This is a genomic window from Streptomyces sp. NPDC043685 (genome assembly GCF_056436585.1).
Genome location: NZ_JBWKCH010000006.1, coordinates 631,508 through 687,980 on the forward strand (window position 1 = coordinate 631,508; position 56,473 = coordinate 687,980).

General features: G+C 72.8%; 52 protein-coding genes and 1 pseudogene (1 of these 53 only partly in view). 25 read left to right on the forward strand and 28 right to left on the reverse strand.

Annotation, left to right across the window (positions count from 1 at the left end; translation table 11 throughout):
* A pseudogene (locus AC0665_RS22700) lies at positions 1-160 on the forward strand (ATP-binding protein) (its annotated part extends 242 nt beyond the left edge of the window); the annotation flags it as partial.
* A gap of 90 nt (positions 161-250) precedes the next feature.
* On the opposite strand, the gene AC0665_RS22705 reads toward AC0665_RS22700, so the two are convergent.
* The gene (locus tag AC0665_RS22705; RefSeq protein ID WP_478705715.1) at positions 251-1,606 is read right to left on the reverse strand and encodes a hypothetical protein; all 1,356 of its coding nucleotides are present in this window, start codon (positions 1,604-1,606) and stop codon (positions 251-253) included.
* A 116-nt stretch (positions 1,607-1,722) separates the two neighbouring features.
* Here AC0665_RS22705 and AC0665_RS22710 point away from each other — a divergent pair, with 116 nt between their 5' ends.
* Positions 1,723-2,964: a molybdopterin-dependent oxidoreductase gene (locus AC0665_RS22710; RefSeq protein ID WP_478705675.1), complete on the forward strand. Its 1,242-nt coding sequence runs from the start codon at positions 1,723-1,725 to the stop codon at positions 2,962-2,964.
* Between the two features lie 313 nt (positions 2,965-3,277).
* Here the strand turns inward: AC0665_RS22710 and AC0665_RS22715 are convergent, their stop codons facing one another.
* From AC0665_RS22715 to AC0665_RS22725, 3 genes are read right to left on the reverse strand one after another with little or no spacing between them, the layout of a single operon-like run.
* Entirely contained in the window at positions 3,278-4,036 is a 759-nt protein-coding gene (locus AC0665_RS22715; protein ID WP_478603818.1) for a class I SAM-dependent methyltransferase, read from the reverse strand.
* Entirely contained in the window at positions 4,033-4,683 is a 651-nt protein-coding gene (locus AC0665_RS22720; protein ID WP_478603816.1) for a TIGR04282 family arsenosugar biosynthesis glycosyltransferase, read from the reverse strand. The genes AC0665_RS22715 and AC0665_RS22720 overlap by 4 nt, the downstream gene beginning before the upstream one ends.
* Complete coding sequence (locus AC0665_RS22725; RefSeq protein ID WP_478603814.1) at positions 4,680-5,384, reverse strand: glycosyltransferase family 2 protein; 705 nt, start codon at positions 5,382-5,384, stop codon at positions 4,680-4,682. Before AC0665_RS22725 ends, AC0665_RS22720 begins: the two co-directional genes overlap by 4 nt.
* Positions 5,385-5,506: 122 nt before the next feature.
* On the opposite strand from AC0665_RS22725, the gene AC0665_RS22730 reads away from it, so the two are divergent.
* Both AC0665_RS22730 and AC0665_RS22735 read left to right on the forward strand, forming a co-directional pair.
* Positions 5,507-6,232 (forward strand): response regulator transcription factor, encoded by a 726-nt coding sequence (locus tag AC0665_RS22730; protein ID WP_478603811.1) that lies wholly within the window; start codon positions 5,507-5,509, stop codon positions 6,230-6,232.
* Between the two features lie 2 nt (positions 6,233-6,234).
* Complete coding sequence (locus tag AC0665_RS22735) at positions 6,235-7,347, forward strand: HAMP domain-containing sensor histidine kinase (RefSeq protein WP_366050360.1); 1,113 nt, start codon at positions 6,235-6,237, stop codon at positions 7,345-7,347.
* Between the two features lie 19 nt (positions 7,348-7,366).
* Here the strand turns inward: AC0665_RS22735 and AC0665_RS22740 are convergent, their stop codons facing one another.
* Entirely contained in the window at positions 7,367-8,368 is a 1,002-nt protein-coding gene (locus tag AC0665_RS22740) for an NAD-dependent epimerase/dehydratase family protein (RefSeq protein WP_468631922.1), read from the reverse strand.
* Between the two features lie 100 nt (positions 8,369-8,468).
* Positions 8,469-9,035: a cysteine hydrolase family protein gene (locus AC0665_RS22745; protein WP_468403245.1), complete on the reverse strand. Its 567-nt coding sequence runs from the start codon at positions 9,033-9,035 to the stop codon at positions 8,469-8,471.
* A 266-nt stretch (positions 9,036-9,301) separates the two neighbouring features.
* Between AC0665_RS22745 and AC0665_RS22750 the strand changes: the two genes are divergently transcribed.
* Positions 9,302-10,420, forward strand: a complete 1,119-nt coding sequence (locus AC0665_RS22750) for a winged helix DNA-binding domain-containing protein (RefSeq protein ID WP_478705676.1) — start codon at positions 9,302-9,304, stop codon at positions 10,418-10,420.
* 101 nt (positions 10,421-10,521) lie between these two features.
* Here AC0665_RS22750 and AC0665_RS22755 read toward each other — a convergent pair whose 3' ends face one another.
* The 3 genes from AC0665_RS22755 to AC0665_RS22765 all read right to left on the reverse strand — a co-directional run bounded on the left by AC0665_RS22755 (position 10,522) and on the right by AC0665_RS22765 (position 15,381).
* On the reverse strand, positions 10,522-11,313 hold the full coding sequence (locus AC0665_RS22755) for a S1 family peptidase (protein WP_478603804.1): 792 nt from the start codon (positions 11,311-11,313) through the stop codon (positions 10,522-10,524).
* A 203-nt stretch (positions 11,314-11,516) separates the two neighbouring features.
* Positions 11,517-14,369, reverse strand: coding sequence for a helix-turn-helix transcriptional regulator (locus tag AC0665_RS22760; RefSeq protein ID WP_478603802.1), 2,853 nt, complete (start codon positions 14,367-14,369; stop codon positions 11,517-11,519).
* A gap of 202 nt (positions 14,370-14,571) precedes the next feature.
* On the reverse strand, positions 14,572-15,381 hold the full coding sequence (locus AC0665_RS22765) for a response regulator transcription factor (protein WP_478603800.1): 810 nt from the start codon (positions 15,379-15,381) through the stop codon (positions 14,572-14,574).
* A gap of 126 nt (positions 15,382-15,507) precedes the next feature.
* On the opposite strand from AC0665_RS22765, the gene AC0665_RS22770 reads away from it, so the two are divergent.
* A complete protein-coding gene (locus AC0665_RS22770) occupies positions 15,508-17,187 on the forward strand; it encodes an AMP-binding protein (RefSeq protein WP_478603797.1) in 1,680 nt (559 codons plus the stop codon).
* Positions 17,184-18,770, forward strand: coding sequence for an AMP-binding protein (locus tag AC0665_RS22775; protein ID WP_478705677.1), 1,587 nt, complete (start codon positions 17,184-17,186; stop codon positions 18,768-18,770). The genes AC0665_RS22770 and AC0665_RS22775 overlap by 4 nt, the downstream gene beginning before the upstream one ends.
* Before the next feature lie 18 nt (positions 18,771-18,788).
* Here the strand turns inward: AC0665_RS22775 and AC0665_RS22780 are convergent, their stop codons facing one another.
* Both AC0665_RS22780 and AC0665_RS22785 read right to left on the reverse strand, forming a co-directional pair.
* Positions 18,789-19,295, reverse strand: a complete 507-nt coding sequence (locus AC0665_RS22780; protein ID WP_478510275.1) for a GNAT family N-acetyltransferase — start codon at positions 19,293-19,295, stop codon at positions 18,789-18,791.
* 41 nt (positions 19,296-19,336) lie between these two features.
* The gene (locus tag AC0665_RS22785; RefSeq protein ID WP_478705678.1) at positions 19,337-20,356 is read right to left on the reverse strand and encodes a hypothetical protein; all 1,020 of its coding nucleotides are present in this window, start codon (positions 20,354-20,356) and stop codon (positions 19,337-19,339) included.
* A 210-nt stretch (positions 20,357-20,566) separates the two neighbouring features.
* Here AC0665_RS22785 and gcl point away from each other — a divergent pair, with 210 nt between their 5' ends.
* Positions 20,567-22,351 carry a glyoxylate carboligase gene (gene gcl, locus AC0665_RS22790; protein WP_478705679.1) on the forward strand — a complete coding sequence of 595 codons (1,785 nt, stop codon included), beginning with the start codon at positions 20,567-20,569 and terminating at the stop codon, positions 22,349-22,351.
* Between the two features lie 214 nt (positions 22,352-22,565).
* Complete coding sequence (locus tag AC0665_RS22795) at positions 22,566-23,015, forward strand: barstar family protein (RefSeq protein ID WP_478705680.1); 450 nt, start codon at positions 22,566-22,568, stop codon at positions 23,013-23,015.
* Positions 23,016-23,108: 93 nt separating this feature from the next.
* On the opposite strand, the gene AC0665_RS22800 is transcribed toward AC0665_RS22795, so the two are convergent.
* The 4 genes from AC0665_RS22800 to AC0665_RS22815 form a co-directional block, all read right to left on the reverse strand.
* The gene (locus AC0665_RS22800; protein ID WP_468403265.1) at positions 23,109-23,345 is read right to left on the reverse strand and encodes a hypothetical protein; all 237 of its coding nucleotides are present in this window, start codon (positions 23,343-23,345) and stop codon (positions 23,109-23,111) included.
* Positions 23,346-23,651: 306 nt separating this feature from the next.
* Positions 23,652-25,109: a catalase gene (locus tag AC0665_RS22805; RefSeq protein ID WP_468403267.1), complete on the reverse strand. Its 1,458-nt coding sequence runs from the start codon at positions 25,107-25,109 to the stop codon at positions 23,652-23,654.
* Between the two features lie 207 nt (positions 25,110-25,316).
* The gene (locus tag AC0665_RS22810) at positions 25,317-26,210 is read right to left on the reverse strand and encodes a 2-hydroxy-3-oxopropionate reductase (protein WP_478705681.1); all 894 of its coding nucleotides are present in this window, start codon (positions 26,208-26,210) and stop codon (positions 25,317-25,319) included.
* 27 nt (positions 26,211-26,237) lie between these two features.
* On the reverse strand, positions 26,238-27,059 hold the full coding sequence (locus AC0665_RS22815) for a TIM barrel protein (protein ID WP_478705682.1): 822 nt from the start codon (positions 27,057-27,059) through the stop codon (positions 26,238-26,240).
* A 160-nt stretch (positions 27,060-27,219) separates the two neighbouring features.
* On the opposite strand from AC0665_RS22815, the gene AC0665_RS22820 reads away from it, so the two are divergent.
* The 8 genes from AC0665_RS22820 (at position 27,220) to AC0665_RS22855 (ending at position 34,700) form a co-directional block, all read left to right on the forward strand.
* Positions 27,220-27,471, forward strand: coding sequence for a hypothetical protein (locus tag AC0665_RS22820; RefSeq protein WP_468403273.1), 252 nt, complete (start codon positions 27,220-27,222; stop codon positions 27,469-27,471).
* The gene (locus tag AC0665_RS22825; RefSeq protein ID WP_189593286.1) at positions 27,468-27,836 is read left to right on the forward strand and encodes a helix-turn-helix domain-containing protein; all 369 of its coding nucleotides are present in this window, start codon (positions 27,468-27,470) and stop codon (positions 27,834-27,836) included. Before AC0665_RS22820 ends, AC0665_RS22825 begins: the two co-directional genes overlap by 4 nt.
* Before the next feature lie 132 nt (positions 27,837-27,968).
* Positions 27,969-28,478: a 2-oxo-4-hydroxy-4-carboxy-5-ureidoimidazoline decarboxylase gene (gene uraD, locus AC0665_RS22830; RefSeq protein ID WP_468403275.1), complete on the forward strand. Its 510-nt coding sequence runs from the start codon at positions 27,969-27,971 to the stop codon at positions 28,476-28,478.
* Between the two features lie 7 nt (positions 28,479-28,485).
* Positions 28,486-28,884, forward strand: a complete 399-nt coding sequence (gene uraH, locus AC0665_RS22835) for a hydroxyisourate hydrolase (protein ID WP_478705683.1) — start codon at positions 28,486-28,488, stop codon at positions 28,882-28,884.
* A gap of 6 nt (positions 28,885-28,890) precedes the next feature.
* Positions 28,891-29,838, forward strand: a complete 948-nt coding sequence (gene pucL, locus AC0665_RS22840; protein ID WP_478510269.1) for a factor-independent urate hydroxylase — start codon at positions 28,891-28,893, stop codon at positions 29,836-29,838.
* Positions 29,839-29,955: 117 nt separating this feature from the next.
* Complete coding sequence (locus tag AC0665_RS22845; RefSeq protein ID WP_478510268.1) at positions 29,956-31,335, forward strand: 8-oxoguanine deaminase; 1,380 nt, start codon at positions 29,956-29,958, stop codon at positions 31,333-31,335.
* A 262-nt stretch (positions 31,336-31,597) separates the two neighbouring features.
* The gene (locus tag AC0665_RS22850) at positions 31,598-32,986 is read left to right on the forward strand and encodes a nucleobase:cation symporter-2 family protein (RefSeq protein WP_478705684.1); all 1,389 of its coding nucleotides are present in this window, start codon (positions 31,598-31,600) and stop codon (positions 32,984-32,986) included.
* An 82-nt stretch (positions 32,987-33,068) separates the two neighbouring features.
* Entirely contained in the window at positions 33,069-34,700 is a 1,632-nt protein-coding gene (locus AC0665_RS22855; RefSeq protein ID WP_478705685.1) for a serine/threonine-protein kinase, read from the forward strand.
* Here AC0665_RS22855 and AC0665_RS22860 read toward each other — a convergent pair.
* From AC0665_RS22860 to AC0665_RS22870, 3 genes are all read right to left on the reverse strand, one after another.
* A complete protein-coding gene (locus tag AC0665_RS22860; RefSeq protein WP_478705686.1) occupies positions 34,697-35,119 on the reverse strand; it encodes an acyl-CoA thioesterase in 423 nt (140 codons plus the stop codon). The two genes, AC0665_RS22855 and AC0665_RS22860, sit on opposite strands and share 4 nt — an antisense overlap.
* A gap of 79 nt (positions 35,120-35,198) precedes the next feature.
* Positions 35,199-35,831, reverse strand: a complete 633-nt coding sequence (locus AC0665_RS22865) for a hypothetical protein (protein WP_478603765.1) — start codon at positions 35,829-35,831, stop codon at positions 35,199-35,201.
* A 94-nt stretch (positions 35,832-35,925) separates the two neighbouring features.
* Positions 35,926-37,134, reverse strand: coding sequence for a pyridoxal phosphate-dependent aminotransferase (locus AC0665_RS22870; protein WP_478603763.1), 1,209 nt, complete (start codon positions 37,132-37,134; stop codon positions 35,926-35,928).
* Between the two features lie 87 nt (positions 37,135-37,221).
* On the opposite strand from AC0665_RS22870, the gene AC0665_RS22875 reads away from it, so the two are divergent.
* Entirely contained in the window at positions 37,222-37,878 is a 657-nt protein-coding gene (locus AC0665_RS22875; RefSeq protein WP_478603761.1) for a winged helix-turn-helix transcriptional regulator, read from the forward strand.
* Positions 37,879-37,945: 67 nt separating this feature from the next.
* Here AC0665_RS22875 and AC0665_RS22880 read toward each other — a convergent pair whose 3' ends face one another.
* From AC0665_RS22880 to AC0665_RS22890, 3 genes are read right to left on the reverse strand one after another with little or no spacing between them, the layout of a single operon-like run.
* Positions 37,946-38,737, reverse strand: coding sequence for a hypothetical protein (locus AC0665_RS22880; RefSeq protein ID WP_478603759.1), 792 nt, complete (start codon positions 38,735-38,737; stop codon positions 37,946-37,948).
* A complete protein-coding gene (locus AC0665_RS22885; protein WP_478603757.1) occupies positions 38,737-40,002 on the reverse strand; it encodes a VWA domain-containing protein in 1,266 nt (421 codons plus the stop codon). Before AC0665_RS22885 ends, AC0665_RS22880 begins: the two co-directional genes overlap by 1 nt.
* 44 nt (positions 40,003-40,046) lie before the next feature.
* On the reverse strand, positions 40,047-41,540 hold the full coding sequence (locus tag AC0665_RS22890; protein ID WP_478603754.1) for an IucA/IucC family protein: 1,494 nt from the start codon (positions 41,538-41,540) through the stop codon (positions 40,047-40,049).
* A 102-nt stretch (positions 41,541-41,642) separates the two neighbouring features.
* Here AC0665_RS22890 and AC0665_RS22895 point away from each other — a divergent pair, with 102 nt between their 5' ends.
* Positions 41,643-43,178, forward strand: a complete 1,536-nt coding sequence (locus AC0665_RS22895; protein WP_478603752.1) for an IucA/IucC family protein — start codon at positions 41,643-41,645, stop codon at positions 43,176-43,178.
* Positions 43,179-43,240: 62 nt separating this feature from the next.
* Positions 43,241-43,612: a (2Fe-2S) ferredoxin domain-containing protein gene (locus AC0665_RS22900; RefSeq protein WP_478603750.1), complete on the forward strand. Its 372-nt coding sequence runs from the start codon at positions 43,241-43,243 to the stop codon at positions 43,610-43,612.
* Between the two features lie 6 nt (positions 43,613-43,618).
* On the opposite strand, the gene AC0665_RS22905 is transcribed toward AC0665_RS22900, so the two are convergent.
* The 3 genes from AC0665_RS22905 to AC0665_RS22915 form a co-directional block, all read right to left on the reverse strand.
* Positions 43,619-45,121 carry an APC family permease gene (locus AC0665_RS22905; protein ID WP_478705687.1) on the reverse strand — a complete coding sequence of 501 codons (1,503 nt, stop codon included), beginning with the start codon at positions 45,119-45,121 and terminating at the stop codon, positions 43,619-43,621.
* Positions 45,122-45,344: 223 nt separating this feature from the next.
* Complete coding sequence (locus tag AC0665_RS22910) at positions 45,345-45,878, reverse strand: DUF1360 domain-containing protein (RefSeq protein WP_468403342.1); 534 nt, start codon at positions 45,876-45,878, stop codon at positions 45,345-45,347.
* Positions 45,871-46,830 (reverse strand): Rieske (2Fe-2S) protein, encoded by a 960-nt coding sequence (locus AC0665_RS22915; RefSeq protein ID WP_478603745.1) that lies wholly within the window; start codon positions 46,828-46,830, stop codon positions 45,871-45,873. The genes AC0665_RS22910 and AC0665_RS22915 overlap by 8 nt, the downstream gene beginning before the upstream one ends.
* Positions 46,831-46,988: 158 nt before the next feature.
* Between AC0665_RS22915 and AC0665_RS22920 the strand changes: the two genes are divergently transcribed.
* Complete coding sequence (locus AC0665_RS22920; protein WP_478603743.1) at positions 46,989-47,903, forward strand: HipA family kinase; 915 nt, start codon at positions 46,989-46,991, stop codon at positions 47,901-47,903.
* A 69-nt stretch (positions 47,904-47,972) separates the two neighbouring features.
* Here the strand turns inward: AC0665_RS22920 and aceB are convergent, their stop codons facing one another.
* The gene (gene aceB / locus AC0665_RS22925) at positions 47,973-49,598 is read right to left on the reverse strand and encodes a malate synthase A (protein WP_478705688.1); all 1,626 of its coding nucleotides are present in this window, start codon (positions 49,596-49,598) and stop codon (positions 47,973-47,975) included.
* A 221-nt stretch (positions 49,599-49,819) separates the two neighbouring features.
* Entirely contained in the window at positions 49,820-50,434 is a 615-nt protein-coding gene (locus tag AC0665_RS22930; RefSeq protein WP_478603739.1) for a nucleotidyltransferase family protein, read from the reverse strand.
* 243 nt (positions 50,435-50,677) lie between these two features.
* Here AC0665_RS22930 and AC0665_RS22935 point away from each other — a divergent pair, with 243 nt between their 5' ends.
* Entirely contained in the window at positions 50,678-51,007 is a 330-nt protein-coding gene (locus AC0665_RS22935) for a DUF5955 family protein (RefSeq protein ID WP_468403351.1), read from the forward strand.
* 287 nt (positions 51,008-51,294) lie between these two features.
* Here the strand turns inward: AC0665_RS22935 and AC0665_RS22940 are convergent, their stop codons facing one another.
* Entirely contained in the window at positions 51,295-52,092 is a 798-nt protein-coding gene (locus AC0665_RS22940) for an IclR family transcriptional regulator (protein WP_363119186.1), read from the reverse strand.
* Positions 52,093-52,338: 246 nt separating this feature from the next.
* Between AC0665_RS22940 and allB the strand changes: the two genes are divergently transcribed.
* Positions 52,339-53,679, forward strand: coding sequence for an allantoinase AllB (allB, locus tag AC0665_RS22945; RefSeq protein ID WP_478705689.1), 1,341 nt, complete (start codon positions 52,339-52,341; stop codon positions 53,677-53,679).
* A 39-nt stretch (positions 53,680-53,718) separates the two neighbouring features.
* The gene (gene alc, locus AC0665_RS22950) at positions 53,719-54,834 is read left to right on the forward strand and encodes an allantoicase (RefSeq protein WP_478705690.1); all 1,116 of its coding nucleotides are present in this window, start codon (positions 53,719-53,721) and stop codon (positions 54,832-54,834) included.
* Between the two features lie 57 nt (positions 54,835-54,891).
* Here the strand turns inward: alc and AC0665_RS22955 are convergent, their stop codons facing one another.
* Positions 54,892-55,635, reverse strand: a complete 744-nt coding sequence (locus tag AC0665_RS22955; protein WP_468403358.1) for an SDR family oxidoreductase — start codon at positions 55,633-55,635, stop codon at positions 54,892-54,894.
* A 208-nt stretch (positions 55,636-55,843) separates the two neighbouring features.
* Here AC0665_RS22955 and AC0665_RS22960 point away from each other — a divergent pair, with 208 nt between their 5' ends.
* Positions 55,844-56,470: a dihydrofolate reductase family protein gene (locus tag AC0665_RS22960; protein WP_478603732.1), complete on the forward strand. Its 627-nt coding sequence runs from the start codon at positions 55,844-55,846 to the stop codon at positions 56,468-56,470.
* Positions 56,471-56,473: the final 3 nt, after the last annotated feature.

Consider the following 56,473-nt stretch of genomic DNA (forward strand, 5'->3'; position numbering starts at 1 on the left):
CCTCGTGCTGTCCGGCCGAGGTCTGGCCATCACCGTGTGGGACACCTCCGGTGAGCTGCCGGTGGTCAGGCAGCGCGACGGGCGGCGTTTCGGCGGCCACGGGATGCACGTGGTGCACGCCGTCAGCGCCGACGTCACCGTGGCGCCCCTCGGTGACGGCAAGCAGATCACCGCCCATCTGCGCCCGGACGAGGGCGCGGCGGACGCCCGCGGCCTGACGCCCGGCGCCGGGAGCCGCTGCCGGCAGTCGTCACCATCCGGTGAGCAGCAGATGGTTGAGGAGCAGGGCGAGCAGCGCCTGGACGGCGAGCCAGGCGCGGGGGTGGGTGAGGAAGGCGCACGCCGGGAGCAGCCACAGGGCGAAGGGGAGCCAGATGCGTTCCGTCTCCGCCTTGCTCATGCCGCTCAGGTCGGCGACGAGCAGGGCGAGGAGCGCGGCGGCCACGAGGAACGCGAGACGGGCCCAGGCCCGCGCCTCGGTGCGACGCCGGGCCAGGACGGCCCCCGCGCGCCGCAGCCCGGCCGCCGTCGCCGGCCCGGTGATGAGCACCGTGCAGGCCAGGTTGGCCCACACCCAGTAGCCGTAGGGGCGGATGCCGCCCGCGCCCTGCCCGTAGCGCGTGACCAGCAGGTGGTAGCCCTCCCACCAGTCGAAGCCACCGAGCGTGAACACCGTGGCGACCACGGCCGGTCCGGCCAGCAGCGGCACCAGCAGGGCCGGGCGCTCCCGGACCCCCTGACGGCCGAGCACGAGGACCGCCGCCGCGATCACCGCGACGAGCGTGAGGCCGTACGACAGATAGCAGGACAGTCCGAACAGCAGTCCTGAGCCACCCGCCCACCCCATACGGGCCCGGGTGACCGCCAGAGCCAGCAGTGCCACGGCCCACGCCGCCACCGCGGCGAAGTACGCGTCGGCCGAGGTGCCCATCCACACGGCCGCCGGGGCCAGCACCAGGAAAGGAGCCGCCCGGCGGGCGAGCGCCTCGCCGGCCAGGGCGCGCAGCGTGACCAGCACGGCAACGCAGGCGGTCGCCCCCACGACCACGCACCACATCCCGGCCCAGCCCCCGCCCCGCAGCCCGGCCCGGGCGAGCAGCACGAAGGTGAGGGTGGCCGCGGGCGGATGCCCGGCGACGTGGGCGGGCCAGTTGTCGGGGGAGTCGAGCAGGATGTGCCCGGTGAAGTCCCGCAGGGCCGCCGGAATGTCGTGGAAACGGTCGATGACCTGGAGGTACTCGTAGCGGGTGGTGAGCCTGCGCGCGATGCCCCGGTGCCAGCCGTCGACCAGGGCGAGGGCGAAGGTCCATGCCAGGGCCGTGCCCCAGGCCACCGGGAGCAGGGCGCGCCAGGGGAGACGGGCCGCCAGGGCGGGCCCCTGGGCGACGGTGGCGACGGCCACCAGGAGGGCCGCCGGAGTGCCGGGCCCCGCATGCGGTCCCCAGGACGCCAGCAGCGGGGGCCAGTCGACGAACAGCGTCCGGCTGGTCTCCTGGACGCGGCGCCCGGCGAGCACCGCCGCCGTCACGAGCAGCACGGCGGCCCCGGCCGCGTACAGGTCGCGGCGCGGGCCCGGGGACGGTGTGGTGGAGGACGGGGTGCGGATCACACCGGAACGCTAGGCCGCCCGCCCGGCCGCGGACCGTCGGCCGGGCCCGACGTCAGCGTTTCGTCATGGGTCGCGCACCCTCTCGGGGGGCGTCCCCGGCCTACCGTCGGCTCATGCGAGTCGACCCCCGCGATCCACGGCTTCCCACGTCCCCCGGCTTCTGGCGCAGCCCCCTGCGCGGCCCCTGGTTCACCTCGGTGCTGGGCCTCGTCCTGCTCGCCGGCATCACCGTGCTGTTCGCGACGGGGCTCGTCTCGTACGCCGCCTACAACCCGGACCTGTCGCCGGTCAACGACAAGACCCCGGACAAGGGCGTCCTCGGCTCCTACCTGTTCGCCTGGCCGACGAACCCGCACTGGCTGTACCGGCTGAACCAGGGCGTCCACGTCACCCTCGGCATCACCCTGATCCCCGTCCTGCTCGCCAAGCTGTGGTCCGTGGCGCCGCGGCTGTTCGTCCTGCCGCCGGTCCGCTCGCTCGCCCACGCCCTGGAGCGGATCTCGCTGCTCCTGCTCGTCGGCGGCGGGCTCTTCGAGTGCGTGACCGGCGTCCTCAACGTCCAGCTGGACTACGTCTTCCCGGGCTCGTTCTACCCGCTGCACTTCTACGGCGCCTGGGTGTTCTTCGCCGCCTTCGCGGCCCACGCGGTGCTGAAGACGCCCACCGCGCTGCGCTATCTGCGGCGGCTGCGGGAGGAGAGTGACGACCTGGTGTCCCCGCGTCCCGCCGAGCCGACCGTCTCCCGGCGGGGCGCCCTGTGGCTCGTCGGGGGCGGCTCGCTGCTGCTGTTCGCCACGACAGCGGGGCAGAGTCTGGGCGGCCCGTGGCGGCGCACCGCGCTCCTCGCCCCGCACGGCGGCGGCGAACCCGGCAGCGGCCCGAACGGCTTCCAGATCAACAAGACGGCCGCCTACGCCGGGATCGACGCGGCGGAAACGGCCGGGGACGCCTGGCGGCTGGTCGTGACGGGACGCACGGGCACCATCCGCCTCAGCCGTGCCCGGCTCGCCGAACTCCCACTGTACGAATCGGCGTTGCCCATCGCCTGCGTGGAGGGCTGGTCCACGCCGGACCAAAGGTGGCGCGGGGTGCGGCTGCGTGATCTCGCGGCCCTCGTCGGCTACGAGGACGATCCGCCGGACGTGTTCGTCGAGTCGCTCCAGCGGCACGGCGCGTTCCGCAAGGCCGCCCTGCGCGCCAACCAGGTGGCCGACCCGCGGTCCCTGCTCGCCCTGTACGTCAACGGCGCGGACCTGTCCCCCGACCACGGCCACCCGGCGCGGATCATCGTGCCCGCGGCGCCCGGTGTGCTGAACACCAAGTGGGTGGCCCGGATGACGTTCGGAGACCTGTGATGCGAGGACGCCCCGTCATCGGCAGCCCCCTGCGCATCCTGCTGCTGTCCTGCTCGTTCGCCCTCGCCGCCTACGCGGGGGTGCGCCTGCTGGCCGGTGACCCGCTCGGCGTGGCGCTGTGGCTCGTGGGCGCGGCGCTGCTGCACGACCTGGTGCTGCTGCCGCTGTACGCGGCGGCGGACCGTGCGGTGGTACGGGGGCTCGGCGCGGCCCGCCGCCGGGAGTGGGTGATGTACCTGCGCGTACCGGCCGTCCTCTCCGGGCTGCTGCTCCTGGTGTGGTTCCCGCTGATCAGCGGCATGGTGGAGCGGCGCTACCGGTCCGCCACCGGGCTGCCCGCCGAGGTGTTCCTCGCGCGCTGGCTGCTGATCACCGCGGTCCTCTTCGGCGGCTCGGCGCTACTGCTGGCGCTGCGGTCGTGGCTGCTGCGCAGGGCGGCGAAGCGGCGTGCGCCCGCCGCCCACTGACCGGCCGGCTCCCAGCCCCGCGCGTGCCGCAGCAGCGCGCGGGTGCCGAGCCGCGCCCAGGGAAAGGAGTCGCCGGTGACGGTCAGGGCATCGGTGAGGTGGACGCGCACGCGTTCGTCGACGTCCGCGGGGGCGGTCTCGGCGATCAGCAGACCGCCCGGGCGCAGCAGCCCGCAGACCCGGTCCAGCAGGGCGCGCGGGTCGCCTCCGATGCCGATGTTGCCGTCCATGAGCAGGACGGTGTCCCAGCGCCCCTCACCGGGCAGCGGCTCGAAGACCGACCGGCGCAGCGCCTGTCCTCCGAGCCGCACGGTGTGCTCCACCGCTGCCTCGCTGACGTCGATCCCGAGGGCGGCCCGCCCCCGGGCGGCGAGTTCCGCCACCAGCCGCCCCGGCCCGCACCCCACGTCCAGCACGGCCCCCTCGCACCGGTCCAGCACCTCCCGGTCGACCGGGTCGGCCCGGGCGCACCAGCGCTCCACCTCGAGCGGCAGCAGCCAGCCGTCGGCGCGCCGCAGGAACAGGGGGCCGCGGCCGGCGCGCAGGGCCGCGTCGTAGGGGTCGGCGGCGGCCCAGGCCAGGGCCGGGGAGGAGGCGGTGCTCATCGGGGGCCGACCGGACGGGAGACCGGCTCGCCGACAGCCGTCCCGGCCGGACACCGGGCCAGCCGCGCCGCGAAGCGCCCCCGCGGGGCCAGCGCGGCGACCGCGCGGGCGTCGGCGGCGGTGTCGACGTCCCGCAGCCGCGGCAGATCGCGCACGCGCAGGCCCGCGGCGGTCAGCCGGGCCCGCTGCACGGCACCCGTCACCGGCACCGACATGGGAACGCCCCGCAGCAGGGCCGGGTCCGGAGATGCCAGGCCGAGGGCCCAGAAACCACCGTCCTCGGCCGGGCCGAACCAGGCGTCGCAGCCGGAGAAGTCCACGGAGAGCAGGTCCGGGGTGACCTGCGGGGTGTCCATGCCGATGAGCAGTGCCGGACCGGCGCAGCCGGCGAAGGCCTCGGCCAGCCGCTCGTCCAGACCGCCCGCGCACTGCGCCACGACGTCGAAACCGGGCGGCAGCCAGGGGCCGGGGGCACCGTCGAGCACCAGGACGCGCCGGGTGGCGGGCGTGGCCGCCACGGCGTGCAGCGTGTCCGCGAGGGCCGCTTCGGCCAGTTCGGCCGCCTGCCCGGGCGTGAACGGCGGCGTGAGCCGCGTCTTCACCCGGCCGGCTCGCGGCTCCTTGGCGATGACGAGGAGTGTGGTCACCGGACGGTCCCCCCTTCCCGCGCTTCCCGCGCGGGCATCTCGGCCAGCACGCGGCTCATGTCCCGTACGGCCTGCCAGGTGCCGCGCCAGGTGCCGGTCACCTTCGAGGCCCCGGTCCGCGGCAGATACGGCACGTCGTGCTCGGCGATCCGCCATCCCGCGTCGGCCGCGCGGACGACCATCTGGAGCGGATAACCGCTGCGCCGGTCGCTGAGGCCGAGGGTGAGCAGCGGCTCCCGGCGGGCCGCGCGCAGCGGACCGAGGTCGTGCAGACGCAGCCCGGTGCGGCGGCGCAGCATCCGGGCGAGCGCGAGATTGCCGGCCCGGGCGTGCGGCGGCCACGCCCCTCGCCCCTGCGGGCGCCGCCGCCCGAGCACCAGGTCGGCCGCACCGCCGCGCACCTCGCGCACGAAGGGGACCAGCAGCGCCGGGTCGAGCGAGGCGTCGCAGTCGCAGAAGCACACCACGTCGGCGGTGGCGGCCGTCAGCCCGGCGTGGCAGGCCGCGCCGAACCCCCGCCGGGGCTCGGTCACCACCGTCGCGCCGTGGGCGCGGGCGATGCGGGCCGAGCCGTCCGTGGAACCGTTGTCGACGACGAGTGCGCGCCAGCCCGGCGGAATCCGTTCGAGCACCCAGGGAAGGGCCTCGGCCTCGTTCAGGCAGGGCAGCACCACGTCGACGTCCGAAGGTGTCGTCGTCACGGTCTCACCCTACGAACGCGAATCGGGCATACCGGACCGACGGTCCTTACGAAACGCGGACGTCGGAGGCCGGGGCGGTGCCCGCGCCCCCGTGGGCGGCGGCGCGGTGCCAGTCTGGAGACATGCAGCAGCCGTACGAGCCCCCCAGAGCCGCGGGCGGGGCCCCCAGGGTCCTGGTCGTCGACGACGATCCGACCGTCGCCGAAGTCGTCGCCGGCTATCTGGACCGCGCCGGTTACGCGGTCGACCGCGCCGACGACGGCCCGGCCGCCCTCGCCCGAGCCGCCGCGCACCGGCCGGACCTGGTCGTGCTCGACCTGATGCTGCCCGGCATGGACGGCTTGGAGGTGTGCCGGCGGATCCGCGGCCACGGCCCGGTGCCCGTCATCATGCTCACCGCCCGGGGTGACGAGGACGACCGCATCCTGGGCCTGGAGGTCGGCGCCGACGACTACGTCACCAAGCCCTTCAGCCCCCGCGAACTCGTCCTGCGCGTGGAGTCGGTGCTGCGCCGCAGCCGGCCCTCCGCCACCGGGGAACGGTGGGAAGCGGCCGGCCTCACCGTGGAACCGGCGGCTCGCCGGGCCACCAAGAACGGCGCCGAACTCGCCCTTACCCTACGCGAGTTCGACCTGCTCTCCTTCTTCCTGCGGCACCCGGGACGGGCCTTCGGCCGCGAGGACCTGATGCGCGAGGTCTGGGGGTGGGACTTCGGCGACCTGTCGACCGTCACCGTCCACGTCCGCCGCCTGCGCGGCAAGGTCGAGGACGACCCGGCCCGGCCCCGCCTCATCCGGACGGTGTGGGGCGTGGGCTACCGCTTCGAACCGGGCGAAGGGGACGACTGACCGTGCGCGACATCCTCCTGATCGCCCTGTACGCCTTCGCGGGCGCCGCCGTGACGGGGCTGGCCGGAGCGGGCGTCCTGCGTCTGATCCGCCGCCGTTCGCTGACCGTCTCGCTGGCGGTGGTGGCGGGGGTCGGCGTCGTCGCCATGCTCGCGGGCACGCTCGCCGTCGCCTGGGCGATGTTCCTGTCGCCGCACGACCTGACCGTCGTCACGACCGTCGTCGCCATGGCGGCCGTCGTCTCCCTGGCCACCGCGCTGCTGCTGGGCCGCTGGGTCGTCGCCCGCAGCCGCGAACTCGCCGTGGCCGCGCGGTCCTTCGGCGACGGCGGGCACTTCGCCGCACCCGACGGCCCCGCCACCGCCGAACTCGCCGCGGTGAGCCGCGAGCTGGCGGTCACCAGCGCCCGGCTCGCCGAGTCCAGGGACCGGGAACGCGCCCTGGAGACCTCCCGCCGGGAACTCGTCGCCTGGATCTCGCACGACCTGCGTACGCCGCTGGCCGGTCTGCGCGCCATGTCGGAGGCACTGGAGGACGGCGTCGCCGCCGACCCGGACCGCTACCTCAAGCGGATGCGGACCGAGGTCGAACGCCTCAACGACATGGTCGGCGACCTCTTCGAACTCTCCCGCATCCAGGCCGGCGCCCTGGCCCTGACGCCCACCAGGATGTCCCTGTACGACCTGGTCGGCGACGCCCTCGCGGGCGCCGACCCGCTCGCCCGCGCGCACGGGGTACGGCTGGTGGGCGGCCGTGTCGAGCCGGTGCCGGTCGAGGTGGACGGCAGGGAGATGAGCCGCGTCCTGGGCAATCTGCTGGTCAACGCCATCCGCAGGACCCCGGCCGACGGCACCGTCGCGATCGCCGCCGAGCGTTCTCCCGAAGGGGTCGTCCTGTCCGTGACGGACGGCTGCGGGGGCATCCCCGAGGAGGACCTGCCGCGCGTCTTCGACACCGGCTGGCGCGGCACGCACGCCCGGACGCCCCCGGCCGGGGCGGGCCTGGGCCTCGCCATCGTCCGCGGCATCGTGGAGGCCCACCAGGGCCGGGCCGGCGTACGCAACATCCCCGGAGGCTGCCGCTTCGAGGTGGTCCTCCCGGCGGCCGCGTCCTGACCACGGCCGCCCCCCGGCCCTATGCCTCGCGCATCCCGGCCCGGGCGAATTCCCGCATGCCCTCCTCGAACGGGGTCGTGGGCTTCCAGCCGCACTCGTCCCGCAGGCGAGAGGAGTCCGCGGTGATGTGCCGCACGTCCCCGAGCCGGTACTCACCCGTGACGACGGGCTCGGGCCCGCCGTACGCGGCGGCCAGCGCCCGCGCCATCTCTCCCACGGTGTGCGGGTCACCGCTGCCGGTGTTGTACGCGGTGAGCGCACCCGGCGCGGCCGGGGCCTCCAGCGCCACCGCGTTCGCCGCCGCCACGTCCCGGACGTGCACGAAGTCCCTGCGCTGCCGCCCGTCCTCGAACACCCGGGGGGCCTCGCCCCGGGCGAGCGCCGAACGGAAGAAGGAGGCGACACCGGCGTAGGGGGTGTCCCGCGGCATGCCCGGCCCGTACACGTTGTGGTAGCGCAGGGATACCGCCGACCCGCCGGTGCAACGGGCCCAGGCGGCCGCCAGATGCTCCTGGGCGAGCTTCGTCGTCGCGTACACATTGCGCGGATCGGCCGGGGCGTCCTCGCCGACCAGCCCGGCGGCCAGGGCCTGTCCGCACACCGGGCACGCGGGCTCGAACCGGCCCGCGTCCAGATCGGCCACCGCCCGCGGCCCGGGCCTCACCACCCCGTCCCGGGCGCACACGTACCGCCCCTCCCCGTAGATCACCATCGACCCGGCGAGCACGAGGCGTCGTACACCCGCCCGCGCCATGGCCGCGAGCAGCACGGCCGTCCCGAGGTCGTTGTGCGCGACGTAGTCGGCCGCGTCGAGGACCCCGTCGCCGAGCCCCACCATCGCGGCCTGGTGGCACACGGCGTCCACCCCGGCCAGGGCACGGCCCACGGCCGCGGAGTCCCGCACGTCGGCCGCGGGATCCTCCCGCACGTCGAACACGATCGCCTCGTGTCCCCGCTCCCGCAGGGCGGCGACCACATGGGACCCGATGAACCCGGCACCGCCGGTGACCAGTACACGCATACCGGCACGCTAGGCGCACCCTGCCGCCGCCTCACGCGAGCGAGGCCGTACGTCATGACTCCGTAAGACGGCGCCGGTTCCGGCGCGACGCGGACGGGCGTCAGGCGCCGCGCTGGAAGTCGATCTCCTTCGCCGTCAGGATCCTGGCGCCCATGTTGCGCTCCATCATCTCCAGGGCCGCCGACGCCAGGTGCGGATGGATGGAGGCGACGGCGTCCTTGGGCACCGTGACCTCCAGGTGACGGATGTGCGCGTCCAGCGCCGAGTACAGGACGCACTGCTCGGTGACCTGACCGGTCATGACCACGTGCCCCACGCCCAGGCTCCACAGGAGGTAGGACAGGGGTGTCTCGAAGAAGACCGAGTGGCGGGCCTTCATGACGAAGAGCGACTGATCGTCGGGTCGGATCGGCTCGATCAGACGGGCGTTCGGCTGGGACAGGGCCGCGTCGACCAGCTCTCCGTGGTGCGAACGCCACAGCCCGAAGTTGTCGTTCACGTAGATCACGGGAACGTCCGCCTCCCGCGCCCGGCCGAGCAGCTCGGTCAGGACGGGAACCACCTCTTCGACGGACGGCACGAGCAGCTCGGCGTCCTCGTGGTCGTACGTGTTGATCATGTCGATCACGATCAGTGCCGACCGCGACGGGTCCGCTCCTCGTTCCATGCCCTCCACCGTCCGTCCGGTGTGGTCATTCATGGGGTGGGGCGAGATCGGATGGGGGTGGAGGTCGGAGCATCGGTTCTCCCGAGTGGAGCGGGTGGTGCGGGTGCCGGGAACGCGCTTCTGAGTACCCGGTGGCGCGGCGGGCGTAACAATCACCGACGCCCGGACCCGCCGGCACCTGGTGGTGCGGACGGGTCGGCACGCCACGGCTCACCGCCCGCGGTCGCGGCCAGAACCTGTCCGCAAGTCCCGCTACCGTGCCTCACATGACGAACACCAGGCGCAGCGTCACCGGCACGGCACCCCTGCTCGACGCGCGTGCCCTCAACCGCGCGACCCTCGACCGGCAGTTGCTCCTGCGGCCGGCCCGGCTCTCCGCGGCGGCGGCCGTCGAGCATCTGCTCGGGCTCCAGGCGCAGAACGTCAAACCCCCGTACTACGCGCTCGCCGCCCGGCTCGACGGCTTCACGCCCGAGGCGCTGTCCCGGCTGATGGCGGACCGCGAGGCCGTCCGGATCGTCACCATGCGCTCCACCATCCACACCCACACCGCGGACGACTGCCTCACCCTGCGGCCGCTGGTGCAGCCCGCCCGGGACCGGGAACTGGTCGCCTTCCGCGCCGGACTCGCCGGTGTCGACCTGGACCGGCTCGCCGCCATCGCCCGCGAGCTGGTCGAGGCCGAGCCCCGCACCATGAAGCAGCTGCGCGAGGCCCTGCTCCAGGAGTGGCCCGACGCCGACCCGCAGTCCCTGGCCGTCGCCGCCCGCTGCCGGCTCCCTCTCGTGCAGGTCACCCCGCGCGGCCTGTGGGAGCGCAGCGGGCAGGTCAGTCTCACCACCGCGGAACACTGGCTCGGCCGCCCCGCGCAGCCCGCACCCACGCCCGACACGGTCGTCCTGCGCTACCTCGGCGCCTTCGGCCCGGCCTCGGTGAAGGACATGCAGGCCTGGGCCGGCATGACCCGTCTGCGCGACGCCTTCGAACGCCTGCGCCCCCGGCTCGTGACCTTCCGGGACGCGAGCGGCGTCGAACTCTTCGACCTTCCGGACGCCCCCCGGCCCGACCCGGACACCCCCGCGCCACCACGCTTCCTGCCCGAGTTCGACAACCTGCTGCTGTCGCACGCCGACCGCACGCGTGTCGTCCCGCCCGCGTACCGGGGCCGCTCCTGGAAGGGCAACATGGCCTACCGCTCGCTCCTCGTCGACGGCTTCCTCGCCGGACTGTGGCGGCTGGCGGAGGACGCCCTCGTGATCGAGCCGTTCGGGCACCTCACCCGGAAGCAGCGGGACGAGGTCACCGCCGAGGGGGAGCGGATGCTGCGGATCATGCACCCGCGGACGCCGTACGACATCCGCTTCGGCGCCGTACGGACCCAGTAGGCCGCCGCACGGCATGGAGAGGGGGCGTTGCGGGCCGCTCGTGGAGGCCCGCAACGCCCCCTGGTCTTTCACCTGAGGGTTGCTCAGGAGCTAGCGGGCGGTCACGAGTTGACCTGCGTCGTGACCAGGTTGGAGAAGGTGGTCAGCCGGGTGTAGACACCCGGGTAACCGGCCTGGGCGCAGCCCTCGCCCCAGGAAGTGATGCCTGCCAGGACTCCCCCGATGAGCAGGGGGCCGCCGCTGTCGCCCTGGCAGGTGTCCACGCCGCCGGAGGTGTATCCGGCGCACACCATGTCGCTCTTCACGAAGTCGGAGCCGTAGGAGCTCGCGCAGCCGGAGTCGGACACGGTCGGTACGGTCGCGGTGCGCAGCTGGTTGGAGCTGCTGCCGTTGGAGGAGGTGGTGCCCCAGCCGAGGATGCGGGCGGTGGTGCCGGCCGCGTACACCGAGGTCTGGGAAGAGGAGACGTACTTCGCCGGGGTGTACGGCATCGACGTCGACAGCGTCAGCACGGCCACGTCGTCGCCCTTGGTGGCGTCGGTGTAGCTCGGGTGGATCCATATCTTGCTGACTCTGCCGACCGTGCCGTTGGTGCCGTTGAGGTAGGTGCGGCCACCGACGACCCGCACGCTGCTGGTGGTCTCGCCGACCATGCAGTGCGCGGCGGTGACGACCTTCGTGGGCGAGACCAGCGTGCCGCCGCAGAACTGGTTCTGCGAGGCGTCCGTGATCTGCATGACGAACGGGTAGGCGGACGCCGTGGTCGTGGTACCGCCGACGATCGGCTGGGGTGCGGCGACGGCCGTGGGAGCGGCGAGCAGCGCGGTCGTGGCGGCGGCGGCGGTCGCCGCGGCGACGGCGGCGGCCTTCTTGGCAGTGCTGAGCCCGAACATGGGTCTCCTTGGGGAGTTGCCGGTGGGGGGTCGCGCGGGTGGTGGTGCACGGGGACCCCGACGTCATTGTTCGGATCCCCGTGTGCCCGGCGAGCGGCACGCCCCCAAGCTAGAGCCAGGGCGAGGGGGCTCCCAATGAGGGAACCCCCTAAGGGAGTTGGGCAGGGATAACCCTCGGTCGGGCCCCGTAAACCCAGGTGGGGTCAGGTGGTGCGGCGGCCGGCGGCCAGCCGGACGATGTCCACGCGCGAGCGGATCCCGAGCTTGCGGTAGACCCGGGTCAGAGTCGCCTCGACGGTCTTGACGCTGATGAACAGGCGCCCCGCGATCTCCCGGTTGGTCGCGCCCTCCATCACCAGCGAGGCGACCTGACGCTCCATCGCGGCCAGCCCCTCCAGCGCGTCGAGGGCGACGGCCGGCGTGGCGGCGGGCGGCTGAACCGTCGCCGGGCCGGCCTGCGCGGCGGCGTCGACCTGCCGCAGCCAGGGCAGCGCGCGGCAGCGCCGGAACAGCCGCGCGGCCTCGTCGTACGACACCGGACCCGGCAGGGGCCGCGCGCCGGCCCGCGGGGACGCGGCGGCCTGCGCGCGCAGCCGGGCCAGCACGAAGGCGGCGCGGGCCTCCTCCAGTCCGTAGCCGAGCCGGCCGAGCCGGTCCTGCACGGACGTCAACCGCACGGCGGCGGCCTCGTGTTCGCCGCGTGCCGCCCGCACCAGCGCCTCGGCGCGGTCGAGGACGGCCAGCACGCTCTGCCGGCCCAGCCGCAGCGCGTGCGCCCGGGTCGTGTCGATGACGTCCTGCGCCTCGCCCGGCTCGCCGATGCGGACCAGGGCCTCCGCGAGGTCGCCGTGCCAGCGCCCGCGCCCGGGGTCGTTGATGCCGAGGCCCTGCTCCAGCTCCCGCACCCGGCGCAGCGAGCGGACGCTGGCGGCCGGGTCGCCGGCCACCAGCTGGGCGTAGCCCAGCGCCGCCAGGGCCCGGGACAGATACATCTGGTCCCCGTCGACCTCGGCGTGGTCCGCCGCCTCCCGGGCGAGGGCCAGCGCCCGGTCGACGTCCCCGGCGGAGGCCTCCGCGAGGGAGGCGAGCATGGCCGAGGCGCCCTCGCCGATCCCGGAGTCCCGGGCCAGCCGCAGGCTCTCGCGGGCCAGGTCCAGTGCGCGGCCGCAGTGCCCGGAGCGCAGTTCCGTGTCGGCGAGGAAGCGCAGGAAGTGCACCTCGCTCTCGACCATGCCGCGCCGGCGCACCTCGCGCAGCAGCGCGGTGATGGTGGCCCGGGCCTCGGGCAGCTGGTCACTCATGATCAGCCAGCGGAACCGGGCCGACCCGGCGCCGTTGTGGTGGCAGGCCACATAGGGGTCCTGGGGTTCCTTCAGCGCCCGCTTGACGGTCACGGGGGCGTCCGGGTGGCCCATCAGGGTCTCGGTGGAGGCCTGGAACGACAGCGCCATCAGCTCGGTGCGCCGGTCCCCGCCCCGGGCGGCCAGCTCCGCCGCGTGCGCGGCCTCCTGGCGGGCCTCGGCGAAGTCGCCCTCGACGACCAGACCGCGCCAGGCCAGCTGGTAGTGGACCAGGGCGAGGAGGCCCGGGTCGTCGCCCGCGTCGGCCAGGACCTGCGGGAAGACGGCGTCGACCTCGCCCAGGGCCTGCCCGGCGGCCTCGATGACCACCATCCAGGCCCGGACCCGCTCGGCGGGCACGGTGGCACGCGTCAGTACGTCGCGTGCGATGTCCCGGGCGAGATCGGCCTCGCCGGCGGTGATCGCGTCCTCCGCGGCCTGCAGGCGCCGCTCGTCGGGGCCCGGGATGCTGTCCGCCGGGGTGTGCCGGGCGGCCAGCAGCCCGAGCGAGGCGGCGACGGAGGGGGCGCCGCGGTCCCGGGCCAGCGCGCCCGCCTCGGCGAGCCGGGCCGCCACGTCCGGGTCGGTGCCGGTGGTCGCCAGGGCCAGGTGCCGGGCCCGCTCGATCGGATCGGAGGCCGCCGTGGACAGCGCGGCGTGCACGGCCCGCCGCTCCTGCGCCGGCGCCTCCGCGTACAGCGCCGCCGAGATCAGCGGATGCGCGAACCGCAGGGCCGGTGCCTCGGGGTCCGTGGTCAGCAGCCCCAGGGCCGCCGCCTGGGCCGTCTCGGCCTCGGCGTGCTCCCGCCCGGCCGCGTGCAGCAGCGCCAGTGTGGGACGGGCACCGGCGCTGGCCACGAGGAGGGTGCGGCGCGCCTCGTCGGACAGCATCTCCAGCCGGTTCAGCACCAGGGCCCGCAGGGAGGTGGGCACCGGCAGCGGCTCACCGGGCCGGGGCCGGGCCGGGCTCTCGGCCAGCGCCCGGCCCAGCTCCAGCGCGAAGAGCGGGTTGCCGCCGCTGGTGCGGTGGATGTCGCGGACCGTCGAACGGGACAGCGGTGTGTAGCCGCGGTGGTCGAGCAACGCCGAGACCTGCGTGCGGTTCAGCGGACCCAGCCGCACGGCCAGCGTGTCGGGCGGGGACGCCGGGAGATGACGGTCGTACTCCTGGCCCTCGGTCCGCACCGCGCACAGCATCTGCACGGGCGTGTCACCCAGCCGGCGGGCCGCGAAACCGAGCAGCTCCGCACTGGCGGCGTCCAGCCACTGCAGGTCGTCGGCGACCACGAGCACCGGGCCCTTGGCGGCGAGGGCACGCAGCGCCGACAGCACGGCCAGCCGCAGCGCCAGACCGTCCCGCTGGAGCGTGGACTCGCCGCGGCCGGTGAGCGCCGACTCCAGGGCGGTGCGCTGGGCGCCGGGCAGCGCACCGGACACGTCGTCCAGCACCAGTCCGAACAGGTCCGCCAGGGCCAGGAAGGGCAGGTGGGATTCCGACTCGGTCGCCGAGCAGCGCAACACCGTCCGGTCCGCGCCGCCGTAATCCGCGGCCAGCGCCCGCAGGACCGTCGACTTTCCAATTCCGGCCGGGCCGTGCAGCAGCACGCTGCCCCCTCGGCCGAGCTGCTCACGCGCCGACGTGAACAGATCCTCCCGGCCGATGACCAGGTCGGGGCGGCTCCTGGGAGGCTCCTGGAAGTCCCGTCGCACGGTCACCTCTCCCCTCCCTGTGTCGTGTCCTGGCCAATATTAGGCAACAGCTGTTTGAATTTCGGAGGGACGGTGTCGTGAGGGAAATAACAACACAGGCAGGCCGGTGAATTCAGCGGAGTCCCGAATGCCGGAACACAGGGCCGGCGCCCCGTCGGGACTTCGTCGGCCCAGCGATCGGACAGGCATCTCGGAAAGCACCACAAACCTACGGCAACCACCCCGCCCGTCGCGCGGCGACCACGGCCTCGCCACGGGTACGGGCCCGCAGCTTCCGCATCGCCGACCGCAGGTACCCCTTGACGGTCTCGGGCGTCACCCCCAGCCGCTCCGCGGCCACCGCGTTCGTGGCCCCCGCGGCGACGCACGCCAGCACGTCCACCTCGCGCGGCGCGAGCCGGACCCGGGCCGCGGAGCCCGTGTCGGCCGTCAGCAGCGCACACGCGCCGAGCAGCTCAGCGCGCAGTTCCGGGTCCGTGATCCGCGGGGCCAGCGCCCGCAGCGCCGAGTGCGCCTCCCGCACCTGCTCCCACCCCGGGCCCGTCCCGGCCCCGGCGGCGAGCGTGCGGGCCTCGTCCCGGACGACCAGCGCCCGCTCCACGTCCCGCGCTGCCTCGACGGCCGTGTCCAGCATCCGCCCGCCCAGCGGCAGAGCCGTGCGCAGCGCCCCGTACAGCACCCCGCGCACCCGGTTGCGCACCACCACCGGCACGGCCAGCACCGAGCGCAGCCCCTCCGCGGCCACGGGCGCGTCGTACTCGTGGCTGATCTGCCGCGACGCCGAGTAGTCCGTCACCACGCACGGACGGGACAACGCCACCGTCTTGCCGCCCAGACCGGTGCCGGACGTCACCACCAGCGACCGCAGCGCATGGGTGGCCGTGCCGCTCAGCTCGCTGATGCGCATCTGCTGCCCGGCCTCCATCAGGCCGCCGAAGGCGACCGGGAGACCCGTGCCGCGCCGCAGACGCAGCAGCGCGTTGCGGATCTCGGCCGCGTCGGACGCGTCTGCTGTCACCTGAATCGCCCCTTCACTACGGCCCCGGTGCGGCCGCACCCCCCGTTCGGGGGTAGTGAGACCCGCATCACGGATTACACGATGGCTCGGAGCCGCCCGGCAATGGTCCGGTACCCAGGAGGACAGATGACATCGGCGACGGAGATGTTCCGCGAGGCGCGGGACTTCCTGCTGGAACACCGTGAGGACTACCCGACGGCCTACGCGGGCTTCCGCTGGCCCCGCCCCGAGTACTTCAACTGGGCGCTGGACTGGTTCGACGAGATCGCCGACGGCAACGCCCGCACCGCCCTGCACCTCGTCGAGGAGGACGGCCGGGAGACCGAGCTGTCCTTCGGCGAGATGTCCGTGCGGTCGGCGCAGTTCGCCACCTGGCTGCGCGACCGGGGCGTGCGCGCCGAGGACCGCATCCTCGTCATGCTCGGCAACCAGGCCGAACTGTGGATCACCGCCCTCGCCGCGATGAAACTGCGCGCGGTGGTCATCCCGGCCACTCCGCTGCTCGGCCCCGCCGACCTGCGCGACCGGGTCGAGCGCGGCCGGGTCCGGCACGTCATCACACGCCCCGAGGACACCGGGAAGTTCGCCGAGGTCCCCGGCGACTACACCCGCATCGCCGCGGGCGCCGCGGGCGCGGTGCCGCAGGGCTGGCTGCCGCTGGACGACGCCTACGGCGCCTCCGCCGCCTTCACCCCCGACGGCCCGACCCGGGCCGACGACCCGCTGATGCTCTACTTCACCTCGGGCACCACCGCCCGGCCCAAACTCGTCGAGCACACCCACACGTCGTACCCGATCGGCCACCTGTCGACCATGTACTGGATCGGCCTGAAACCCGGCGACGTGCATCTGAACATCTCCTCACCCGGCTGGGCCAAGCACGCCTGGTCCAACCTCTTCGCCCCGTGGAACGCCGAGGCGACCGTCTTCCTGCACAACTACACGCGTTTCGACGCCGTTCGTCTCATGACCGAGATGGACCGGGCCGGCGTCACCACCTTCTGCGCCCCGCCGACCGTGTGGCGCATGCTCATCCAGGCCGACCTGACCCAGCTGCGCACCCCGCCGCGCGAGGTCGTCGCGGCCGGTGAGCCGCTCAACCCGGAGGTCATCGAACAGGTCCGCCGCGCCTGGAACCGCACCATCCGGGACGGCTTCGGCCAGACCGAGACGGCCGTCCAGGTCGCCAACAGCCCCGGCCAGCCGCTCAAGACCGGCTCGATGGGCCGTCCCAGCCCCGGTTACCGCGTCGAACTCCTCGACCCGGTCTCCGGTGCCCCGGGCGCCAGGGAGGGCGAGATCGCCCTCGACCTCTCGGAGCACCCTGTCGGCCTGATGACCGGCTACCACGGCGACGCCGACCGCACGGCGGAGGCGATGGCGGGCGGCTACTACCGCACCGGAGACGTCGCCTCCAGGGACGACGAGGGATACCTGACGTACGTCGGGCGCAGCGACGACGTCTTCAAGGCCTCCGACTACAAGATCAGTCCGTTCGAGCTGGAGAGCGCGCTGCTGGAGCACGAGGCGGTCGCCGAGGCGGCGGTCGTGCCCGCCCCGGACGAACTGCGGCTCGCCGTCCCCAAGGCCTACGTCGTCCTGGCGGAGGGCTGGCAGCCCGGCCCCGACACGGCCAAGGTCCTGTTCGAGCACTCCCGCCAGACGCTGGCCCCCTACAAGCGCATCCGCCGCCTGGAGTTCGGCGAGCTGCCCAAGACCGTCTCCGGCAAGATCCGCCGCATCGAGCTGCGTGAGGCCACGGCGGCCGGGTCGGACGCCGAGTACCGCGAGGAGGACTTCCGGTGAATTCCTACAGTCACGGCACCGGCGCCACGGCGCTGCTCGGCGACACCATCGGGGACGACCTGGACCGGGCGGTGGCCGCCTGGCCGGACCGCGAGGCGCTGGTCGACGTACCGTCCGGACGGCGCTGGACGTACGCCGAGTTCGGCGCGGCGGTCGGCGAACTGGCCTCCGCCCTGCACTCCTCCGGCGTCGCCAAGGGCGACCGGGTGGGCATCTGGGCGGTCAACTGCCCCGAGTGGGTGCTCGTCCAGTACGCCACCGCCCGCCTCGGCGCGATCATGGTGAACATCAACCCGGCGTACCGCACCCACGAGGTGGAGTACGTGCTGAAGCAGGCCGGTGTGTCCCTGCTGTTCGCCTCCCTCGGCCACAAGACGAGCGACTACCGGGCGATGGTGGACCAAGTGCGCGGCCACCTGCCGGAGTTGCGGGAGGTGGTCTACTTCGGCGACCCGGGCTGGGAGGCGCTGCTCGGGCGGGCGACCCCCGACGCGGTGTACGACGACCTGTCCTGCGACGACCCGATCAACATCCAGTACACGTCGGGCACGACGGGCTTCCCGAAGGGCGCGACACTCTCCCACCACAACATCCTCAACAACGGCTATTTCGTGGGGGAGACGCTCGGCTACTCCGAGCAGGACCGGATCTGCATCCCGGTGCCCTTCTACCACTGCTTCGGCATGGTGATGGGCAATCTCGCCGCCACCTCGCACGGCGCCTGCATGGTCATCCCGGCCCCCTCCTTCGACCCGAAGGCCACCCTCGAGGCCGTCCAGCAGGAGCGCTGCACCTCCCTCTACGGCGTCCCGACCATGTTCATCGCGGAGCTGAACCTCCCCGACTTCGCGAGCTACGACCTCACCTCCCTGCGCACCGGCATCATGGCGGGCTCGCCCTGCCCGGTGGAGGTGATGAAGCGGGTGGTCGCCGAGATGCACATGGCGGAGGTCTCCATCTGCTACGGCATGACCGAGACGTCCCCTGTGTCCCTGCAGACCCGCAGGGACGACGACCTGGAGCACCGCACCGGCACGGTCGGCCGGGTCCTGCCGCACATCGAGGTGAAGATCGTCGACCCCGCGACGGGCGTCACCCGACCGCGCGGTGAGGCGGGGGAGTTGTGCACCCGCGGCTACAGCGTGATGCTCGGCTACTGGAACGAGCCCGAGAAGACCGCCGAGGCCGTCGACGCGGGCCGCTGGATGCACACGGGCGACCTCGCCGTGATGCGCGAGGACGGCTACGTCGAGATCGTCGGCCGCATCAAGGACATGATCATCCGGGGCGGCGAGAACATCTACCCGCGCGAGATCGAGGAGTTCCTCTACGGCCACCCGAAGATCCAGGACGTCCAGGTCGTCGGCGTCCCGCACGAGCGCTACGGCGAAGAGGTCCTCGCCTGCGTCATCGCCCGCGACCCGGCCGACCCGCCCACGCTGGAGGAGCTCCGGGCCTTCTGCAAGGGGCGGTTGGCCCACTACAAGGTCCCGTCCCGGGTGCGGATCCTCGACTCCTTCCCGATGACGGTGTCCGGGAAGGTACGGAAGGTGGAACTGCGCGAGAGGTTCGCGGACGGCTGACAGGCACGGGTTCGCCGGTCACAGCGGCGCGCGCATGCACACCCGTGGCCAGCGGTCCAGGCCGTGCGCGGCCTCCGTCGCGCGGATCTCGCGCAGGCCGGGGGTCAGGTCCGCATCGGCCAGGGGGCAGAAGCCGAGGCGTGCGTAGTAGGGGGCGTTCCACGGGACGTCCGTGAAGGTCGTCAGCGTCAGGGCCGTCAGGCCCTCCTCACGGGCGTGGCCGGCGGCGTGGGCCAGCAGGGCACGGCCCACACCCCGGCGTGCGGCGCGCGGGTGGACCGAGACCTGCTCGATGTGCAGGGCGCCGTCGACGGGGTCCGCGACGAGATAAGCGGCCGGCCGGTCCCCGTCGTCCACCGCGACCCAGCAGCGGCCCGCGCGGCGGTAGCGCTCCAGGACGTCCAGCGCGGGCGGCTCGTCGTCGGCGATCTCCGGCATGCCGAGGTCGTGGAAGGGCGCGCCGGCGGCCCGTTCGATGTCCTGGAGCACTGGCAGGTCGGCTCGGGTGGCGGGGCGGATGCGCATGCGGCGAGTATCCGTGAGCGGGTGGTGCGGCGGGCCCGGGTTCAGGAGGTCCGCTTCCCGGGGCCGGCGGCGACCAGCGTCTCGGCCGGGGCGTTCACCGGCCGGGGTGTGCCGGTGAGGTCCAGGACGAACAACGGGACGCCCAGGGCGTCGGCGCGGGCCCGGGCGTCGTCCGCGTACCCGGCGAGGGAGAAGTAGAGGCCTTCGGCCGACTCGGTCATGGCTGTCAGCCACAGGCACTCCACGTCCCGCAGCGTCGCCGGGCGCACGGCCGGATCGACCTGCGCGAGGACGCCGCGGGCGGCCAGCCCGATGCCGGACGGGGGCCGCTGGTCCGCCCGGCGGACGCCCCGGTAGCCGAGCCAGCGCAGATACAGCGCGGTGGCCGTGACGGCGTCGAGGGCCGTGCGGATGGTGACGGACCGGAAGGGAGGCTGGGCGGAGCCGACGTCGGCGGCGGGCGCGGCGGCGGCCTCACGCGGACCGGCCGCGTGATCGGGGCCGGGGGTGCCGTCCTGGTCTGCCGCGGGGATGCCGTCCTGGTCCGCCGACACGTCCTGGCCGTGGGGGTCGCACCGGCCCGCTGCCGTGCCCGGGTCGTGGGGGCGGCCTTGCCGGTGCGCCGCCGTGCCCTGCCCGCGGGCGTCCTGTCGGCCCGACGCGGTGCCCGGCTCGCGGGTGTCCGCCTGGCCTGTCGCTGTGTCTGCGATGAGGGCGTCCTCCTGGTCCGTCGCCGTGTCCTGCCCGCCGGTGAGGGGCGTTTCCCCGGTCGGTGCGTCCCGGTGCACGTCGCCGGGGCGGGCCTCCACCACCGCCACCCGCAGGAGCACCCCGCACGCGCACCCCACCTCCGGGCGTGGCCACTCGCCGCGCCGCCCGCAGGATCCGCACCGCACCGTCACCCAGTCGTCCTGCCAGACCCGGTGCGAGACGGGCGTCGCCGAGCCGGCCCGGTCCAGGAGCGGGGCGACCGGCGCACCGCACACACAGGGGTAGGCCGGAGCCGTGTAGCGGTGCTCGCGGCGGCAGGCGGGGCAGCGCACCGGAACGGTCTCGGCCATGGCCACTCCAGAACCGTGTCGCGTCGGGACAGCGGTGCCCATCGTGCTCCCTCGAACCGCCGCCTGTCCGGCGCTTGCCGTCTCTTGACGCCCTTCACCCGCCCCGCATACATTCATTCCAGATCGTAGAAAACAATTTCCGCATTACGGAAGAGCTCACCGCGGGGCGCGACGGGAGTGCGAATCCGACAGCCGAAGCAGGAGTACTCGATGGCTCGAATGACCGCTGCCCGCGCGGCAGTTGAGATCCTCAAGCGCGAGGGCATCACCGACGCGTTCGGTGTCCCGGGCGCGGCGATCAACCCCTTCTACGCGGCGCTCAAAGCCTCCGGCGGCATCGCCCACACCCTCGCCCGGCACGTCGAGGGCGCCTCGCACATGGCCGAGGGCTACACCCGGACCCGTCCGGGCAACATCGGCCTGTGCATCGGCACTTCGGGCCCGGCCGGCACCGACATGATCACGGGCCTGTACTCCGCGATCGGCGACTCCATCCCGATCCTGTGCATCACCGGCCAGGCCCCGACCGCGGTGATCCACAAGGAGGACTTCCAGGCCGTCGACATCGCCTCCATCGCCAAGCCGGTCACCAAGATGGCCGTCACCGTCCTGGAGGCCGCGCAGGTCCCGGGCGTCTTCCAGCAGGCGTTCCACCTGATGCGCTCCGGCCGTCCCGGGCCCGTCCTCATCGACCTGCCGATCGACGTGCAGCTGACGGAGATCGAGTTCGACCCGGAGACCTACGAGCCGCTCCCGGTCTACAAGCCTGCCGCCAGCCGTGCCCAGATCGAGAAGGCGATCGGGATGCTGAACGCCTCGCAGCGGCCCCTGATCGTCGCGGGCGGCGGCGTCATCAACGCGGACGCCGCCGAACTGCTCGTCCGTTTCGCCGAGTTGACCGGCACCCCCGTCGTCCCCACCCTGATGGGCTGGGGCCTGCTGCCCGACGACCACGAGCTGAACGCCGGCATGGTCGGCCTCCAGACCTCGCACCGCTACGGCAACGCGACCTTCCTGGAGTCCGACTTCGTCCTCGGCATCGGCAACCGCTGGGCCAACCGTCACACCGGCAGGCTCGACGTCTACACGGCCGGTCGGACGTTCGTCCACGTCGACATCGAGCCCACCCAGATCGGCAGGATCTTCGCCCCGGACTACGGCATCGCCTCCGACGCCAGGGCAGCCCTGGAGCTGTTCGTCGAGGTCGCCGAGGAGCTGAAGGCCGAGGGCCGGCTGCCCGACCGCTCCGCGTGGGCCGCCTCCGCACAGGAGCGCAAGGCGACCCTCCAGCGCCGTACGCACTTCGACGACATCCCGATCAAGCCGCAGCGCGTCTACGAGGAGATGAACAAGGCCTTCGGCCCGGAGACCCGGTACGTCTCCACCATCGGTCTCTCGCAGATCGCCGGCGCGCAGATGCTGCACGTCTACCGGCCCCGGCACTGGATCAACTGCGGCCAGGCCGGCCCGCTCGGCTGGACCATCCCGGCCGCGCTCGGCGTCGCGAAGGCCGACCCCGAGGCGCCCGTCGTCGCGCTCTCCGGCGACTACGACTTCCAGTTCATGCTGGAGGAACTGGCCGTCGGCGCACAGCACAGGATCCCGTACGTCCACGTCCTGGTGAACAACTCCTACCTGGGGCTGATCCGCCAGGCGCAGCGGGCGTTCGACATCGACTTCCAGGTCAAGCTGGAGTTCGAGAACATCAACGCGCCCGAACTCGGCGTCTACGGCGTCGACCACGTCAGGGTCGCCGAGGGCCTGGGCTGCAAGGCGATCCGCGTCACCGACCCCGCCGAGCTGGGCGGTGCCTTCGAGCAGGCCAAGAAGCTGGCCGCGGAGTACCGGGTCCCGGTCGTCGTCGAGGCGATCCTGGAGCGCGTCACCAACATCTCCATGTCGACGACGAACGACATCGGCAACGTCGTGGAGTTCGAGGAGATCGCCACGGAGCCGGGCCATGCGCCGACGTCGATCAAACCGCTGAAGGTCTGAGGCCCGCACGGCGCAAGGGGCGGCCCGTCCGGAAGGACGGAGCCGCCCCTCACGCGTTCCCGGCCACCTCGAAATGCGCCGGGCACCTCACTCGCCGCCCCCGCCTTCGCCTGCACCGCCGCCGCACGCCGGACAAAGGCGCCCGCCGCACGGTACGCGCGGCGGTGGTGGCGGTCGATCCGGACCGGGAAGAGGCACCGGTACGGTGCCGAGCATGGTGATCGACGAAGGCTTCCACGAGGTTTCCGGTGCGGACGTCCCCGGGGTGGTCGAGGAGGCCTCCCGCCAGGGCGTGCCCGTGTTCACACTGTCCACCGGCGGGCGGACCGACGAGGAGGCGTTCTTCGCGGCGGTGCGGCAGACGCTGCCGCTGGACCCGCCGCTGGGGACCTTCCGGAGGGTGTGGGACGCCCTCTCGGATTCGGTCTGGGGCGGGCTCCGGGCGCTGGAGGCTCCCCGCGTGGTCATCGTCTGGCCCGACGCCGGGCCCGTCGCGGACGCGCACGGTGATCTCCGGATCGCGCTGGACATCCTCCGCGACCTGGTCGCGACCCACGCGGAAGCCCGGTACACCGGCGGAAGGCCGACCCGGATCTCGGTCTACGTCGCACCGGCCTCAGGCGCTGGAGGAGAAACGCCGGCGGAGGGTCGAACGGCTTCCTGACACCCCTTCGTCACCCGGGCAGGGGCAGGGGCAGGGGCAGGGGCAGGGAACGGGCCGTGGGGAGGGGGCGGGTGCGGCAACGCGTCGGCGCGCTCACGCGTCGTGGTGCTCCGAAAGGCCCGGCCAGTCGTCCGGGCCGCCGCCCTGCCACTCGACGAGATCGCTCTCCGCGACATCGGTGACGTACAGGTCGGCCAGGCGCAGGATCTCGGCGACGTCGTCGGTGTGCGTGGCGACGCCCAGCGGCTCCTCACCCAGGGTGACCCGGCGGGAGCCGTCCAGGGCAGGAGCGTGGACCACGACATGCGGATGCTCGGCGGGAGGTGCCATGCCTCCAGGCTGCTGCGAACGGGACGGTTCCGCACCCCGGGGACGGGCTGGCCGTCCGGCGGCGCGAGGCTGGGCGCGACAGGACGTTCGCGCCGCCGGACGGGGTTCGGGGAGAGGGGTGGTACTGGGACCGCGGCGGGTGCGACGGGCTCCGGGGCCGGTTTCCCTCAGGTCGAGAAACCGGCCCGGGCCCTTCACCACCGCACTGGCTCGCAGCCGCCGCGGTCCGCGCCCTGACCGTGCCCGTGCCCGGGGGACCACCCCTCATCCGGGTCGCCCCGGGCTTGTCGGGCACGGTCAGGGGGTTCAGTCCTCGCGCAGGGCGCGGACCGCCTCCTCCACGCGCCGCCCGTACTCGGGGTCGGCGGCGTGGAAGTGCGCGAGGTTCTTGTCGATCACGTCGTCGCGGGAGACCTGGGACAGGCCCCCGGCGATGTTCGCGACCAGGCGGGACTTCTCCTCGGCGGACATCAGCCGGTACAGCTCGCCCGCCTGGAAGAAGTCGTCGTCCTTGGTGTGCGCGGGCGCCGCGTGGGTGCCCGTGTGGCCGGAGACCGCCAGCGGCGCCGACAGCGGGCGGCCGGTCTCGACCGGGCCGTCGTAGGAGTTCGGCTCGTAGTTCTTGGCGTACCGGCCCTGCGGGTTGGACGCCATGAGGCCGTCCCGGCCGTAGTTCTGCGCGGTCGTGGCCTTCGGCGCGTTGACCGCCAGCAGCGTGTGGTTGACGCCCAGGCGGTAGCGGTGGGCGTCCGCGTAGGCGAAGAGCCGGCCCTGGAGCATCTTGTCGGGTGAGGGGCCGATGCCCGGCACGAAGTTGTTCGGGGAGAACGCGGCCTGCTCGACCTCCGCGAAGACGTTGTCCGGGTTGCGGTCCAGCACCAGCCGGCCCACGCGCCGCAGCGGGTAGTCCGCGTGCGGCCACACCTTCGTCAGGTCGAACGGGTTGAAGCGGTACTCCGCCGCCTCGGCCGCCGGCATGATCTGGACGTACAGGGTCCAGGACGGGTGCACGCCCCGCTCGATGGCCTGGAGCAGGTCCGTCTGGTGCGAGCCCGGGTCCTTGCCCGCGATCTCGGCCGCCTGCTCGCTGCTCAGGGACCGGACGCCCTGGTTGGTCTTGAAGTGGTACTTGACGAAGAAGGCCTCGCCCCGGCCGTTCGTCCACTGGTAGGTGTGCGAGCCGTAGCCGTTCATGTGGCGGTACGAGGCCGGGATGCCGCGGTCGCCCATCAGCCAGGTCACCTGGTGCGTGGCCTCGGGGGAGTGGGCCCAGAAGTCCCAGACGTTGTCCGGCTCCTGACGGCCCGTGAACGGGTCGCGCTTCTGCGAGTGGATGAAGTCCGGGAACTTGATCGGGTCCTTGATGAAGAACACCGGGGTGTTGTTCCCGACGAGGTCGTAATTGCCTTCCTCCGTGTAGAACTTCACCGCGAAACCGCGCGGGTCGCGCACCGCGTCCGCGCCGCCGAGCGAGTCGGCCACGGTCGAGAAGCGCACGAACACCTCGGTGCGCTTGCCCACCCCGCCGAGGAAGTCGGCGTGCGTGAACTCCGTGACGTCGTCGGTGACTTCGAAGTGTCCGTAGGCGCCCGAGCCGCGGGCGTGCACCACGCGCTCCGGGATGCGCTCGCGGTTGAAGCGCGCCAGCTTCTCCAGCAGATGCTGGTCCTGGAGCAGGAGCGGGCCGCCGATGCCGGCGGTGGCGGAGTTCTGGTTGTCGGCGACGGGGGCGCCGGACTCGGTGGTGAGCACGCGCTGCGACATCGTGACCTTCCGTACGAGAGGGCAGCGGAAAAATGTTTCCGCTTTGTGGAGCCTAGGATCGGGGTGAGCGGGGCGTCAACAGTTTGTTGAAGCGAAGGGCATGGCTGGTTCCGGGCGGCGCCGCCCCTCTGGGCGCGACAGGACAGGTGTCAGGGGCGGCGCCGCCCGGGTCTGGGGACCCCCGGGGTCACGAGGGCCGGGCAGGGGTCAGAGCTGCGCGCCGGAGAGCCGCTCCACGGCCCGCAGCAGCGCCGAGTGGTCCAGGCCGCCGTCGCCCTGCGCGCGCAGGCTCGCGATCAGCTGGGCGACCACGGCACCGACGGGCAGGGCCGCGCCGACGGTGCGGGCGGCGTCGGTGACGATGCCCATGTCCTTGTGGTGCAGGTCGATCCGGAAGCCCGGCTTGAAGTCGCGGGCGAGGAAGTTGTCCTTCTTGCGGGTCAGCACGGTCGAGCCGGCGAGCCCGCCGCCCAGGACGTCCAGGGCGGCCTTCAGGTCCACGCCGGACTTCTCCAGGAAGACCACGGCCTCGGCGCACGCCTGGATGTTCACGGCGACGATCAGCTGGTTGGCGGCCTTCACGGTCTGGCCGGAGCCGTGCGGGCCGCACAGCACGATGGTCCTGCCGAGCGCCTGGAAGATCGGCTCGGCCTCGTCGAAGTCGGCCTGCTCGCCGCCCACCATGATGGACAGCACCGCCTCGATCGCGCCGGCCTCACCGCCGGACACCGGGGCGTCCAGTATGCGAACGCCCTTGTCCTTCGCGGCCTTCGCCAGGTCGACCGAGGTCTGCGGGGTGATCGAGGACATGTCGATCAGCAGCGCCCCGGACCTCGCGTTCTCCAGGATGCCGTCCGGGCCGTAGGCGATGGCCTCGACCTGCGGGGAGGCCGGGACCATCGTGATGACGACGTCGGCGTCCCGCACGGCCTCGGCGATCGAGCCGGCGGCGGTGCCGCCGGCGGCGGCCAGGCGGTCCAGCTTGTCCTGCTCCAGGGTGTAGCCGGTGACCTGGTAACCCGCCTTGATCAGGTTCTCGGACATGGGGGAGCCCATGATGCCGAGGCCGATCCAGGCCACCTTGGGGAGAGTGGTGCTCATGATGGGGTGCCTTTCGGTGAAGGGGGGTCAGCGGGACAGCCAGTCGAAGGCCTCGGCGCTCGGGCGGTCGCCCGGCTTGTACTCGAGGCCGACCCAGCCGTCGTAACCCGCCTTGTTCAGTCGGTCGAGGAGGTCTTCGAGGGGCAGCGAGCCCGTGCCCGGCGCGCCGCGGCCCGGGTTGTCGGCGATCTGCACGTGCCCGGTCTTCGAGGCGAACCGCTCGATGACCGACGGGAGGTCCTCGCCGTTCATGGACAGGTGGTAGAGGTCCATGAGGAAGCGGGCGTTGCCCAGCCCGGTCGCCTCGTTGACCCGGTCGACGACCTCCACGGCCGCCGGGGCCGACACCAGCGGGTACAGCGGGGACTCGGGCCGGTTCAGCGCCTCGATCAGCACGATCGCGCCGATCCGGTCGGCGGCCCGGGCGGCGAGGACCAGGTTCTCCAGCGCGAGCGCGTCCTGCTCGGCCGGGTCCACGCCCTCGACGCGGTTGCCGTACAGCGCGTTGAGCGCCGTGCAGCCCAGGGAGGCGGCGAAGTCGGCGGCCACATCGATGTTGGCGCGGAACCGCTCCGACTGCGCGCCGGGGATCGACAGGGCGCCGCGGTCCGGGCCCGGGAGCTGCCCGGCGTAGAAGTTCAGGCCGGTCAGCTGTACGCCGGCGTCCTCGATCGCGCGCTTCAGGGCGTCGAGCTCGGACCGCTCGGGGACGGGTGAGTCGACCCAGGGCCACCACAGCTCGACCGCGGAGAAGCCCGCCGCGGCGGCCGCCGCGGGACGCTCCAGGAGGGGGAGCTCCGTGAAGAGGATCGACAGGTTGACGTTGAAGCGCTGGTCTGCGAATCCCATCGGGGCGGCGCTCCCTTCCGTGTCTTCCATGGTGCGTCACCCATGGCGCTTATTCCGTATTGCGGAATCTTACTTCTGCTTAACGGAAGATTGCCTGTGCGGTGCGAGGGCTGTCAAGAGGGGCTGCCGGAAAGCCCGCCCCGCGCGTTAGGTTGAGCGCGTGCGACTGAGAGTGGAGTTCACGACCGAGCCGTTCGACCTGGACGAGGCCCCCGCGCACGCGGTGGTGGCCCGCGAGGTCGTGGAGGCCGCCGAGCTGGACGCCGTGGACGTGGGCCCGTTCGGCAACACCGCGCAGGGCGGTGCCGACGCGGTGCTCGCCGCCGTGGACGCCCTGCTCCGCAGGACGCTGGAGGCCGGCGCCACCCGGGTCACGCTCCAGGTCAACGTGGTCGAGGAGGGCGAGGCGTGAGCGGCGCGGGGGACGAGCCGTTCATCGCGGCCGTCAAACCCCTGGTCGACGCCATGGGCGGCGAGATGATCCCGCCCGACGAGGCCGGCCCCGACGACGTCGTCCTCGCCTGGGAGGGCCGGGACGCCGTCGCCGTGCGGCTGCCGCAGCTCGCCGACTCCCTCGATCACATCCTGGCCGCCATGGAGCGCCGCAAGGGCATGCCGCTGGCCGATCTGGACCGCAGGGCCAAGCAGGAGGTCGTACGGATACTCGAGGCGCGCGGCGCCTTCTCCGTACGGCACGGGGTGGAGACCGTGGCGAGCGCCCTCGGCGTCAGCCGCTTCACCGTCTACAACTACCTCAACCGCGAGAAGGGGGCCTGAGGGTCCGCGCGGCACCGGTCCGGTTTCACGCCACCGAATTTTCAACAAACTGTTGACGTGCTGTCGCGGAAGGGCGTTAGCTAGCGGCACGCCCGTTCAGCACGAAGGCCGTATCCGGCCACGGAGGCTCCCGTGACGTCCACTTCCACGCCGCCGGGCCTGGCCCGGTTCAACACGCTCGAGGAGCACGCGGCCCTCACCGCCCTCCACGAGGCGTGCGCCTCCACGGCGTGGGCGAAGCGCCTGCTGGCCGCCCGCCCCTACGCCACCTTCGAGGACCTGTACGCCGCGAGCGACGCCGCCATGGCGGAGCTGACCGCCGCGGACCTCGACGAGGCCATGGCCGGTCACCCACCCATCGGCCGCCCCAAGCCCGGTGACCCCACCTCGGCGCGGGAGCAGCGCGGCATGGCCGGCGCCTCCGACGCGCTCAAGGCGGAGATGCTGGAGCTGAACCTCGCCTACCAGGAGAGGTTCGGGCACGTCTTCCTGATCTGCGCCACCGGCCGCACCGGCGAGCAGATGCGCGACGCGGTCAGGGAGCGGATCGGCAACACGCCGGAGCAGGAGCGGGAGATCGTCCGCACCGAACTGGGGAAGATCAACCGCATCCGTCTGGCCCGACTCGTCGAAGAGGACTGACAGCACCATGAGCACCTCCGCCACCGCCTCCGTGTCCACGCACATCCTGGACACCAGCGTCGGCCGCCCCGCCGAGGGCGTCGCCGTCCGGCTCCGCGCCCGCACCGGCCGGAGTGCTGACTGGCAGGCGCTCGGCGGCTCCGCGACCGACGCGGACGGGCGGTGCAAGGACCTGCCGGCGCTGCCGGAGGGCACCACCCACGTACGGCTCGACTTCGCGGTGGAGCCGTACTTCGAAGAATCTGCGAAGAAGCAAGCCGATGCGCAGCAGGACGCCCCCGCGAATCGGGACAGCGGTGCGTTCTTTCCAGAGGTGGTGATCACCTTCGCCGTAGAGGCCGGTGAGCACTACCACGTACCGCTGCTGCTCAACCCGTTCGGCTACTCCGTATACCGAGGGAGCTAGCTAAAGATGGCAGACATTTCCCGCCCTGCCCGTCCTGTGATCCTGGGACAGAACCAGTACGGCAAGGCCGAGAACCGGGTCGTCAAGATCACGCGGGACGGCGCCACCCACCACATCAAGGACCTGAACGTCTCCGTCGCCCTGAGCGGCGACATGGACGAGGTCCACTACTCCGGCTCGAACGCGAACGTCCTGCCGACCGACACCACCAAGAACACGGTGTACGCGTTCGCCAAGGAACACGGCATCGAGTCCGCCGAGCAGTTCGGCATCCACCTCGCCCGGCACTTCGTCACCAGCCAGGAGCCGATCCACCGGGCCCGCATCCGCATCGAGGAGTACGCCTGGGAGCGGATCGAGGCCTCCGACGCCACCTCGCAGTTCATCGGCGCTGACGAGGTCAAGCACTCCTTCGTCCGCAAGGGCCAGGAGACCCGGCTGACCCAGATCACCTACGACGGCGAGAAGTGGGAGGTGATCTCGGGCCTGAAGGACCTCGTCGTGATGAACTCGACCAACTCCGAGTTCTGGGGCTACGTCAAGGACAAGTACACGACGCTGAAGGAGGCCTACGACCGCATCCTGGCCACCGAGGTCTCCGGCCGCTGGCGGTTCAACTGGACCGACGACGAGCAGCGCATGCCGAACTGGGAGAAGTCCTACGAGCAGGTGCGCAAGCACATGCTCCAGGCCTTCGCCGAGACGTACTCGCTCTCGCTCCAGCAGACGCTGTACCAGATGGGTTCGCGGATCATCAACCACCGCAGCGAGATCGACGAGGTCCGCTTCTCCCTGCCGAACAAGCACCACTTCCTGGTCGATCTGGAGCCGTTCGGGCTGAAGAACGACAACGAGGTGTACTACGCCGCCGACCGCCCCTACGGCCTGATCGAGGCGACGATCCTCAGGGACGGCTGCGAGGCGCGGATCCCCGAGGACCTCACCAACCTCTGACGTTCCCTCTTTCGGCACCCGTGGCCGGGGAACCCTCCTCCCGGCCACGGCACTCAAAATCCCAGGGTCCTGCCGTGCCCTCTCCAATTCAGCACACTCCGTGAAAAGGGACGAACCATGGCAGCAGAGCGGCGCATCGTCATCGAGAACTGCGCGATCGCGACCGTCGACGGACACGACACCGAGTACGCCTCCGGACACGTCGTCCTCGCCGGCAACCGCATCGAGTCCCTCGGCGCGGGCGCGGCCCCCGAGGGCCTGGACAACGTCGCACGCCGTATCGACGCCTCCGGCCACCTCGTGACCCCCGGCCTGATCAACACCCACCACCACTTCTACCAGTGGATCACCCGCGGCCTGGCCACCGACCACAACCTCTTCGACTGGCTCGTCGCGCTCTACCCCACCTGGGCGCGCATCGACGAGCCGATGGTCCGTGCGGCCGCCCAGGGCTCCCTCGCCATGATGGCCCGCGGCGGCGTCACCACCGCCATGGACCACCACTACGTCTTCCCGCGGGGCTCCGGCGACCTCTCCGGCGCGATCATCGGCGCCGCCCGCGACATGGGCGTCCGCTTCACCCTCGCCCGCGGCTCCATGGACCGCAGCGAGAAGGACGGCGGCCTGCCCCCGGACTTCGCCGTCGAGACCCTCGACGGGGCGCTGGCCGCCACCGAGGAGACCGTGCGCCGGCACCACGACTCCTCCTTCGACGCCATGACCCAGGTCGCCGTCGCACCCTGCTCCCCCTTCTCCGTCTCCACCGAACTGCTCCGCGACGGCGCCCAGTTGGCCCGCCGACTCGGTGTCCGCCTGCACACCCACGGCTCGGAGACCGTGGAGGAGGAGAAGTTCTGCCATGAACTGTTCGGCATGGGCCCGACCGACTACTTCGAGTCCACCGGCTGGCTCGGCGAGGACGTGTGGATGGCGCACTGCGTCCACATGAACGACTCCGACATCGCCGCCTTCGCCCGCTCCCGCACCGGCGTCGCGCACTGCCCGTCCTCCAACGCCCGCCTCGCCGCCGGAATCGCCCGCGTCCCCGACATGCTCGCGGCCGGCGTCCCCGTCGGACTCGGCGTCGACGGCACCGCCTCCAACGAGTCCGGCGAACTCCACACCGAGCTGCGCAACGCCCTCCTCATCAACCGCCTCGGCGCCCACAGGGAAGCCGCCCTGAACGCCCGTCAGGCCCTGCGCCTTGGCACGTACGGCGGCGCCCAGGTGCTGGGCCGGGCGGCGGAGACCGGCTCCCTGGAGCCCGGCAAGCTCGCCGACCTCGTGCTGTGGAAGCTGGACACGCTCGCCCACGCCTCCATCGCCGACCCGGTGACCGCCCTGGTCTTCGGCGCGGCCGCCCCGGTCACCGCGTCCTTCGTGGACGGCCGGCAGATCGTCGAGGACGGGCGGCTGCTCACGGCCGACGAGGACGCCATCGCCCGCGCCACGCGCGAGCAGGCCCGGCGCCTGGCGGAGATCGCCGCCCGGGCCTGAACACCCCGATGACTCCGGCCGGGAGGGACGGCTCCCGGCCGGTGGCCGTGAACCCGAGCGGGGTCCACGGCGGTCGTCTCCGGGGCGCACGTACCCGCGCGCCCCGGAACGGCCACCCCGTCCGCCGCATGCCCGGTCCCTCCCCAAGGTCTCGGCTTCGCCCGAGCAGGGAGGCACCCCCCATGACCACACCCGCACCACCTCCCTGACACCCACGGCGGCCCTCGGGCACAGCCGTGTAACCGACCGGAGGGACGCCGCCGTGGCCGACCACCCCGTTGACGAAAAACTCCCCGCGCTCAAGATGGCGACGACCGGCCTCCAGCACGTGGCCGCCATGTACGCCGGAGTCGTCGCCCCACCCCTGATCGTCGGCGCGGCCATCGGCCTGACCGCCACCGACCTGACCTTCCTCACCGGCGCCTGCCTGTTCACCGCGGGCCTCGCCACCTTCCTGCAGACCCTCGGCATCTGGAAGATCGGCGCCCGGCTGCCGTTCGTCAACGGCGTCACCTTCGCCGGTGTCGCCCCGATGACCGCGATCGTCGCCTCCACCGAGGACAAGTCCGACGCCCTGCCGATCATCTTCGGCGCGGTCGTCGTCGCCGGACTCCTGGGCTTCCTGGCCGCCCCCGTCTTCTGCAAGGCGATCCGCTTCTTCCCGCCCGTCGTGACCGGCACGGTCATCACCCTCATCGGCATATCCCTGCTCCCGGTCGCCTTCGGCTGGGCGCAGGGACCGAACCCGGCCGCCCACGACTACGGTTCGGCGACCAACCTGGGGCTCGCCGCCGCCACCCTGCTGATCGTCCTGTTGCTGCGCCGCTTCACCACGGGCTTCGTCAAGCAGATCGCCGTGCTGCTCGGCCTGGTGATCGGCACGCTCATCGCGATCCCGTTCGGCGCCACGGACTTCGGCCCGGTCACGGACGCGGCCGTCATCGGCTTCCCCGCCCCGTTCCACTTCGGCGCACCGCAGTTCCAGCTCGCCGCGATCATCTCGATGTGCGTGGTGATGGTGGTGTCGATGACCGAGTCGACCGCCGACATGCTGGCGTTGGGCGAGATCGTCGAGCGCCCGGCCGACGAGAAGACCATCGCCGCCGGCCTGCGCGCCGACACCCTCGGCTCGGCGATCAGCCCCCTCTTCAACGGCTTCATGTGCAGCGCCTTCGCGCAGAACATCGGCCTGGTCGCCATGACGAGGATCCGCAGCCGGTACGTCGTCGCCGCGGGCGGCGGCTTCCTGGTGCTGATGGGCCTGTGCCCGATGGCCGCCTCGCTGATCGCCGTCGTACCGCGCCCGGTGCTCGGCGGGGCCGGCGTGGTCCTGTTCGGCTCGGTCGCCGCCAGCGGCATCCAGACCCTGGTCCGGGCCGCCCTGGACAAGGACAACAACGTCCTGATCGTGGCCGTCTCGCTGGCCGTCGGCATCATCCCCATCACGGCGCCGGAGTTCTACCACGCCTTCCCGGAGACGGCCCGCATCGTCCTGGACTCGGGCATCTCCACGGGCTGTGTGGCCGCCGTGCTGCTCAACCTCGTCTTCAACCACCTGGGCAAGGGCACCCGCGACGCCCAGGACGTGACCCACCCGATGGAGACGGGCGAGGAGCTCACGGGCCCACCCAAGGCCCCGGCCGCGTCCTGAGCCCGCCGGACTCCGCTTAGGCTTCTGCCTTGGTCAACCCGTGGTTGACCGGGGGATCAGGGGACAAGGGGGAGACGGGCCGATGAACCACGCGACCGAGGTGTTCCAGCCGTTGCGGGCGGACGATCCGCCCGTGGTCGCCGGGTACCGCCTCGTGGCCCGGCTCGGCGCGGGCGGCATGGGCCGCGTCTACCTGTCGCACACGCAGGGCGGGCGGCCGGTGGCCCTCAAGGTGATCCGGCCGGAACTGGCCGACGACCCCGACTTCCGGCGCCGGTTCCGCCGGGAGGTGGAGGCGGCCCGGCGGGTCCGGGGCGCCTACACGGCCGAGCTGATCGACGCCGACGCCGACGGCACACCGCCCTGGGCGGCCACGCTGTACGTGCCCGGCCCGTCCCTCACCGACGCCGTCGCCCGGCGCGGTCCGCTGCCCGTCCCCGCGGTGCTGTGGCTGATGGCGGGGGTGGCCGAGGCACTCCAGGCCGTCCACGCCGCCGGCATCGTGCACCGCGACCTCAAGCCGTCCAACGTGCTGCTCGCCGCCGACGGACCGCGCGTGATCGACTTCGGCATCTCGCTGGCCGCCGACTTCACCTCGTACACCGTCACCGGCGCCGCCGTGGGCACGCCCCACTTCATGGCTCCTGAGCAGGCGTCCGCGGGCGAGGTCACGGCGGCCACCGATGTCTTCGCGCTGGGCCAGACGGCCGCGTTCGCGGCCCTCGGCCGCCCGCTCTACGGGGAGGGCCCCGCGGTCGGCGTGCTGTACCGGATCGTGCACGACCGGCCCGAGCTGTCCGTGCTGCCCGAGCAGCTCCGACCGCTGTTCGCCCGCTGCCTTGCCGCCGACCCGAAGGACAGGGCGGACCTGGCGGAGGTCGTCGACTGGTGCCGGCGGCGACTGGGGCCGGACGCCGACGCGGGCGCGGGCCCGGCCGTGTGGCGGGACGTCATGGGACCGGAGCCGACGGTCCCGTCCCCGCTCCCCACTCCCACGCGCGTCATGCCCGAGCCGCTGGTCGTCACCCAGCCGCAGCGGCTGCCCGGCCGGCCGGGAGAGCGGCGGACGCGGCGACGGCGCACCGCGCTGATCACGGCCGCGGCCGTGACGGCGGGGGCGGCGGCGCTCGGGGGCCTGCTGTGGACGGTCCAGGACGCGGGCGACAGGTTCCACGACTGGGTGGCGGGCGCACCGGCGAGCCCGGACCCGCACCGGTCCGGGCGGTCGTCGGGGCCGGGGCCGTCGACGGAGTCCGAAGGCCGGACCGAAGCGTCGGGGACCGTCGGGCGGACGCCGGAGGGGGCCGAGCCCTCCCCGGCGAAGTCACCGTCACCACCGCGGGTCGAATCACAGGCCCTGCTGATGCTGACCCCGGAGAGCTCGCTGAGTTTCCGCGAGCCGTTCATGCGCGACGACCGCAAGGGGGACATCCGCTTCGACTGCGAGAACGTCGGCTGCGCCGTGGAGAGCGACACCAGCGTCTTCCTTCAGCTGTTCGGCAAGGCGGGGGCCACCCTCGACGAGTGCCGGCTGATGCTCGCCAGTGCCGACCGGCACCGCTGGACCCTGGCCGGGGCGGCCGCCGGCACCGAGATCTGCGTCAAGCACAAGAACGGGGACATCGCCCTGCTCGTGCTCCAGACCAAGTTGACGGCGCTGCCCGACATCGCCTTCCTGCAACTGGACATGACGATCTGGCGAGACGCCGCCTAGAGCCCGAACAGCGCCGGGTTCGACGCCAGCTTCCGGAGGACGTCCGCGGGGTCGGCGACCATCCTGCGCTTCTCCAGGTCCAGGATGCCGCCGACCGCCGTGATCTCGGCCGCCACCGTGCCGTCGGCCTTCACGACGCTCTGCCGGATCCGGAACGTCTTGCCTCCGCCCCACTCGAAGGCGCAGGTCACCTCGACCTCGTCGCCCGCGAGCAGCTCACGTTGGTAGCGGATGGTTGTCTCCAGGGCGACCGGGCCCACGCCGCTGCCGATGAGGGCGGACTGACTGATCCCCGCGGCCTGGAGCAGCGACCAGCGGGCGTGCTCCGCGTAGTTCAGGTAGACCGCCTGGTTGAGATGCCCCTGCACATCCGTCTCGTATCCACGGACGGTCACAGGGACGGAAAACGGCTCGCTCACGGCTTTCCCTTCTCGCGCCGGATCTCTCGCACCGGACTCTCGTGCACTGCGCAACGACCCACCGATCTTGGCATGCCCCTCACATCCGGCGCGGCGAAGCGAGCAGATACCGGTCCCCGCCGCGCGGCTCGCGGTGCTCGCTCACCTGCCAGCCCGCCCCTTCCAGGGTGGCCGCGCAGGCCCGCAGCGCCTCTGTGTCCGGCTCGTGCACGGCGACGGCCTCCGGCTGCGGGGTCTCCCGTACCCGGTAGCCCCCGCCCTCCTGCCCCGCCGGAGCGTGCCCGGCGGCCTCCAGGGCCAGCGCGGCGGCCTGTACCAGATGCCCGCGCTCCCAGCCGCACGGCCGGTCCACGGACCCGTCCGGGTTGGTCATCCGGCGCAGCTCCAGCAGCCCCTGCCAGGCGCTGTGCACCTCCCGGCGCCGGGCGGGCCCGGCCTGCGCCGCACCTTGCTCACCACCGACGCGGGCGGCGAACACGCCCGTCGCCGCCGGGGTCCGCTCCCCGGTGGTCACGGGCGCCTGTGTGATGCCCTGCCGCACCCGGTGCCCCTCCGGCGTCAGGAAGTGATCGTGCGGCGGGCGGGGGTGGCGGAAGGCGAAGCCCCGCTTCACCAGTGCCGTGAGCTGCGACTCCGTGCCCCGGAGCCGCCCGGTGACGGGGTCGGCGGCATCGATGACACGCCGCTGCGCGGCGGTCGGCGGTCGGGTCACGGCGTAATCCTCTCCGGCCGGTCTCGGGCACGGGCCCACCTGCTCGAAGGCTACGACCCGCCACTGACAGCCGCGTCCCCACCGGCCGCCCCGGCTACTGGCGGTACCCGCCGAGGAAGCGCCCGATCCGGCCGATCGCCGCCTCCAGGTCCTCCGCGTGCGGCAGCGTCAGGATGCGGAAGTGGTCCGGGGCCGGCCAGTTGAAGCCGGTGCCCTGGACCACCTGGATCTTCTCCCGCAGCAGCAGGTCCAGCACGAACCGCTCGTCGTCGTGGATCCTGTGCACCTTGGGGTCGAGGCGAGGGAAGGCGTACAGCGCGCCCTTCGGCTTCACACAGGTCACCCCCGGGATCTCGTTGAGCATCCGCCAGGCCACGTCCCGCTGCTCCAGCAGCCGCCCGCCCGGTGCGGTCAGCTCGCGGATGGACTGCCGGCCGCCGAGCGCGGCCTGGATGGCGTACTGCGCGGGCGCGTTGGCGCACAGCCGCATGGAGGCCAGCATGGTCAGGCCCTCCAGGTAGTTCTTCGCGTGCTGCCTCGGGCCCGTCACCACCAGCCAGCCGGAGCGGAAGCCCGCCACGCGGTAGGTCTTGGACAGGCCGCAGAAGGTGAGGACCACCAGGTCCGGGGCGAGGGCGGCGGCCGAGTGGTGCACGGCGTCGTCGTAGAGGATCTGGTCGTAGATCTCGTCGGCGAAGACCATGAGGCCGTGCCGCCGGGCGAGGTCGAGGATGCCCTCGACGATCTCCCTGGGGTAGACCGCGCCGGTGGGGTTGTTCGGGTTGATGATCACGACCGCCTTCGTCCGGTCGGTGATCTTCGCTGCCATGTCGTCGAGGTCGGGGTACCAGTCGGCCTGTTCGTCGCACAGGTAGTGGACCGCCTTGCCGCCCGCGAGGGTCGTCACCGCCGTCCAGAGGGGGAAGTCGGGGGCGGGGATCAGGATCTCGTCGCCGTCCTCGATGAGCGCCTGGACGGCCATCGACACCAGTTCCGAGACGCCGTTGCCGAGGAAGACATCGTCGACGCCGACCTCCAGGCCGAGCGTCTGGTACCGCTGGGCCACGGCGCGGCGGGCCGAGAGGATGCCGCGCGAGTCGGTGTAGCCGTGGGCCTGCGGCAGCATCCGGATCATGTCCTGGAGGATCTCCTCCGGTGCCTCGAACCCGAACAGCGCCGGATTGCCGGTGTTCAGGCGCAGCACGCTGTGGCCCGCCTTCTCCAGTGCGTTGGCCTGCTCGATGACCGGGCCGCGGATCTCGTAACAGACCTCGCTGAGTTTGCTCGACTGCCGGAACTCCATGCGCTGCTTCCCCTCTGGCGACTGGTGTTGCTTGGTTTTACCAAGTAGGCGCTTGGAAAGTCCAACAAGTTGTCTAGACTGCGTCGCATGCCACCTCGCCGAAGCTACGACCAGTACTGCTCCGCCGCCCGTGCGCTCGACGTCGTCGGTGACCGCTGGACCCTGCTGATCGTCAGGGAGCTCCTCGCCGGTCCCCGCCGCTACACCGACCTGCACGCGGATCTGCCCGGCGTCAGCACGGACGTACTCGCCTCGCGGCTGAAGGACATGGAGCGCGACGGTCTGGCGACCCGGCGCCGGCTGCCGCCGCCCGGTGCGGCGTACGTGTACGAAGTCACGCCTCGCGGACGCGCGTTGCTGCCCGTGCTCCAGGCGCTGGGGGAGTGGGGGCAGGCAGAACTCGGTGAGCGCAGGCCGACGGACGCGGTGCGGGCGCACTGGTTCGCCCTGCCCCTGCTGCGCCTGCTCGACGGCGAGGGACTCGTCGAAGTGCGGCTGGAGGAGGGCCTGTTCCATCTGCACGCCGGTGCCGAGGACGGGCCCGTGTACGGCGACGGACCCGCCCCCGCGGAGCCGGACGCCCGGCTGGTCCTGGACACCGCCACGTGCACGGCCCTGGCCCGCGGGGAGCTGAGCCTGGCCCAGGCCGTGCGGGACGGCCGGGCCGGGGTGAGCGGCGAGGGCGCCCTCGCCACGTCACTGCGCGAGGAAGGCGAGAAGGCCCGCACGGGGCGGGCCTTCTGAAAGCCGGTCAGGTTCTGAGCGGTCAGGTGTGGGGCTGTCAGGTGTGGGGCGGTCAACCGTGGGCCGGTCAGGTGCCCGGCGGCACCCGGGAGGGCCGTCCCGTCCCGCGCGTCAGCGCGTACCCGCCGACCCCGGCCAGGGCGGCGAGCACGCCACCGAGCGCCGTCCACACCCAGCGGTCCGACCACCAGCCGGACGCCCAGCCGTCCTCGGGTTCCAGTCCGGCCAGCACCGCGGCGTCCTCGCGCTCCTCGCCGGGCTTGCTGGCGATCCCGGGCACCAGCGGCTCGGCGAGCGAGCCGTCCACCGCCGCCGATCCGCCGATGTCCTTGGAGTCCACCCGCATCTCGGTGTCGACCCGGAGGCCGAGGTCGGCGGTGGGGACGCCGATGGCCGTCAGCCGGACGTAGTAGGTGCCGGGCAGCGGGTCGTTGGCCCACGGCTCCGACCAGGCCCGGACCGTGCGCAGCACACAGGCGAGTTCGACGGAGGAGGCGTCCGCAGCGGCCGTGCGCGTCTGCGCCCCGTACTGACAGGCCTGACGGCGGCGCAGACCGTCGTAGACGTCGATCTGCCAGGTCTGGGAGGCGTGGGTCTCCGGGAGCTTCACCTTCGCCTCGACGGTGGGGCGCTGACCGGTGTCCGCGGGGAACGACCAGTACAGGTAGTCCCCCGTGGAGCCGCTCGCCGTGGCCGACCGGCCCTGCTCGATCTCCGCCGCCGTACGGAACGATGTGCCGGCCCGCGTGGGGGCCGACGCGCCGTCCTGCGACGGGCTCGGCGAGGCGTCGGCGGCCGCCGGGGCTGCCGCCACACCGAGGAACAGCAGTGCCATGCTCAACGCTCGTGCCACTCGCATCAGTTGGTCCTCCAGACCGCGACCCGCCAGCGCGACAGCCAGCCCCAGACGAGACCGGCGAGGAAGCCGGTGAGGATCAGCACGCCGAGCAGCCACCAGCCGCGGCCCAGACCGAAGGCGGCCACGTCGCCGGCCTGGCTGGGGGCGTCCACGATGTCCACCGTCAGCTCCAGCGGCAGGCCCGGCGTGGTCTTCACGCCCGAGGCCGCCGAGAAGGAGTGCGAGACGGACAGGCACACCGCCTCGGCGGGCGCGTCCTCGTCGTCGCTGTCGGCCTTCGGGTAACGCAGGCCCGTCGAGATCACGTCGGTACGGCCGTTGCCCGCGGCCTCGCCGCGCACGATCTCGCGGCCCTTGGACGTCACGGCCCGCATCAGCACCCCGTAGCCGGGGTTCACGGCCCGGTCCGCGGCGACGCTCACCGAGGCGCGCAGCTCCTGCCCCGGCCGCACGTCCACCCGGTACCAGCGCTGCTGCCCGAACTCGGCGCGGTCGGTGTACAGGCCCGACTTCAGCGCCGGCGCCCCGGCACACCGGTCGGCACCCTCCGCCGGCACCGGCGTCACCACCGGATCGGCCGCCCGGTCCACCAACTCGTTCACCCGGTCGGTGAGTTCGTCCTGATGCTCGACCGAGGTGTAGGTGCCGCCGGTGGCCTCGGCGATGCAGCTCAGCTGCCGGCTCAGCTTGGCGGTGGGCACCAGGCCCAGCGTGTCGATGGTCAGGCCGATGCCCTTGGCCGCGATCTCGCGGGCCACCTCGCACGGGTCGAGCGGGGCGCAGGTGTCCTCGCCGTCGCTGATCAGCACGATGCGCTTGGAACCGCTGCCCCCGTCCAGGTCACCGGCCGCCTTCAGCAGGGCCGGGCCGATCGGCGTCCAGCCCGTCGGGCTGAGCGTGGCGACGGCCGTCTTGGCCTCCGTGCGGTCGAGCGGACCGACCGGGTAGAGCTGCGCGGTGTCCTTGCAGCCCGTCTTCCGGTCGTCCCCCGGATAGTTCGCGCCGAGGGTGCGGATGCCGAGTTCGACCTCCTCGGGCGTCGCGTCGAGCACCTCGTTGAACGCCTGCTTCGCGGCGGCCATCCGCGACCGGCCGTCGATGTCCCGCGCCCGCATCGAGCCGCTCACGTCGAGGACGAGGTCGACCTTGGGGGCGTCCTGGCCCGTGGGTTCACCGGCCAACGCCCCGGCCGGGAAGGCGAGCCCGGCCGTCAGCGCGGCGAGCAGGGTACAGACCCCTGCCGCCAGCCGTGTTCTTGTGATCATCGCCGGATCCTATTGATCACCCCGCTCCGGCTCCAAAACGGGGCTCAGCGCAGCGGATTGGGCAGTTCCGCCCACTGGTCCCCGGGCGTGCGCGGTGAGAGCCGCATCAGCGTCAGCGCCTTGGCGGGCAGGGGATCCGCGCACAGCGCCGCCAGGTCGGGGGTGCGCGGCAGATCCCGGACGGCCGCCTCCAGGGCCGCGGCCAGCGCAGGACCCGACCCGGCCGTCCCGGCCAGGGCGCCCGCCACGAGCGAGCCGAACAGCTTGCGCCGCAGGGCGCGTTCGTCGTCCGTGACCATCCGGGCGGGCAGCTCGGGCACCTCGATACCGTGCCGGGCCAGACGGGCCGGGCTGACACGGATGTCGGCCAGGTCGCGGTAGACCAGCCGCAGGGGCTCACCCGTCCTGGAGAGGACCACCAGGAGGTTCTGGCCGTGTGCCTCCAGGGCCACGCCCAGCTCCAGCAGCCGCAGCCCGACCGTGAGGGCGAGCCGGGCGAAAGCGGCCAGCCAGGCGGGGGAGCCGGGCAGATCCGTCGTGGCGAGCGCCGCCACCGGCAGGACCCGTTCACCGCTGCCCGCGTACGTCTGCGGCGACTCCCGCAGGACGGCCGCGAAGTCCGGGGAACCGGCCGCCGCCGCACCCAGCGTGCGGGTGACGTGCAGCAGTCCGTCCGTGCGCGCCGCCGGGATCCCGGCGAAGTCCGACAGCACCGCCGACGCGGCCACCGACGGCAGGGAGATGTCCCGCACCGAGGACGTCAGCCGGGCACTCAGCGAGGTCTTCACCTGCGGCCCGCCGGGCAGGGCCAGAGTCCGCAGGGACATCAGCGGATGCGCGGGGCGCCGCTCCTCGCACGTCCGCTTCAGCACATGCTCCGCCTGCCACGGATGCACCGGCAGCACCACCCGCCCCTCATCCCGCAGCTCGTCCGGCCACGCGCCCGTCACCAGGCACTCCTCCGCCCGCACCGGCACCAGCCCCAGCTCCACGACCGGCCGGTGCTCGGGCCCGTAGGCCAGCTGCTCGGCCACCGAGAAGCCGGGCCGCGACCGGCACGTCGGATGGAACGGGTGCCCGTCGACGATCCGCTGCTCCCACTCCCAGTCGCTCTCCGGCCAGTCGCCCCCCTCGTCCTCCTGCCCCGCCCGCGACAACGCCAGCGAGGCGACGCTGTGCCCGAGTTCGGCGGCGAAGGAAGCGGAGTGCGCGACGGCGAGGTCCGTCATCAGCCGCGCCGGATCCTCGTACACCGCCTCACCGAGCCGTACGACGGTGACGTACGCGCCGGTCGCGTACGGGTCGGGCCGGGGGCCGTGCAGCCGGCGGCCGTCCGACAGCGACAGCGTGAGCCCGTCCCCGTCCGGCTCCCTGCGGGTCACCCAGGGCAGCGGATCATGGGCCAGACCGCGCCACAGGCGGGACAGCACGGCCGCCCGGGCGCCGGGCAGTTCGGCCTCGTACCGCGGCAGCAGGCCGGGCCGAACGACGGACAGCTCGTCGGCGACCTCGGTCTCGGCGGTGGGGGGACGGTGCACGGGCGGGCTCCTCGGGTACGCATAGGGGGCGTCACAGCGGAATGGCGACGACCTCCATACTGATCATCTCCGCCCGGAACGCTGGAAGGACCGTAGGGACGAGTGGAACGCGTGGACCTCATGCCCCCGCCCGCCGACGACGACTCGGCCCACGGTGACGACCCGGCCACCGGTGCCCTCGCCGACGCATATGCCGCCGTACCCCTGCTGAACTGCCTGCTGCGGGAGGTCGCCCGGCCGGTGCGCCAGGAGGGCGACCGCAGTGTCCACCGGCTGCCCGGCGGCGACCGGCTGCTGCGGGTGCGCGGAGCACGGCGGCCTGCCGAGCCGGAGATCGAGGTCGCGGGCGCCTGGCACCGCGTCGGCCACACCGAGCTGGTCGAGCTCGTCGCCGAGGAACTGCGCCGGCACACCGGTCTGCCCAACCACGAACTGCCCGCCGAGATGCTCGCCAGCCGGGACGTCGTGGCCGCCCTGCTCGCCGCACGGGCCCGGGCCACCCCGCCCGACGACCTCTACCTGCGCTCCGAGCAGTCCCTCCTCACCGGCCACACCCACCACCCGGCCCCCAAGGCACGCGGGAGCGGCCCCGCCACCGGCTGGCTGCCGTACGCGCCCGAGGCCTACGCCAGCTTTCCGATGGCCCTGCTCGGGCTGCGGGAGGACGCCGTCGTCGAGGAGGGCGACACCTCCGCCCTCGACGCCCTCGGCACCGCCCCGCCCGGTTACCGCCTCCTTCCGGCCCACCCCTGGCAGCTCGATCTCGCCGCGCAGGAGCTCGCCGGAGCCTTCGCGGACGGCAGGCTGATCCGGCTCGGCACCACCGCCTCCGAGGCCTGGCCCACGGCCGCGATCCGCACGCTCTACAAGCCCGAGCGGGATCTCTTCCTCAAGTTCAGCCTGGACGTGCGCATCACCAACGACATCCGCCGCCTGTGGCGCCACGACCTGCTCGCCCTGCGCAGGACGGACGCGGCCGTGTGCGCCTCCTTCGAGACGTTCGGCGGGCACTCGGCCTGGCTCAGCGACCGCGGCTACCGCACCGCCGACTTCGCCTTCGAGGCCCTGGCCGTCCTCGTCCGCGACGGCTTCGGCGAGCGTCTGCTGCCCGGTGCGACCCCGCTGCTGGCCGCCGGTCTCGTCGAGGGCTTCGACGGCAGCCCGCTCGACCGTGCCGCCGACCCCGGGACCTGGTGGGCGGCCTATCTGGCCCAGGTCGTGCCCCCGGCGCTGACGGCGTTCGCCGAGCACGGCGTGGTCATCGAGGCCCACCTCCAGAACACCCTGGTCGCCGTCGACGCCGACGGCCTGCCGGTGCAGGCGCTGTACCGGGACGCCGAGGGCGTGAAACTGCTGCCGGACGTGCCGCGCCGGGCCGGCTGGGAGCGGCTCGTGTACTGCCTGGTGGTCAACCACCTGATGGAGATCGCCGGCGCCCTCGCCGAACGCCACCCCGGGTTCGACCCCTGGCCCGCGGCCCGTCGTGAACTCGCCCGCCACGACCTTCCGGAGATCCCCGCGCTGCTCACCTCACCGACCCTGCCCGCCAAGACCAACCTGCTGCTGCGCTGGACGGGCGCGGACGGCGCCGACGCCCGCTACCTTCCGCTGCCCAACCCGCTGAGGGAAGGGACCTGACCCGCCGGGCCCGGCACCCGCGTGACATGATCATCGCCATGCGCAGAGAGGGAGGGAGCGGCATGTCCGCGACGCCGGACGCTGGAGTCCCCTGCCGCATCGTCGTCTGCCGGGATTGTTGTTGCGGCACCCGCAAGATCAGAGGCGTCGATCACGCCGCCCAGACAGACCGCCTGCGCGAGGCGGCACCGGTACGTGTCTCCGACTGCCTCGACGTCTGCGACCAGGCCAACGTCATCGTCGTCCAGCCCTCCACCGAGGGCCGGGCCGCCGGGGGCCGTCCGGTGTGGCTGGGACTGGTCAACGACCAGGCCGCCACCGAGGACGTCGTCTCCTGGGTGCGTGCGGGCGGCCCCGGCGTCGCGCCGGTGCCCGAGATCCTCGACCTGTACGTCTTCAGCCCGTTCACGAGGCGCGCCGCCGACAGCTCATGAGACATGTCAGGACTCCTTGCCGTCGACGAGGGCTGCCGGGTCGACCACGCTCGGGTGTTCCGACCAGAAGGCGGGCGCCCTCAGCCGCCGCACGATCATGAGGACGACACCCGCGAGGACGAGGCCGACGCCGATGACGAGCGGCGGTCCGAGCCCGAACCACGAGACGCCGCTGTAGGAGTTGGCGGGGTCGGACAGGTCCGCCACGGACTCCACCAGCAGCCACGCCAGCAGGCCGGAGCCGATCAGCGGGCCGAGGCCGATGAAGAAGAGGTCGCGGGCGCTGCGGGTCAACTGGCGGCGGTAGTACACCGCGCAGGCGAGTCCCGTGAGCGCGTAGTAGAAGGCGATCAGCAGGGACAGGGCGGTGAGGGAGTCGAACAGGGCGTCCTCGCTGAGGTGGTAGAGGACGAGGTACCAGGCGATGGCGATGCCGGCGACCCACCAGGTGCTCACGTCGGGGGTACGGAAGCGCGGGTGGATGCGGCCGAAGTGCGCGGGCAGGGCGTGCCGGCGGGCCATCGACAGGCCGGTGCGCGAGGCCGGGATGATCGTCGTCTGCGTGGAGGCGAGCGCGGACGTGGACACCGCCAGCAGCACGACCCAGTCCCAGCCGCCCATGGCCTCCTCGGCGAGCAGGGCGAAGACGAACTCCTCCTCCGCCGCGTTCTCGGCGAGGTACTCCGTCCCGGCGTACGCCACGACCGCGAAGGCGACCGCGAGGTAGGTCACCAGCAGCAGCACCGTCGACCAGACGGCCGCCCTGCCCGGGGCGGTGGCCGAGTCCTCGACCTCCTCGGTGAGGTTGACCGCCGACTCCCACCCCCAGTAGATGAACACGCCCAGCAGCAAGGACGCGGTCAGTGACGCTCCGCCGGCCCCGAACGGGTTCAGCCAGCCGAACCCCGGGTCGAGGGAGTCGAGGGTGCCGGTGCCGGCGTAGACGCGCTGGAGCGCCACCACGGCGAAGGCCAGCAGACAGACGACCTGCGCCAGGATGAGGACGTTCTGAACCTTGGCCGAGACCTCGGTGCCGATGACGCACACGGCCGTCATCAGCAGGATGAGCAGCACCGTGAGCACCTGGCGCACCACGTCGTTCTCGGCCCACCCGTCCAGGCCGACGGCGAGCAGGAAGAACGTCACGGCGACGTCCGCGAGCGATCCGACGACCAGGACGCCGGTCATCGTGATGGCCCAGCCGCCGAGCCAGCCGGCCCAGGGCCCCATGGCCCGGGTGACCCAGGAGAACGTCGTGCCGCAGTCCTGGTCGACCTTGTTGAGGTGGTAGAACGCCGACGCGATCAGCAGCATGGGCACGAACGACGCGAGCATCACACCGGGGGCGTGGATGCCGACCAGCGCCACGATCGGGCCGATGACCGCCGCCACGGAGTACGCGGGGGACGTCGCGTTGAGCCCGATGACCAGCGCGTCGAGGAACCCGATGGCGTCGGGCTTGAGGCTCGCGTGCGGGGGCCGGCCCGCGTCCGTGCCGTCGTCGGCCATGCTCCCTCGCTCCCTGTGTGTGCGTCCATACAACAGGGAGCCAAGGGGCGTATCAGCGATTCATGGACTTTTCGGGCTTCATGTCGACATCCGGCTCCGCACCAGCAGCCACGGCGGTCATCAGGCCGGCGCGCGCAACCGGTCGGGCGTGTCGGCCCGGCGCGCGACCAGCAGCAGCCAGCCCGGCGAGCCCCACCTGCGTCGGCGCCCGGCTCCGGCGCGGTCAGTCGCCGGTTGTCTTGTCCATCAACGCGCCGTACGCCAGTTGCAGCGTGTCCGCCCCGGCCAGGGCGGCGAGCGTGCCCATGGCGGTCCGGGTCGCGCGCGGCCAGAGCAGCTGGCCTGCGGTCAGGGCCGAGGCGACCCAGACGCTCATGCAGAACGGGCAGGTCGCGAGCTCGCCGACGGTGTGCCTGCCCTGCTCGGGCTGTGCCTCCTCGTGCAGCTCGGCGGGGCCCTGCGGCCCGACGTACCGGGTGAAGGGGGCGCGTAGCGGACTGGTCACGGCCGCCTTGCTGAGCAGCCGGCTCAGCCGGAACGTCGCCACCGACGTCAGCACCACGTCCCACGGCTCGGGCCGCTCGGGCACCGGGCGCCCGCTGCGCCGTACCGCCGTGGTCCAGGCCGCCGTGCAGGCCGCGAAGCCCGCCATGGCCGCGAGGTAGCCGCCCAGCGGCCGGTCGTGCCCGGCCGAGTAGTCCCGGCCGGCGCGCCTCAGTGCCCCGTGCAGCCGGCGCGTCAGACGGTTGTCAGTCATGGTCTCCGTGTCCATGGGCAGCCCCCGATCGTGTCGTGTTCCGTCGCCCGGCCGGTTCCCCGCCGTTCTGGTGACGCAGCCGCACCTCGACGTGCCCGTCGGTGATCCGCGTCTCGAAGGAGGGCTGGGGCGCGGTGGCGGGTCCGCGTACGTTCCAGCCGTCGGAGAGCCGGAAGACACTGCCGTGCCACGGGCACCGCACACAGCCGTCTGCGACCGTGCCCTCGGACAGCGGCCCCGCGAGGTGGCTGCACCGGTCGGCCAGCGCGTGGATCGCCCCGCCGGTCTCGCGCACCACCAGCACCGGCACGTCGTCCACGCTGCGCCGCACCGGCTCCCCGGCGGGGAACTCGTCGACGGTTCCGATCCGGTGCCAGCCCGCGGAGACGACGTTCGGGACCTCTTCGGCGTGGTTGGCTCCGGAGGCCTGCCGGTAGGCCAGGTGGCCGCCCAGCATGCCGCCGGCCCCGACCGCCGTCAGCCCCAGGAAGCCGTAGGCCCGGCCCGCCCCCTCGCGGCCCTTGACACGGCAGGCGAGCGAGGCGGCGTACAGGCCGACGGCCACCGTGTTGGACAGGGCGTGCACCAGTCCGATCCGCTGCTGGCGGGGATGCAGCTCCGCCCAGTCGACCCAGCCGGCCACGGCCGCGGGAGCCGCCGAGCCCAGCCCGACCCCGATCAGCAGCCGCGACGCGCGGGAGTGGCCGGGGCTCAGGTCCAGGACCGCCGCCGACAGCCAGCTCCCTATCGGCACCTGCACCATCAGCGGGTGCACGGGGTGTCCCAGCCACCTTCCGTGCAGCAGGTCCCGGCCGGGCCCCAGGGGCAGGGCCCGCACACGCTTGCGGAGCGTGTCGATCACCGCATCGGCCCTGGACTCGTGTTCCAGGCGGTCCAGCAACCACAGGAGACGGTTCTGCCGCATCAGGCGGCGGCGTGGGGTTGCGCTCATGCTCGGCCGGGTCCCCACCCGCACCAGCGGCAAACGGCACCTCGCGTGCGACGTCGCGGCGGCTGCCCAGCTCGGGCCCCGGACCAGCGACCCTCGCCGGCTGTCACGCCCGGTTACCATGGCCCCTTCGGATTCCGCCCCTTGGGGAGCCCTGGACCATGCTGAGAGAGGTCACCGCGACCCGCTACGTCGAACCCCTGCGGTCCGGCGGTTCCGTCCCCGGCGTCGTCGAGGCGGACGACCTCGGCACCTACGTCGTGAAGTTCACCGGCTCCGCGCAGGGCCGCAAGGCGCTCGTCGCCGAGGTGATCGTCGGGGAGCTGGCCCGCGCCCTCGGGCTGCGCTTCCCCGAGCTGGTCCTGGTGCGGTTCGACCCGGAGATCGCGCGGCACGAGCCGCACCAGGAGGTCCGCGACCTGCACGCGGCCAGCGCGGGCGTCAACCTCGGCATGGATCACCTTCCCGGCGCCCTGGACCTCACCCCGGAGATCGCCCGGGTCTTCCCCGTCGATCGGCTGGAGGCGGGCAGGATCGTCTGGCTCGACGCCCTGACCGTGAACGTCGACCGCACGGTCCACAGCTCCAACCTGATGGTCTGGCCCACCCTCGGCGTCGCGCCCCCGCGCCTGTGGCTGATCGACCACGGCGCCGCGCTGGTCTTCCACCACCGCTGGGACGGTTCGGACCCCCGCAAGGCCTACGACTTCCGGCACCACGCCCTCGGTCACTACGGGCCCGACGTCCGGGCCGCCGACGCCGAGCTGGCACCCCGGGTCACCGAGGAGCTGCTGCGGCGGATCCTCGCCGAGGTCCCGGACGCCTGGCTCGCGGACGAGCCGGCTTTCGCCACCCCGGACGAGGTGCGCGAGGCCTATGTGACCTACCTTCTCGCCCGCGCCCGGGCCTCCGCGCACTGGCTTCCGACCGGCTTCCCCACCCGGGAGGAGCTCGCCGCCGAGGACGTCCAGCGGGCCGCGAGGAACCAGCGGGGACGCCCCGCCTGGCTCAAACAGGTGCCCGACCTGCACGGCAAGCCCGCGGCCCGGCAGGACTGGTCGGCGCACCTCGGGTGAGCGGCCGTACGCGACGGAGCGGCCCGGGGAAGGCCCCGGGCCGCTCCGCGTGTCGGCGTCCCCGCCGCGTCAGCCCTTGAGCTGCTCGTACGCCGGCAGCGTCAGGAAGTCGGCGTAGTCCTCGTCGAGGGAGACCGTCAGCAGCAGGTCGTGGGCCTGCTGCCAGTTGCCGGCCGCGAAGGCCTCCTCGCCGATCTCCGCCTTGATGTTCGCGAGTTCCTCGGCGGCGACCTTGCGGGCCAGCTCGGCGGTGACCTGCTCGCCGTTGTCCAGGACGACCTCCGCGTTGATCCACTGCCAGATCTGGGAGCGGGAGATCTCGGCGGTGGCCGCGTCCTCCATCAGGTTGAAGATGGCGACCGCGCCGAGGCCGCGCAGCCACGCCTCGATGTAACGGATGCCGACCTGCACGGCGTTGACCAGACCCGCGTAGGTGGGCTTGGCGTCGAGCGAGTCGATGGCGATCAGGTCGGCCGCCTCGACCTCGACGTCCTCGCGCAGCCGGTCCTTCTGGTTCGGCTTGTCGCCGAGGACCTTGTCGAAGGACTCCATGGCGATCGGCACCAGGTCGGGGTGGGCGACCCAGGAGCCGTCGAAACCGTCGTTCGCCTCGCGGTCCTTGTCGGCGCGGACCTTCTCGAAGGCGACCTTGTTGACCTCGGCGTCCCGCCGGGAGGGGATGAAGGCCGCCATGCCGCCGATGGCGTGCGCGCCGCGCTTGTGGCAGGTGCGGACGAGGAGTTCGGTGTAGGCGCGCATGAACGGGGCCGTCATCGTCACCGCGTTGCGGTCCGGCAGGACGAACCTGGCGCCGCCGTCACGGAAGTTCTTGACGATGGAGAACAGGTAGTCCCAGCGGCCCGCGTTCAGCCCGGAGGCGTGGTCGCGCAGTTCGTAGAGGATCTCCTCCATCTCGTACGCGGCGGTGATCGTCTCGATGAGGACGGTCGCGCGGACCGTGCCGTGCGGGATGCCGCAGTACTCCTGCGCGAAGACGAACACCTCGTTCCACAGGCGCGCCTCCAGGTGGGACTCCGTCTTCGGGAGGTAGAAGTACGGGCCCTTGCCGAGGTCCAGCAGGCGCTGGGCGTTGTGGAAGAAGTACAGGCCGAAGTCGACGAGGGCGCCGGGCACGGGTGTGCCGTCGGCGTCGACGAGGTGGCGCTCGTTCAGGTGCCAGCCGCGCGGGCGCATCACGACCGTCGCGAGTTCCTCGTCGGCCTTCAGGGTGTACGACTTGCCGGACTTCGGGTCGGTGAAGTCGATGTTCCGGGTGTAGGCGTCGATCAGGTTGACCTGGCCGAGGACCACGTTCTCCCAGGTGGGCGCGGAGGCGTCCTCGAAGTCCGCGAGCCACACCCTGGCGCCCGAGTTGAGGGCGTTGATGGTCATCTTGCGATCGGTGGGGCCGGTGATCTCGACCCGGCGGTCGTTCAGGGCGTCCGGGGCCGTGGCGACCTTCCAGGAGTCGTCGGCGCGGACCGCGGCGGTCTCCGGGAGGAAGTCGAGGGTGCAGGTGCGGGCGATCTCGGCGCGGCGCTCGGCGCGGCGGGCGAGGAGTTCGTCACGCCGGGGCGTGAACCGCCGGTGCAGCTCGGCCACGAAGGCGAGTGCCGCTTCGGTGAGGACCTCCTCCTGCCGGGGCAGGGGCTCGGCGTCGACGATGGCCAGCGGGGACGGCGCTGGAGCGGACATGAACGGTCACTTCCTTCAGCGAGCTGTGAAGACGAGCCGGCGTGCGTGGCACCGGGTGCCAGTCTTCCCGGATACGGCGTTCGGCGCCCGGGCAGCCATCGGGCGCTTCTGAACAGTGGATACTAGTTTCCTCATGGTGGAAGTTCAATCGTCTGTTGACGTCGAGATTCTCCGGGTCGAGGCAAGGTGGCGCTCCGTGCCACCCCGCTCACTCCGGGCGCTCACTCCAAGTGGCTCAGATCGGCCGGGGTGTCGATATCGAACGGCTGGGCGATGTCCCCGCACTCGACGAAGGTGATCGCCTGCCGGTGCTCCTTCAGGTAGGCGCGTGCCCCCCGGTCGCCGGTCGCGGTCGCGGCGACCCCCGTCCAGTGGGCGGCCCCGAACAGCACCGGGTGCCCGCGTACGCCGTCGTAGGCGGCCGATGCGAGGGACTCCTTTCCCTCGTACGCCGCGAGGACCCGGGCCACCGCGTCCGGCCCGATGCCGGGCTGGTCGACGAGCGAGACCAGTGCGGCCCGGGCGCCGGTGCCGGCGAGCGAGTCGAGCCCGGTGCGCAGCGAACTGCCCATGCCCTGCTCCCAGTCGGGGTTGTCGACCAGGACGCAGCCCGGCAGTGCGGCGCGTGCGCGCACGTCGTCGGCCTGGGCGCCCAGGACCACGTGGACTGTCGCGCAGCCGCCCTCCCGCAGCACCCGCACCGCGTGTTCCACGAGCGGCCGTCCCCGGTGGGGGAGCAGCGCCTTGGGCCGTCCGCCGAGCCGCCGCCCGCCCCCGGCGGCCAGCAGCAGCCCCGCAACCGCTTGCACCCCGCCCGTCGTCTCCGGTGTCGTCATGCCTCCTGCATACCGCACGCCCCGCACAGGGGTACGACAGCGCGCGGCGAGCCTCGGACAGGCGTGCGCCTCGGGCCAGAAAGTCACGCAGTGAGACAAGTCGATGACGCAATGGACTGGCGCCTGGTGGTCCGCGTCGTTTACTGTCGCCCGCACCGACCGGCCGGGCGGCCGACGCCCGTACGGTCAGGGGGACTTCGCGTCGGAAGGGCACGCGCACGGCGAGGTGCGAGGGGGAGGACTGTGTTGCGGAGCGTGGAGCAGAAGCGGCAGGGGCCTGTGACCGGCGGCGAGGAGGACCCGCGCGTGACGGAGCTGTGCTCCGCCGTGTCCCGGTTGCGCCGTCGACTGGCCGCCCATCCCGGCGAGTTCGCCGACCGGAGCATCGCCGAGGAGGAACTGGCCGCGCTGGCGGCGATGGCCGCCGACGGCCTTCCCGAGATCCCCCGCCTGCACCGCTCGCTCCTGCTGATCGCGGGCGCGATCGGCTCGGTGAGCGCGCTTTCCGCGGAGCTGACGGAGGTCCGGCGCGCGGTGGACCTCTTCGGAGGCCCGATGCGCGGCCAGGGCTGAGAACCGGCCCACCGCCCGGAACGGCGATCGGCCACGCCGTCGACCGGACGACCCCGGCACGCTCTGCCGGTTCGGTGTCCGGTGGGTGTGGCTCGCGGCGTTACTCGGGCCCGGTCTGCTGCACGCCCGGGTGCGGTCTCATCGGTCGCCGCCTCGGTGTGCGGGCGGCCCGGGCGTGCCCAGGGGGCTGAGCCCGTCCCGGCCTCCCTGGAGGGGTGACCCGGCTCTTCAGCCCGCCCGGCGCTCCGAAGGGCTGGGCCGGGTCGCCCGCAGGGGCGGCTGGGGCGTCAGGCCGGGCTCTGGCTGGCGAGGGCCGCGGACAGTTCGCCGGCGACCTGCTGGAGGACCGGCACGATCTTGTCCGTCGCCGCCTCCGTGACCCGGCCGGCCGGGCCGGAGATGGAGATGGCCGCGGCGGTGGGGGAGTCCGGCACCGGGACCGCGAGGCAGCGGACCCCGATCTCCTGCTCGTTGTCGTCGATGGCGTAACCCTGCCGGCGTACGTCCTCCAGGGCCGCGAGGAAGCCGTCGGCCGTCGTGATCGTCTTCTCCGTCGCGGCGGGCATGCCCGTACGGGACAGCAGCGCCCGCACCTCCTCCGGCGGGAAACCGGCGAGCAGGGCCTTGCCCACCCCCGTGGAGTGCGGCAGCACCCGCCGGCCGACCTCCGTGAACATCCGCATCGAGTGCTTCGACGGCACCTGCGCCACGTAGACGATCTCGTCGCCGTCCAGCAGCGCCATGTTCGCCGTCTCGCCGGTCTCCTCGACCAGCCGCGCGAGATACGGCCGTGCCCAGGTGCCCAGCAGCCGGGAGGCCGACTCGCCGAGCCGGATCAGGCGCGGGCCGAGCGCGTACCGGCGGTTGGGCTGCTGGCGGACGTAGCCACAGGCCACCAGCGTGCGCATCAGGCGGTGGATGGTCGGCAGGGGTAGCCCGCTGCTCGCGGACAGCTCGCTCAGGCCGACCTCGCCGCCCGCGTCCGCCATCCGTTCGAGCAGGTCGAAGGCGCGCTCCAGGGACTGGACCCCGCCGTTGGCGGAGGACCGGGCGGAGTCGGTGGTGCTGGCGCTGGACGTCGGCACGGCGCGTTCCTTTCGGGCGGGCGGGAAGGGCAGAAGCCTACCCGGCAGTCGGTTGACTCCCCGCTTGGACGTAGCTACGTTCTGCTTGCTGGAAGTTTAATTCCGCTTTATGGAAACGTCCAGGAGTTTCGCCGGAAGGGCGCCGTGGTCCAGTGTGCCCTTGACGGGGCGGGAGAGGGAGTGAAAACTCCTTCAACAGAAAGTTGAATTCCGTTACGCGGAAGTAAGCGGAAGTAAGGGGTTCGGGTGTCCGACACTGAACTGGTGCTGCGCTCGACGCGCGTCATCACTCCCGAGGGAACACGTGCCGCCTCCGTTGCCGTGGCCGACGGCAGGATCACGGCCGTCCTCCCGCACGACGCTCCCGTACCGCGGGGCGCCCGTCTGGAGGACCTGGGCGACCACGTCCTGCTGCCCGGCCTGGTCGACACCCACGTGCACGTCAACGACCCCGGCCGCACCGAGTGGGAGGGCTTCTGGACCGCCACCCGCGCCGCGGCGGCCGGCGGCATCACCACCCTCGTCGACATGCCCCTCAACTCCCTCCCGCCCACCACGACCGTCCCGCACCTGCGCACCAAGCAGCGGGTCGCCGCCGACAAGGCGCACATCGACGTGGGTTTCTGGGGCGGCGCCCTGCCCGACAACACCAAGGAACTCCGGTCGCTGCACGAGGCCGGCGTCTTCGGCTTCAAGGCGTTCCTGTCGCCGTCCGGCGTGGACGAGTTCCCGCACCTGGAGCGGGAGCCCCTGGCCCGCACGATGGCCGAGATCGCCGCCTTCGACGGACTGCTCATCGTGCACGCCGAGGACCCCCGCCTCCTCGCCGCGGCCCCGCAGCAGCCGGGCCCGAAGTACGCCGACTTCCTCGCCTCCCGCCCCCGGGACGCCGAGGACAGCGCCATCGCCCAGCTCATCCGCGAGGCGAAGGCACTGAACGCGCGCGTGCACGTCCTGCACCTCTCCTCCAGCGACGCCCTGCCGATGATCGCCGAGGCGCGGGCGGAGGGCGTCCGCGTCACCGTGGAGACGTGCCCCCACTACCTCACCCTCACCGCCGAGGAAGTCCCCGACGGCGCCAGCGAGTTCAAGTGCTGCCCGCCCATCCGCGAGAGCGCCAACCAGGACCTGCTCTGGCAGGCGCTCGCCGACGGCACCATCGACTGCGTCGTCACCGACCACTCCCCGTCCACGGCCGACCTGAAGACCGACGACTTCGCGACGGCCTGGGGCGGCATCTCCGGACTCCAGCTGAGTCTGCCGGCGGTGTGGACGGAGGCACGCAGGCGCGGGCACGGGCTGGAGGACGTGGTGCGCTGGATGTCCACCCGCACCTGCGAACTCGTCGGCCTCGACGACCGCAAGGGCGCCATCGCGGTGGGCCGTGACGCCGACTTCGCCGTGCTCGCCCCCGACGAGACCTTCACCGTCGACCCGGCGGCCCTCCAGCACCGCAACCGCGTCACCGCGTACGCGGGCAGGACCCTGTACGGCGTCGTGAAGTCCACCTGGCTGCGCGGTCAGCGCATCGTCTTGGACGGCGAGTTCACCGAACCGAAGGGGCAGCTCCTCACCCGGAGCAACTGAAGCCCATCCCCGGACACCCGAAAGGAACTCCTGATCATCGTGACGGCGATTCCCAGCTTCACCGGCGACGCGAACCCCTACGGAGGCGGTGACCCGTACGCGGACTACCGCACCGCCGACTTCCCCTTCACCCGGTACACCGACCTCGCCGACCGGCGTCTGGGCGCCGGTGTCATCGCCGCCAACGACGAGTTCTTCGCCCAGCGCGAGAATCTGCTGGTGCCCGGGCCCGCCGAGTTCGACCCCGAGCACTTCGGGCACAAGGGCAAGGTCATGGACGGCTGGGAGACCCGCCGCCGCCGGGGCGCCTCCGCCGACCACCCCTGGCCGACCGACGAGGACCACGACTGGGCGCTGGTGCGCCTCGGGGCCCCGGGCGTGATCCGCGGGATCGTCGTCGACACCGCCCACTTCCGCGGCAACTACCCGCAGGCCGTCTCCGTCGAGGGCACCCGCGTACCGGGCTCCCCCTCGCCGCGGGAACTCCTCGGGGACGACGTGAAGTGGACGACTCTCGTCCCGCGCACCCCGGTCGGCGGCCACGCGGCGAACGGTTTCGCCGTCGAGGTCGAGCAGTGCTTCACGCACCTCCGGGTCAATCAGCACCCCGACGGCGGTATCGCCCGCCTGCGCGTGCACGGCGAGGTCGTCCCCGACCCCGCCTGGCTGGAGGCGCTCGGCACGTTCGACGTCGTCGCCCTGGAGAACGGCGGCCGGGCCGAGGACGCCTCAAACCTCTTCTACTCGCCCGCCTCCAACACCATCCAGCCGGGCCGCTCCCGCAAGATGGACGACGGCTGGGAGACCCGCCGCCGCCGCGACCGGGGCCACGACTGGATCCGCTACCGGCTGGCCGCCCAGGCCCGGATCCGCGCCCTGGAGATCGACACCGCCTACCTCAAGGGCAACAGCGCCGGCTGGGCGTCCGTGTCCGTCAAGGACGGCGAGGACGGCGAGTGGCGGGAGATCCTGCCCCGCACCCGCCTCCAGCCCGACACCAACCACCGCTTCGTCCTGCCGGCCCCGGCCGTCGGCACGCACGCGCGCGTGGACATCTTCCCGGACGGCGGCATCTCCCGGCTGCGGCTGTTCGGCTCCCTGACCGAGGAGGGGGCGAGCCGGCTGGCGGCCCGCCACCAGGAGCTGGGTGGCTGAACCACCCCTCGACCGCGGGGCGCACCGGCCGGACAGCACCGGTGCGCCCCGCGTCCCTCACGCCGCGTGGCCCCCGTCCACCGAGATCTCCGCGCCGGTCACGTACGTCGCCCCCGCCAGATGGGCGACCGTCGACGCCACCTCGTCCGCCGTCCCGAACCTCCCCAGCGCCGTGAACGCCGCCTGCCCGGCCGCGTACGGCCCGTCCGCCGGGTTCATGTCGGTGTCGATCGGGCCGGGAAGGACGAGGTTGGCGGTGATCCCGCGTGCCCCCAGCTCCCGGGCCAGTGCCTTCGTCAGCCCGGCCAGGGCCGCCTTGCTCATCGTGTAGAGCGTCCCGCCGGGTCCCGGCACCCGCTGGGCCATGCAACTGCCGATCGTGATGATCCGCCCGCCGTCGGGCATCCGCGCGGCGGCCGCCTGCGACGCCAGGAAGACACCCCGTACGTTGACGTCGAGGACCCGGTCCACCTCGGCGAGCGACAGGGACTCCAGTGGTCCGAGCACCCCCACGCCCGCGTTGTTCACCAGGATGTCGAACCCGCCCAGCGCCTTGGCCGCCGCGTCCACGACCCCGGCCGCCTCGTCGGCCCGCGCCGCGTCCGCGCGCAGCGCCACCGCCCGGCGCCCGAGCGCCTCCACCTCCCGGACGACGTCCCGCGCCGCCTCCTTGCCGTTCACATAGCCGACGGCCACGTCCGCGCCCTCGCGGGCCAGACGCAGCGCCGTCGCCGCTCCGATGCCACGGCTCCCGCCGGTCACGAGAGCCACCTTGCCGTGCAGAGTTCCTTCAGAAGTCATGGGTCCATCCCAGCGGCGGCGCGGCCGCGCCGCTGGCGGCGAACGGACGTCGAGGTTCCCGGGCCGGGGGAGGGCCGTTCACCGGAGCGAGTCGCGGGTCCGACCGGTGGGGTCGCTGAACAGGCGTACGGACCAGCGACGAGTTGCGGGTGCCGGCGGGGTCTGACGTGATGGCATCAGGCCCCGCACCAGGAAGCAGGCACCCGCCATGGGCAAGCTCGTCTCCACCCTCTTCGTCACCCTCGACGGCGTCTACCAGGCCCCCGGCGGGCCGCGGGAGGACACCCGTGGCGGCTTCGCCCACGGCGGCTGGAGTTTCCCGTACGCCGACGAGGACTTCGGCCGGTTCATGAACGAGGTCTTCGCCCGCCCGGGCGCCTTCCTGCTCGGCCGCCGCACGTACGACATCTTCGCCACCTACTGGCCCCGGATGACCGACCCCACCGACCCGGTCGCCTCCAAGCTGAACTCCCTGCCGAAGTACGTGCCGTCCTCGACCCTGACGGACCCCGGCTGGGAAGGCACCCGGGTGCTCTCCGGTGACCTCGCCGAGGAGGTGGCCGCCGTGAAGGAGGCCACCGACGGCGAGGTCCAGGTGCACGGCAGCGGCGCCCTCGTCGGGTCCCTGCTGGCACTCGACCTGGTCGACACCCTGCACCTGCTGACGTTCCCGGTCGTGCTCGGCTCCGGGTTCCGGCTGTTCGCGGAGGGCGCCGTGCCGACCGCCTTCGAGCACGCCGGCGGGAGCGTCACCGGCGCGGGCGTATCGATCCAGACGTACGACCTGAAGGGCCGCCCGGAGTACGGCGAGTTCGGACAGCCGGAGGACGCGTGAGGG

Coding starts and splice junctions, on each gene's coding strand:
- AC0665_RS22710 (WP_478705675.1), top strand. CDS start 1,723: ATGCGAGTCGACCCCCGCGATCCACGGCTTCCCACGTCCCCCGGCTTC.
- AC0665_RS22715 (WP_478603818.1), bottom strand. CDS start 4,036: ATGAGCACCGCCTCCTCCCCGGCCCTGGCCTGGGCCGCCGCCGACCCC.
- AC0665_RS22730 (WP_478603811.1), top strand. CDS start 5,507: ATGCAGCAGCCGTACGAGCCCCCCAGAGCCGCGGGCGGGGCCCCCAGG.
- AC0665_RS22740 (WP_468631922.1), bottom strand. CDS start 8,368: ATGCGTGTACTGGTCACCGGCGGTGCCGGGTTCATCGGGTCCCATGTG.
- AC0665_RS22745 (WP_468403245.1), bottom strand. CDS start 9,035: ATGGAACGAGGAGCGGACCCGTCGCGGTCGGCACTGATCGTGATCGAC.
- AC0665_RS22750 (WP_478705676.1), top strand. CDS start 9,302: ATGACGAACACCAGGCGCAGCGTCACCGGCACGGCACCCCTGCTCGAC.
- AC0665_RS22755 (WP_478603804.1), bottom strand. CDS start 11,313: ATGTTCGGGCTCAGCACTGCCAAGAAGGCCGCCGCCGTCGCCGCGGCG.
- AC0665_RS22770 (WP_478603797.1), top strand. CDS start 15,508: ATGACATCGGCGACGGAGATGTTCCGCGAGGCGCGGGACTTCCTGCTG.
- AC0665_RS22780 (WP_478510275.1), bottom strand. CDS start 19,295: ATGCGCATCCGCCCCGCCACCCGAGCCGACCTGCCAGTGCTCCAGGAC.
- AC0665_RS22785 (WP_478705678.1), bottom strand. CDS start 20,356: ATGGCCGAGACCGTTCCGGTGCGCTGCCCCGCCTGCCGCCGCGAGCAC.
- gcl (WP_478705679.1), top strand. CDS start 20,567: ATGGCTCGAATGACCGCTGCCCGCGCGGCAGTTGAGATCCTCAAGCGC.
- AC0665_RS22795 (WP_478705680.1), top strand. CDS start 22,566: ATGGTGATCGACGAAGGCTTCCACGAGGTTTCCGGTGCGGACGTCCCC.
- AC0665_RS22800 (WP_468403265.1), bottom strand. CDS start 23,345: ATGGCACCTCCCGCCGAGCATCCGCATGTCGTGGTCCACGCTCCTGCC.
- AC0665_RS22805 (WP_468403267.1), bottom strand. CDS start 25,109: ATGTCGCAGCGCGTGCTCACCACCGAGTCCGGCGCCCCCGTCGCCGAC.
- AC0665_RS22810 (WP_478705681.1), bottom strand. CDS start 26,210: ATGAGCACCACTCTCCCCAAGGTGGCCTGGATCGGCCTCGGCATCATG.
- AC0665_RS22815 (WP_478705682.1), bottom strand. CDS start 27,059: ATGGGATTCGCAGACCAGCGCTTCAACGTCAACCTGTCGATCCTCTTC.
- uraH (WP_478705683.1), top strand. CDS start 28,486: ATGAGCACCTCCGCCACCGCCTCCGTGTCCACGCACATCCTGGACACC.
- pucL (WP_478510269.1), top strand. CDS start 28,891: ATGGCAGACATTTCCCGCCCTGCCCGTCCTGTGATCCTGGGACAGAAC.
- AC0665_RS22845 (WP_478510268.1), top strand. CDS start 29,956: ATGGCAGCAGAGCGGCGCATCGTCATCGAGAACTGCGCGATCGCGACC.
- AC0665_RS22855 (WP_478705685.1), top strand. CDS start 33,069: ATGAACCACGCGACCGAGGTGTTCCAGCCGTTGCGGGCGGACGATCCG.
- AC0665_RS22870 (WP_478603763.1), bottom strand. CDS start 37,134: ATGGAGTTCCGGCAGTCGAGCAAACTCAGCGAGGTCTGTTACGAGATC.
- AC0665_RS22875 (WP_478603761.1), top strand. CDS start 37,222: ATGCCACCTCGCCGAAGCTACGACCAGTACTGCTCCGCCGCCCGTGCG.
- AC0665_RS22880 (WP_478603759.1), bottom strand. CDS start 38,737: ATGCGAGTGGCACGAGCGTTGAGCATGGCACTGCTGTTCCTCGGTGTG.
- AC0665_RS22885 (WP_478603757.1), bottom strand. CDS start 40,002: ATGATCACAAGAACACGGCTGGCGGCAGGGGTCTGTACCCTGCTCGCC.
- AC0665_RS22900 (WP_478603750.1), top strand. CDS start 43,241: ATGTCCGCGACGCCGGACGCTGGAGTCCCCTGCCGCATCGTCGTCTGC.
- AC0665_RS22905 (WP_478705687.1), bottom strand. CDS start 45,121: ATGGCCGACGACGGCACGGACGCGGGCCGGCCCCCGCACGCGAGCCTC.
- AC0665_RS22910 (WP_468403342.1), bottom strand. CDS start 45,878: ATGACTGACAACCGTCTGACGCGCCGGCTGCACGGGGCACTGAGGCGC.
- AC0665_RS22915 (WP_478603745.1), bottom strand. CDS start 46,830: ATGAGCGCAACCCCACGCCGCCGCCTGATGCGGCAGAACCGTCTCCTG.
- AC0665_RS22920 (WP_478603743.1), top strand. CDS start 46,989: ATGCTGAGAGAGGTCACCGCGACCCGCTACGTCGAACCCCTGCGGTCC.
- aceB (WP_478705688.1), bottom strand. CDS start 49,598: ATGTCCGCTCCAGCGCCGTCCCCGCTGGCCATCGTCGACGCCGAGCCC.
- AC0665_RS22930 (WP_478603739.1), bottom strand. CDS start 50,434: ATGACGACACCGGAGACGACGGGCGGGGTGCAAGCGGTTGCGGGGCTG.
- AC0665_RS22955 (WP_468403358.1), bottom strand. CDS start 55,635: ATGACTTCTGAAGGAACTCTGCACGGCAAGGTGGCTCTCGTGACCGGC.
- AC0665_RS22960 (WP_478603732.1), top strand. CDS start 55,844: ATGGGCAAGCTCGTCTCCACCCTCTTCGTCACCCTCGACGGCGTCTAC.